Source organism: Halomonas sp. MCCC 1A13316 (assembly GCF_014931605.1).
Lineage (GTDB): Bacteria > Pseudomonadota > Gammaproteobacteria > Pseudomonadales > Halomonadaceae > Halomonas.
Genome location: NZ_CP053382.1, coordinates 2,329,039 through 2,385,037, shown reverse-complemented (window position 1 = coordinate 2,385,037; position 55,999 = coordinate 2,329,039). Strand labels below are relative to the sequence as shown.

The 55,999-nt window shown below is 63.1% G+C and carries 53 protein-coding genes and 1 tRNA gene (2 of these 54 running past the window's edge); 37 read left to right on the top strand and 17 right to left on the bottom strand.

All coding sequences use genetic code 11. The features are described 5' to 3' along the window. Both HNO52_RS11055 and HNO52_RS11050 read right to left on the bottom strand, forming a co-directional pair. Window positions 1-1,142 carry the 5' portion of an FAD-binding oxidoreductase gene (locus HNO52_RS11055; protein WP_197565379.1) on the bottom strand. The gene continues 283 nt to the left of window position 1, outside the view, so the window shows 1,142 of its 1,425 coding nt (coding positions 1-1,142); it begins with the start codon at window positions 1,140-1,142; the stop codon falls past the left edge of the window. Between the two features lies 1 nt (window position 1,143). Further along, complete coding sequence (locus HNO52_RS11050) at window positions 1,144-2,445, bottom strand: L-fuconate dehydratase (protein WP_197565378.1); 1,302 nt, start codon at window positions 2,443-2,445, stop codon at window positions 1,144-1,146. Between the two features lie 213 nt (window positions 2,446-2,658). Between HNO52_RS11050 and HNO52_RS11045 the strand changes: the two genes are divergently transcribed. From HNO52_RS11045 to nanR, 8 genes are all read left to right on the top strand, one after another. Then, complete coding sequence (locus HNO52_RS11045) at window positions 2,659-3,423, top strand: SDR family NAD(P)-dependent oxidoreductase (RefSeq protein WP_197565377.1); 765 nt, start codon at window positions 2,659-2,661, stop codon at window positions 3,421-3,423. Then, window positions 3,420-4,445 carry a 4-hydroxythreonine-4-phosphate dehydrogenase PdxA gene (gene pdxA, locus HNO52_RS11040; RefSeq protein ID WP_232090213.1) on the top strand — a complete coding sequence of 342 codons (1,026 nt, stop codon included), beginning with the start codon at window positions 3,420-3,422 and terminating at the stop codon, window positions 4,443-4,445. Before HNO52_RS11045 ends, pdxA begins: the two co-directional genes overlap by 4 nt. After that, window positions 4,442-5,665: a four-carbon acid sugar kinase family protein gene (locus HNO52_RS11035; protein ID WP_197565376.1), complete on the top strand. Its 1,224-nt coding sequence runs from the start codon at window positions 4,442-4,444 to the stop codon at window positions 5,663-5,665. The genes pdxA and HNO52_RS11035 overlap by 4 nt, the downstream gene beginning before the upstream one ends. Window positions 5,666-5,792: 127 nt before the next feature. Then, the gene (locus HNO52_RS11030) at window positions 5,793-6,785 is read left to right on the top strand and encodes a sialic acid TRAP transporter substrate-binding protein SiaP (protein ID WP_197565375.1); all 993 of its coding nucleotides are present in this window, start codon (window positions 5,793-5,795) and stop codon (window positions 6,783-6,785) included. A gap of 65 nt (window positions 6,786-6,850) precedes the next feature. Continuing rightward, entirely contained in the window at window positions 6,851-7,405 is a 555-nt protein-coding gene (locus tag HNO52_RS11025; protein WP_197565374.1) for a TRAP transporter small permease, read from the top strand. 35 nt (window positions 7,406-7,440) lie between these two features. Then, entirely contained in the window at window positions 7,441-8,814 is a 1,374-nt protein-coding gene (locus tag HNO52_RS11020; protein WP_197565373.1) for a TRAP transporter large permease, read from the top strand. A gap of 9 nt (window positions 8,815-8,823) precedes the next feature. Then, window positions 8,824-9,894: an Ldh family oxidoreductase gene (locus tag HNO52_RS11015; RefSeq protein WP_197565372.1), complete on the top strand. Its 1,071-nt coding sequence runs from the start codon at window positions 8,824-8,826 to the stop codon at window positions 9,892-9,894. Window positions 9,895-10,008: 114 nt separating this feature from the next. Beyond that, a complete protein-coding gene (gene nanR, locus HNO52_RS11010; protein WP_197565371.1) occupies window positions 10,009-10,725 on the top strand; it encodes a transcriptional regulator NanR in 717 nt (238 codons plus the stop codon). A gap of 378 nt (window positions 10,726-11,103) precedes the next feature. Here the strand turns inward: nanR and HNO52_RS11005 are convergent, their stop codons facing one another. The 4 genes from HNO52_RS11005 to kduD all read right to left on the bottom strand — a co-directional run bounded on the left by HNO52_RS11005 (window position 11,104) and on the right by kduD (window position 15,331). Beyond that, window positions 11,104-12,744, bottom strand: a complete 1,641-nt coding sequence (locus HNO52_RS11005) for a UxaA family hydrolase (protein ID WP_197565370.1) — start codon at window positions 12,742-12,744, stop codon at window positions 11,104-11,106. 24 nt (window positions 12,745-12,768) lie between these two features. After that, on the bottom strand, window positions 12,769-13,626 hold the full coding sequence (locus tag HNO52_RS11000) for a fumarylacetoacetate hydrolase family protein (protein WP_197565369.1): 858 nt from the start codon (window positions 13,624-13,626) through the stop codon (window positions 12,769-12,771). 37 nt (window positions 13,627-13,663) lie between these two features. After that, on the bottom strand, window positions 13,664-14,413 hold the full coding sequence (locus tag HNO52_RS10995; RefSeq protein WP_197565368.1) for an SDR family oxidoreductase: 750 nt from the start codon (window positions 14,411-14,413) through the stop codon (window positions 13,664-13,666). 165 nt (window positions 14,414-14,578) lie between these two features. Next, entirely contained in the window at window positions 14,579-15,331 is a 753-nt protein-coding gene (gene kduD / locus HNO52_RS10990) for a 2-dehydro-3-deoxy-D-gluconate 5-dehydrogenase KduD (RefSeq protein WP_197565367.1), read from the bottom strand. 289 nt (window positions 15,332-15,620) lie between these two features. Between kduD and HNO52_RS10985 the strand changes: the two genes are divergently transcribed. Further along, a tRNA-Pro gene (locus HNO52_RS10985) sits at window positions 15,621-15,697 on the top strand. 94 nt (window positions 15,698-15,791) lie between these two features. Here HNO52_RS10985 and HNO52_RS10980 read toward each other — a convergent pair. Then, on the bottom strand, window positions 15,792-16,046 hold the full coding sequence (locus HNO52_RS10980; protein ID WP_197565366.1) for a hypothetical protein: 255 nt from the start codon (window positions 16,044-16,046) through the stop codon (window positions 15,792-15,794). 342 nt (window positions 16,047-16,388) lie between these two features. Here HNO52_RS10980 and HNO52_RS10975 point away from each other — a divergent pair, with 342 nt between their 5' ends. The 5 genes from HNO52_RS10975 (at window position 16,389) to HNO52_RS10955 (ending at window position 21,073) form a co-directional block, all read left to right on the top strand. Beyond that, window positions 16,389-16,562: a DUF2970 domain-containing protein gene (locus HNO52_RS10975; protein WP_197565365.1), complete on the top strand. Its 174-nt coding sequence runs from the start codon at window positions 16,389-16,391 to the stop codon at window positions 16,560-16,562. A gap of 181 nt (window positions 16,563-16,743) precedes the next feature. Beyond that, on the top strand, window positions 16,744-17,862 hold the full coding sequence (gene coxB, locus HNO52_RS10970) for a cytochrome c oxidase subunit II (protein ID WP_197565364.1): 1,119 nt from the start codon (window positions 16,744-16,746) through the stop codon (window positions 17,860-17,862). Window positions 17,863-17,935: 73 nt separating this feature from the next. Beyond that, entirely contained in the window at window positions 17,936-19,573 is a 1,638-nt protein-coding gene (gene ctaD / locus HNO52_RS10965; RefSeq protein ID WP_197565363.1) for a cytochrome c oxidase subunit I, read from the top strand. Window positions 19,574-19,625: 52 nt separating this feature from the next. After that, a complete protein-coding gene (locus HNO52_RS10960; protein ID WP_197565362.1) occupies window positions 19,626-20,219 on the top strand; it encodes a cytochrome c oxidase assembly protein in 594 nt (197 codons plus the stop codon). Beyond that, window positions 20,216-21,073 (top strand): cytochrome c oxidase subunit 3, encoded by an 858-nt coding sequence (locus tag HNO52_RS10955; protein ID WP_197565361.1) that lies wholly within the window; start codon window positions 20,216-20,218, stop codon window positions 21,071-21,073. Before HNO52_RS10960 ends, HNO52_RS10955 begins: the two co-directional genes overlap by 4 nt. 50 nt (window positions 21,074-21,123) lie before the next feature. Here the strand turns inward: HNO52_RS10955 and HNO52_RS10950 are convergent, their stop codons facing one another. Continuing rightward, on the bottom strand, window positions 21,124-21,321 hold the full coding sequence (locus HNO52_RS10950) for a DUF2909 family protein (protein WP_167110320.1): 198 nt from the start codon (window positions 21,319-21,321) through the stop codon (window positions 21,124-21,126). 22 nt (window positions 21,322-21,343) lie between these two features. Here HNO52_RS10950 and HNO52_RS10945 point away from each other — a divergent pair, with 22 nt between their 5' ends. The 4 genes from HNO52_RS10945 (at window position 21,344) to cyoE (ending at window position 24,748) form a co-directional block, all read left to right on the top strand. Then, a complete protein-coding gene (locus HNO52_RS10945) occupies window positions 21,344-22,069 on the top strand; it encodes an SURF1 family protein (RefSeq protein WP_232090211.1) in 726 nt (241 codons plus the stop codon). A 37-nt stretch (window positions 22,070-22,106) separates the two neighbouring features. Beyond that, entirely contained in the window at window positions 22,107-22,637 is a 531-nt protein-coding gene (locus tag HNO52_RS10940) for a redox-active disulfide-containing membrane protein (RefSeq protein WP_232090209.1), read from the top strand. Window positions 22,638-22,743: 106 nt separating this feature from the next. Continuing rightward, a complete protein-coding gene (locus HNO52_RS10935; RefSeq protein WP_197565358.1) occupies window positions 22,744-23,808 on the top strand; it encodes a COX15/CtaA family protein in 1,065 nt (354 codons plus the stop codon). Window positions 23,809-23,848: 40 nt separating this feature from the next. Further along, the gene (cyoE, locus tag HNO52_RS10930; RefSeq protein WP_197569188.1) at window positions 23,849-24,748 is read left to right on the top strand and encodes a heme o synthase; all 900 of its coding nucleotides are present in this window, start codon (window positions 23,849-23,851) and stop codon (window positions 24,746-24,748) included. Window positions 24,749-24,836: 88 nt separating this feature from the next. Here cyoE and HNO52_RS10925 read toward each other — a convergent pair whose 3' ends face one another. Continuing rightward, window positions 24,837-26,294 (bottom strand): SLC13 family permease, encoded by a 1,458-nt coding sequence (locus tag HNO52_RS10925; protein WP_197565357.1) that lies wholly within the window; start codon window positions 26,292-26,294, stop codon window positions 24,837-24,839. A gap of 191 nt (window positions 26,295-26,485) precedes the next feature. Between HNO52_RS10925 and HNO52_RS10920 the strand changes: the two genes are divergently transcribed. From HNO52_RS10920 to ihfA, 9 genes are all read left to right on the top strand, one after another. Beyond that, a complete protein-coding gene (locus HNO52_RS10920; protein WP_197565356.1) occupies window positions 26,486-26,953 on the top strand; it encodes a DUF2489 domain-containing protein in 468 nt (155 codons plus the stop codon). Between the two features lie 248 nt (window positions 26,954-27,201). After that, window positions 27,202-27,897 carry an OmpA family protein gene (locus HNO52_RS10915; protein ID WP_197565355.1) on the top strand — a complete coding sequence of 232 codons (696 nt, stop codon included), beginning with the start codon at window positions 27,202-27,204 and terminating at the stop codon, window positions 27,895-27,897. A 287-nt stretch (window positions 27,898-28,184) separates the two neighbouring features. After that, entirely contained in the window at window positions 28,185-30,083 is a 1,899-nt protein-coding gene (thrS, locus tag HNO52_RS10910; RefSeq protein WP_197565354.1) for a threonine--tRNA ligase, read from the top strand. A gap of 31 nt (window positions 30,084-30,114) precedes the next feature. Then, a complete protein-coding gene (infC, locus tag HNO52_RS10905; RefSeq protein ID WP_442907174.1) occupies window positions 30,115-30,684 on the top strand; it encodes a translation initiation factor IF-3 in 570 nt (189 codons plus the stop codon). 84 nt (window positions 30,685-30,768) lie between these two features. Further along, window positions 30,769-30,963, top strand: coding sequence for a 50S ribosomal protein L35 (rpmI, locus tag HNO52_RS10900; protein WP_089725334.1), 195 nt, complete (start codon window positions 30,769-30,771; stop codon window positions 30,961-30,963). Window positions 30,964-31,000: 37 nt separating this feature from the next. Beyond that, window positions 31,001-31,354 carry a 50S ribosomal protein L20 gene (gene rplT, locus HNO52_RS10895; protein ID WP_104203667.1) on the top strand — a complete coding sequence of 118 codons (354 nt, stop codon included), beginning with the start codon at window positions 31,001-31,003 and terminating at the stop codon, window positions 31,352-31,354. 225 nt (window positions 31,355-31,579) lie between these two features. Continuing rightward, the gene (gene pheS / locus HNO52_RS10890; protein ID WP_197565353.1) at window positions 31,580-32,599 is read left to right on the top strand and encodes a phenylalanine--tRNA ligase subunit alpha; all 1,020 of its coding nucleotides are present in this window, start codon (window positions 31,580-31,582) and stop codon (window positions 32,597-32,599) included. A 61-nt stretch (window positions 32,600-32,660) separates the two neighbouring features. Continuing rightward, window positions 32,661-35,042, top strand: a complete 2,382-nt coding sequence (gene pheT / locus HNO52_RS10885) for a phenylalanine--tRNA ligase subunit beta (protein WP_197565352.1) — start codon at window positions 32,661-32,663, stop codon at window positions 35,040-35,042. 64 nt (window positions 35,043-35,106) lie between these two features. Further along, on the top strand, window positions 35,107-35,412 hold the full coding sequence (gene ihfA, locus HNO52_RS10880; protein ID WP_167110302.1) for an integration host factor subunit alpha: 306 nt from the start codon (window positions 35,107-35,109) through the stop codon (window positions 35,410-35,412). 68 nt (window positions 35,413-35,480) lie between these two features. On the opposite strand, the gene HNO52_RS10875 is transcribed toward ihfA, so the two are convergent. Further along, on the bottom strand, window positions 35,481-35,696 hold the full coding sequence (locus HNO52_RS10875; protein WP_197565351.1) for a DUF2788 domain-containing protein: 216 nt from the start codon (window positions 35,694-35,696) through the stop codon (window positions 35,481-35,483). A 155-nt stretch (window positions 35,697-35,851) separates the two neighbouring features. On the opposite strand from HNO52_RS10875, the gene HNO52_RS10870 reads away from it, so the two are divergent. Next, the gene (locus HNO52_RS10870; protein WP_197565350.1) at window positions 35,852-36,316 is read left to right on the top strand and encodes a flavodoxin domain-containing protein; all 465 of its coding nucleotides are present in this window, start codon (window positions 35,852-35,854) and stop codon (window positions 36,314-36,316) included. Further along, window positions 36,316-36,690, top strand: coding sequence for a hypothetical protein (locus HNO52_RS10865; protein WP_197565349.1), 375 nt, complete (start codon window positions 36,316-36,318; stop codon window positions 36,688-36,690). The genes HNO52_RS10870 and HNO52_RS10865 overlap by 1 nt, the downstream gene beginning before the upstream one ends. Window positions 36,691-36,740: 50 nt before the next feature. Here HNO52_RS10865 and ppnN read toward each other — a convergent pair whose 3' ends face one another. Then, the gene (ppnN, locus tag HNO52_RS10860) at window positions 36,741-38,105 is read right to left on the bottom strand and encodes a nucleotide 5'-monophosphate nucleosidase PpnN (RefSeq protein WP_269476056.1); all 1,365 of its coding nucleotides are present in this window, start codon (window positions 38,103-38,105) and stop codon (window positions 36,741-36,743) included. A gap of 205 nt (window positions 38,106-38,310) precedes the next feature. Between ppnN and HNO52_RS10855 the strand changes: the two genes are divergently transcribed. Continuing rightward, the gene (locus HNO52_RS10855; protein WP_197565348.1) at window positions 38,311-39,225 is read left to right on the top strand and encodes a LysR family transcriptional regulator; all 915 of its coding nucleotides are present in this window, start codon (window positions 38,311-38,313) and stop codon (window positions 39,223-39,225) included. Between the two features lie 87 nt (window positions 39,226-39,312). On the opposite strand, the gene gcvP is transcribed toward HNO52_RS10855, so the two are convergent. Further along, complete coding sequence (gene gcvP / locus HNO52_RS10850) at window positions 39,313-42,207, bottom strand: aminomethyl-transferring glycine dehydrogenase (RefSeq protein ID WP_197565347.1); 2,895 nt, start codon at window positions 42,205-42,207, stop codon at window positions 39,313-39,315. 79 nt (window positions 42,208-42,286) lie between these two features. Continuing rightward, window positions 42,287-42,679, bottom strand: a complete 393-nt coding sequence (gcvH, locus tag HNO52_RS10845; RefSeq protein ID WP_197565346.1) for a glycine cleavage system protein GcvH — start codon at window positions 42,677-42,679, stop codon at window positions 42,287-42,289. Between the two features lie 473 nt (window positions 42,680-43,152). Here gcvH and HNO52_RS10840 point away from each other — a divergent pair, with 473 nt between their 5' ends. Next, window positions 43,153-44,559: an alanine/glycine:cation symporter family protein gene (locus HNO52_RS10840; protein ID WP_197565345.1), complete on the top strand. Its 1,407-nt coding sequence runs from the start codon at window positions 43,153-43,155 to the stop codon at window positions 44,557-44,559. Window positions 44,560-44,649: 90 nt separating this feature from the next. Beyond that, window positions 44,650-45,768, top strand: a complete 1,119-nt coding sequence (gene gcvT / locus HNO52_RS10835) for a glycine cleavage system aminomethyltransferase GcvT (RefSeq protein ID WP_197565344.1) — start codon at window positions 44,650-44,652, stop codon at window positions 45,766-45,768. 82 nt (window positions 45,769-45,850) lie between these two features. Here the strand turns inward: gcvT and HNO52_RS10830 are convergent, their stop codons facing one another. The 4 genes from HNO52_RS10830 to HNO52_RS10815 are packed head-to-tail and all read right to left on the bottom strand — an operon-like array spanning window position 45,851 to window position 49,840. Next, complete coding sequence (locus tag HNO52_RS10830; RefSeq protein ID WP_232090207.1) at window positions 45,851-47,965, bottom strand: YjbH domain-containing protein; 2,115 nt, start codon at window positions 47,963-47,965, stop codon at window positions 45,851-45,853. Then, entirely contained in the window at window positions 47,962-48,744 is a 783-nt protein-coding gene (locus HNO52_RS10825; RefSeq protein ID WP_197565343.1) for a capsule biosynthesis GfcC family protein, read from the bottom strand. The genes HNO52_RS10830 and HNO52_RS10825 overlap by 4 nt, the downstream gene beginning before the upstream one ends. Window positions 48,745-48,758: 14 nt before the next feature. Next, window positions 48,759-49,511 carry a YjbF family lipoprotein gene (locus HNO52_RS10820; protein ID WP_197565342.1) on the bottom strand — a complete coding sequence of 251 codons (753 nt, stop codon included), beginning with the start codon at window positions 49,509-49,511 and terminating at the stop codon, window positions 48,759-48,761. Further along, entirely contained in the window at window positions 49,511-49,840 is a 330-nt protein-coding gene (locus HNO52_RS10815) for a hypothetical protein (RefSeq protein WP_197565341.1), read from the bottom strand. The genes HNO52_RS10820 and HNO52_RS10815 overlap by 1 nt, the downstream gene beginning before the upstream one ends. Before the next feature lie 771 nt (window positions 49,841-50,611). Here HNO52_RS10815 and HNO52_RS10810 point away from each other — a divergent pair. The 5 genes from HNO52_RS10810 to HNO52_RS10790 all read left to right on the top strand — a co-directional run. Then, entirely contained in the window at window positions 50,612-51,748 is a 1,137-nt protein-coding gene (locus HNO52_RS10810; RefSeq protein ID WP_197565340.1) for a polysaccharide export protein, read from the top strand. Between the two features lie 10 nt (window positions 51,749-51,758). After that, on the top strand, window positions 51,759-52,217 hold the full coding sequence (locus HNO52_RS10805) for a low molecular weight protein-tyrosine-phosphatase (RefSeq protein WP_197565339.1): 459 nt from the start codon (window positions 51,759-51,761) through the stop codon (window positions 52,215-52,217). Between the two features lie 36 nt (window positions 52,218-52,253). Next, complete coding sequence (locus tag HNO52_RS10800) at window positions 52,254-54,452, top strand: polysaccharide biosynthesis tyrosine autokinase (RefSeq protein WP_197565338.1); 2,199 nt, start codon at window positions 52,254-52,256, stop codon at window positions 54,450-54,452. Window positions 54,453-54,563: 111 nt separating this feature from the next. Then, window positions 54,564-55,880 carry a nucleotide sugar dehydrogenase gene (locus HNO52_RS10795; RefSeq protein ID WP_197565337.1) on the top strand — a complete coding sequence of 439 codons (1,317 nt, stop codon included), beginning with the start codon at window positions 54,564-54,566 and terminating at the stop codon, window positions 55,878-55,880. A 29-nt stretch (window positions 55,881-55,909) separates the two neighbouring features. Then, window positions 55,910-55,999, top strand: the 5' portion of a protein-coding gene (locus HNO52_RS10790) for a Gfo/Idh/MocA family oxidoreductase (RefSeq protein ID WP_197565336.1). The gene runs 861 nt beyond the window's last position; 90 of the gene's 951 nt are visible here — the first part of the coding sequence; it begins with the start codon at window positions 55,910-55,912; the stop codon falls past the right edge of the window.

The following is a 55,999-nucleotide window of genomic DNA, read 5'->3' as shown; positions in this document are numbered from 1 at the left end:
TGGCCGTAGGCGATGATCTCGCACTCCGGCGAGGCTTCCATCACGCTGCGACTGGCCTGCTCGACGAAGGCGGGAATCGCCGAGATGGGCACCGAAATGTCGGTGCGCAGGTGCTCGCCGCGGCGGCGCTGGCCCTCCAGCATGCTCTCGCGGAACTGCCAAAGCTGGCGTGACTGGGCCTCGCTGGCGGCAAGCGCGCCGTCCAGCACCAGCCCGCGCTCCATGCCCTGTTCCAGCAGGTGCTCGAGCATGGCGCCGAGATCCAGCGGGCCGCTGGCGCTCACTTCCAGCAGCACGTACCAGGGGTAGGTGTCATCCAGCGGGTCGCGCAACTCGGGTGTCGCCTCCATGGCGAGCTCGATGCAGCGGCGCGGAATCAGCTCGAAGGCGCTGAGAAGGTCGCTGCAGTCGCGGCGGGCGAGGCCGTAGAGTTCGATCACCGCCTCCAGCGAGGGCAGGCCGAGCAGGGCGGTGCGCGCCTGGGTGGCGCGGGGGGTGAGCTTGAGCACGGCGCCGGTGACGATCCCTAGCGTGCCCTCGCTGCCCAGGAACAGCTGCTTTAGGGCGTAGCCTCGATTGTCCTTGTGCAGGGCGGTCATGGCGTCCCACAGGCGACCATCGGGCAGTACCACCTCGAGCCCCAGCACCAGCTGGCGCATCATGCCGTAGCGCAGCACGTTGAGCCCGCCGGCGTTGGTGGCGATGTTGCCGCCGATCTGGCAGCTGCCCTGGGCGCCGAGGGCCAGCGGAAACTCGCACTCGTGCTCGGCCGCGGCCTGCTTGACGTTCTCGAGGATGCAGCCGGCGTCCACGGCCATGGTGAAACTGATCGGGTCGACGGCGCGAATGCGGTTCATGCGTTCCAGGCTGATCACCAGTTCGCCGCCATCGACTGCCGGCAGGGCGCCTGCCACCAGCCCGCTGTGGCCGCCCTGGGGCACCATGGGCACGCCATGTTCACGGCACAGGCGAACCGTGGCGACGACCTCTTCGGTGGAAGCGGGGCGGGCCACCGCCAGGGGCATGCCGAGCCGGTCGCCGGCCCAGTCCGCCACGTAGCGGGTCATGTCGTCGGGCTCGCGCAGCAGGCCTCGCTCACCAAGGCGTTCACCGAGGGCGGCAAACAATGCTTCTCCCTGCATGTCAGCTCTCCTCCTGCCAGGCGGCGCCATCCGGGAAGCGATGCCGGGCCAGCGACTCGGCGTGCATGGTAATGCTGTAGCCCGGGGCTTCGGGCACCCGGTAGCGCCCACGCTCGACCGCCACAGGATCGACGAAGTGCTCGTGCAGGTGGTCGACATACTCCAGCACGCGCCCCTCCAGGCTGCCCGAAACGGCGATGTAGTCGAACAGCGAGATATGCTGGACGTATTCGCACAGCCCGACACCGCCGGCATGGGGGCATACCGGGACGCCGAACTTGGCGGCCATCAGCGCCACCAGGATCACCTCGTTTAGCCCACCCAGGCGCGCGGCATCGAGCTGGCAGTAGTCGAGTGCCTCGGCCTGGAAGAACTGCTTGAACATCACCTTGTTGTGGCAATGCTCGCCGGTGGCGACGCCGATGGGGGCGACGCGGTGGCGGATCTCGGCATGGCCGAGGATGTCGTCGGGGCTGGTGGGCTCCTCGATCCACAGTGGATCGAATTCGGCCAGGCGGCGCATCTTGGCGATCGTCTCGTCGACCTCCCAGACCTGGTTGGCATCCATCATCAGCACGTTGTCCCAGCCGATCTCCTCGCGCAGCAGGGCGGCGCGGCGAACGTCCTCCTCCTGATCGCCGCCGATCTTCTGCTTGAAGTGGGTCCAGCCCTCGGCGAGCGCTTCGCGGGCCAGGTGGCGTACCTTGTCGTCGGAGTAGCCGAGCCAGCCGGCCGAGGTGGTGTAGGCGGGAAAACCGTCGCGGCGCATCTCGGCCTCGCGCTCGGCCTTGCCTGGCTCCCGCTTGCGGAGCAGCGCAATGGCTTCCTCGGGGGTGAGGGCATCGGTGACGAAGCGAAAATCGAGGCAGCGCACCAGTTGCTCGGGCGGCATGTCCACCAGCAACTTCCAGATGGGCTTGCCCTCACGCTTGGCCCACAGGTCCCAGACCGCATTGACCAGGGCGGCTGTCGCCAGATGGATTGCACCCTTGTCGGGGCCGATCCAGCGCAGTTGGCTGTCACCGGTGATCTCGCGCCAGAAGCCGCCCATGTCGGTAGTGATCGAGGCCAGCGTACGGCCCTCGACCAGATGGGCCAGGGCGTGGACCGCCGCGACCACTATTTCGTTACCGCGGCCGATGGTGAAGGTAAGGCCGTGCCCCTCCGGGCCGCCGTCGTCGACGTGCAGGATGACGTAGGTGGCGGAGTAGTCCGGCGCGGCGTTCATGGCGTCCGATCCGTCGAGATTGCGCGAGGTGGGAAAGCGGATGTCCTGTACTTCGACCCGGGTGATGGTGGTCATGCGGCCTCCTTGCGAGGTTAGTCTGGCGTTGCGAGGGGTCTGGCGTTTGGCCGGGACTCGTCTAACATGCTACTTGTGTCGTGTTGTATGACAGGTATGCCAAACCCATATCACTCTAGCGCAAGGTACAGAGTCGGGTCGACAGCCAGCCGCATCGGCAGCCACGCAGCATGCTATGAGTGACCATATCCAATCGTGAGGGAGAATCCAGCAATGCTCGATGAGTGGAAGGGCAAGCGTGTGCTGATCACCGGGGCCAGTCGCGGTATCGGAGCCGCAGTGGCGCGCCAGTTGGGTGCGTTGGGTGCCCGGGTCGCGGTGCACTACCACGCCAGCGCCGGCAAGGCCCAGTCCGTGGCCCAGGACATCCGGGAAGCCGGCGGCGAGGCCGTGGTCGTCAAGGGCGACGTGAGCCGTTCCGCGGAGGCCCGGCGTGTCGTCGAGGAGGCCGCCGAGCAGCTGGACGGGTTGGACATGCTGATCAACAACGCCGGGGACATGCTGGGGCGCGTCTCGCTGGGCGAGATCGACGACGAGCACTACGACCGCGTGCTTGATCTCAACGTGCGCTCGGTGGTGATGGTGTCCCAGGCCGCCTTGCCACACTTGAGGCGCGCCGGAGGCGGCAACATCATCCATACCACGTCGATTGCGGCCCGAAACGGAGGCGGCCCGGGGGTGGGTCTGTATGCCTCGGCGAAAGGTTTCATCAGTACTCTGACTCGCAGCATGGCCAAGGAGCTTTTCGGCGACAACATACGCGTCAATGCCGTGGCGCCGGGTGTCATCGCTACCGATTTCCACGTCCGCCACTCAACCGAAGAACAGCTGGCCGCGGTGGCCGCTTCCATTCCCATGGGGCGCATGGGCACTGCGGAAGAGTGTGTCGGGGCATACGTATACCTGGGGACCGACAGCATGAGCGGTTATGTGACCGGCCAGATCGTCGAGGTCAACGGGGGACAGTTGATGCCATGAACGAAACGTCTCAGGTGACTGATCTTGTCCGGAGCGATTTTGACCTCGCCATCACCATGGGCGACCCGGCCGGTATCGGCCCGGAGATCATCTGTCGTGCCGTGGCGGGCATGACGCCGGAACAGCGAAGCGGCGTGTTGCTGGTTGGCGACCCCGACATCTACCGTCGCGCGGCCGCCCTCATCGAGGCACCGCTGGAGTTCGTCTCCCTCGAAAAACATCGTGCCGGCGACGACCGCGTGGCCGTGGCCGAGGTGCACGTGGCCCAGGGCGAGGCGCTGCCCGACGGCCGCATCAGTGCCGCCGGCGGCGACCTGGCCTTTCGCTGCGTCGAGCGTGCGGTGGCTCTGGTGCAGGCGGGGCACGCGAGGGTGATCGTCACGGCGCCGCTGAACAAGGCGGCGCTGCATGCGGCCGGCCACCATTACGATGGTCACACCGGCATGCTGGCGGCACTCACCCAGGCGCCTTCTTCTTTCATGCTGCTGGCCTCCGAGCGGCTCTCGACACTGCACGTTTCGACCCACGTATCGTTGCGCGACGCCATCGATCGGGTGACCGAGGAGCGTATTACGGCCACCGTGGAAGCAGGGCATGCGCACCTGAAGGCCATGGGGTTGGCGTCGCCGCGCATCGCCGTGGCCGGGCTCAATCCCCACTGTGGCGAAGGCGGCATCTTCGGTGACGAGGACGAGCGGATCATTGCGCCTGCGGTGCGCGCGCTGCGCCAGCGCGGCTTCGACGTCCAGGGACCGATCTCGGCCGATACCGTCTTCTACCGCGCCTCCCGCGGTGAATTCGACCTGGTGGTGGCGCAGTATCACGACCAGGGGCACATCCCGGTCAAGCTGATTGCCTTCGATACCACGGTCAACGTGAGCCTGGGGCTACCGATCATGCGCACCTCGGTGGACCACGGCACCGCTTACGACATTGCCTGGCAGGGGCATGCCGATGCCACCAACATGGGCGCGGCCATTGCTTATGCACGGCACTTGGCGGCGCAGCGGACAGCAGCATGAGCACAGGCTGCGACATCGCCATCGTCGCCGACGACCTGACCGGGGCGCTCGATGCCGCCGCACCCTTTGCCGAGCGCGGCATGTCGACACGCGTAGCAGTGACGCTTGAGGGGCTCGAGGCTGCCCTGGGCGGGGACGAGGGCGCTCCTCGGGTGGTATCGGTCAATACCGGTTCGCGGCATCTGGGTCGGGATGCCGCCGCCCGGCGAGCGGGGGAGGCCGCTGAGCGATTGCTCGCGCAGCGGCCGCGTCTGCTGCTCAAGAAGGTCGACTCGACGCTGCGCGGCCAGGTCGTGGCGGAAGCCGCGGCTCTGCGGCACCTCGCTGGGCAGCGTCGCCTGCTGGTGTGCCCCGCGGTTCCGAGCCAGGGCCGCTGCGTCCTGGGTGGCGAAGTGTGGGTCGAGGGCGAACCGCTCTCGGCTACCGCCTATGCCCGGGACGGCTTGTCCCCTGCGCTGACGGGACCGCTGCGCGGCAGCTTCGCGGCAGGCGGTGTCTCGCTGGTACGCCATGTTGCCGAGGCGGGGCAGCCTCTGCCGATGACGGATTGCGTCGTCGACGCCACGGACGACCCAACTTTGACGCGCATCGCCGAGCAGCTTCTCGAGGCGCCTGGCGACTGGTTGCCGGTCTGTGCGGCAGGCCTGACCCAGGCGTTGGCGCGAAGCCTGGCGTTGCCCAAGAGCCTGGCGCTGTCCAAGAACCCGACGTCGACCCGGTGCACGGGGACAGTATCGCGTCCGGCGATGCTGCCTGCACCGGCACGTACATTGTTCGCGCTGGGCTCGCGCTCACCCCGTGCCCGCCGCCAGCTCGAGATGCTGCGCGAGGCTTTCCCGGAGGTTCCCTGTCTGCCTGCCTTCAGCCCGGCAGGCGACCATAAAGGCTGCCGCGAGTGCATCATCGTGCCGGGTGTGCCTGCGGATCGGGCAGCGAGTGCGAAGGCGGTCGCGGCGGCCATGGCGGAAGCCGTTGCCGCAGCGCGTGGGGAAGCGCGGGGCGTCCTGCTGTTCCTCTGTGGGGGCGATATCGCCCTGGCCGTGCTGGAGCGGCTCGGCGGCGACTACATCGAGCTTGCGGGGGAGTGGCGCCCAGGTGTTCCGCTGGGCCACGTCAACGGCGATGCCGAGCGTCCGGTCATGACCAAAGCCGGCGGCTTCGGCCCCGAGGACCTGCTCGTTCAACTGCTCGCTGGCATTAGACATTCGTCGAAAGCCTGACCTCTCGGTTGCAGCACGCGAAGCGAGGGACTAGGTTTGCTTATGATGGTATGACACGTATACAAGAGCCATCGACAAAAGACGGTAACTGCCATTGCAGGCACGCTCAATTAGGGAGAACAACAAGATGGTCAAGCAGAGCAACCGCCAGTGGAATCGCTGGCTGTCGACCTCGCTGCTGGTAGCGGGAATGGGCGCCGCAGGCGCCGCAAGCGCCGAGTCGCTCACCTTCGCTCACGTCTACGAGACCTCCGAGCCCTATCATGAGTGGGCGCTGTGGGCGGCCGACGAGATCGAGAAGCGCACCGACGGACGCTATACGATCGAGGTGCATCCCGCCTCGTCGCTGGGCAAGGAGGCCGATATCAACGAAGGCCTTGGCCTCGGCACCGTCGACCTGATCTATACCGGCAACCAGTTCGCCGGCCGCTTCTACGGGCCCATTGGCATCGCCGGAGCACCCTACATGTTCCGCGACTTCGACCACTGGCAGGCCTATGCCGACAGCGAGCTGTTCCAGGAGATCGCCCAGGGCTACCAGGACGCTACCGGCAACGTACCGCTGGCGATGAACTATTACGGCCGGCGCCACACCACCGCCAACAAAGAGATCAACGAGCCGGCGGACATGGAGGAACTCAAGATCCGCGTGCCCAATGCACCCATGTACATGATGTTTCCCGAGGCGGTGGGCGCCAACCCCACGCCGATCGCCTTCGCCGAGGTCTACCTGGCGTTGCAGCAGGGCGTGGTCGATGCCCAGGAGAACCCGCTGCCGACCATTCGCGCCAAGGCCTTCCATGAAGTGCAGGACTACATCAACCTGACCGGCCACATCACCGATTCGCTGATTACCATCGCCGGCGGTCCGCTGTGGAACCGGCTCTCCGAAGAGGACCGGCAGGTCTTCCGCGAGGTTTACCAGGAAGCCGGCGAGCGGATCACCCAGGATATCCAGCAGCAGGAGAAGGACCTGGTGTCCTGGTTCGAAGAGCAGGGCACCACGGTCAACGAAGTGGACACCGAGCCGTTCCGCGAGGCCGTAATGCCGCACCACAACGGTGAGGCCGCTACCTGGGATCAGGAAACCTACGATCGGCTTCAGGCCCTCGGCCAGTAAGCCTTGTCTGATATCGAAGCTGTCGCCTCCGCCTCGTTAGCGGAGGCGACAGCAAGGAGATTCTGATGTCGGATGAGCGCTTGCCGCCCCAGCAGGAGCTGGGCTCGATAGAGGTCGAGGATCTGGACAGCTTCGACTATAAGGATTATGCCGTCGAGGATTACGTCACCCTGGCGCTGTTCTGGGTGCTGCTGGTCATCGTCTTTCTTCAATTCTTCAGTCGCTACGTGCTGGGCGACTCCATCGCCTGGACCGAGGAGATGGCGCGCTATTTCCTGATCATGGTGGGTTTTCTGGGAAGCGCCATGGCGGTCCGGAAGAACTCGCACATTGCGGTGGAGTTCTTCTACCGCTACATGCCCGGGAGAACGGGGCTGGTCATGGCGACCCTGGTCGACCTGGCGCGCATCGTGTTTCTCGTCGGTGGCTGCTGGATCAGCTACCAGCTCGCCGCCCGCACCAGTTCCATGATGGTCTCGGTGGATGTACCCAAGAGCTACCTCTACTACGTGGTCTTTACCGGCTTCGTGCTGATGCTGCTACGCGCCATCCAGGTCGCCGTTCGCCACTGGCGAGAGGGCAGCAGCGAACTGCTCTTCTCGGATGATGAAGCCCCATGACCACCTATCACAATGACACGCCTCGGAGTTCGCGCATGACAGCCCCGCCTCGGCGCCGCGGCCTGCTGGTACCGCCCATCATTGCCTCGACCGCCGTCGGGCTGTGCTTGTTCCTGGCTTTGCAGGGCTACTATCTCGGCTTCCTCTTCGCCAGCCTCTTCACCATGCTGCTGCTGGGTATTCCCATTGCCATTGCCCTGGCGGGGTCGTGCCTGATCTACGTCTATCTGACCGGCCGGGTACCCGATGTGGTCGTCGCCCATCGCATGATTAACGGCGTTGACAGCTTTCCACTGTTGGCGATTCCGTTCTTCATCCTGGCGGGTAATCTGATGAACAACGGTGGCATCACCACCCGCATCTTCGATTTCGCCAAGGCCTTGATGGGCTGGATGCGCGGCGGGCTGGGGCATGTCAACGTGGGGGCCAGCATCGTCTTTTCGGGCATGTCGGGCGCTGCGGTCGCCGATGCGGGCGGGCTCGGCACCATCGAGATCAAGGCGATGCGCGATGCGGGCTACGACAAGGAGTTTGCGGTGGGCATTACCGCGGCATCCTCCACCATCGGACCGATCATCCCGCCCAGCCTGCCGATGGTGATCTACGGCGTGATGGCTTCCACTTCGGTGGGCCAGTTGTTCGCCGCCGGCCTGATCCCCGGCCTGCTGATGGGGGCGGTGCTGATGATCATGATCACTTTGCTCGCCCGTCGACGCGGCTACCCGCGCGATGCCGCCTTCTCGATGCGTTTCCTCGGGGTGGCCGCCAAGCGTGCGTTCCTGTCGCTGCTGACGCCGGTGATCATCGTCGGCGGCATCATCACCGGGGCTTTCACGCCTACCGAGGCGGCGATAGCGGCGGTGATCTATGCCTTGTTGCTAGGTACCGTGGTCTATCGCACCTTGACCTGGCGGCGACTGCTCAAGGTCAGCATGGAGACCATCGAAACCACCGCGATCATCTTGTTCATCGTCGCCGGCGCGTCCATTTTCGCCTGGATCCTGACCAGCAATCAGGTGACCCAGCACGTGGTGGCGCTGATGGGGCCGTTCTCGGACAGCAAGTTCGCCGTGCTGATATTCGCCAACCTGGTGCTGCTGGTGGTCGGCTGCTTCATGGAAACCATTGCCGCGATCACCATCCTGGTGCCGGTGCTGCTGCCGCTGGCCGTGGCCGTGGGGGTCGATCCGGTGCACTTCGGCGTGATCATGGTGCTCAACCTGATGATCGGCCTGCTGACACCACCGGTGGGCATGGTGCTCTACGTGCTGTCACGCGTATCGAACATCTCGTTCGAGCAGTGCATGCGCGGCACGCTGCCGTTCCTGGTGCCGCTGGTGATTGCGTTGCTGCTGGTGACCTTCGTTCCGGCCATCTCCATGTGGCTGCCCACGCTCGTCTACCGCTGAGGAGTATCGATGTCTCGATCCCACGAGCCCGCCACGCGAGTGGCGGGAGCCGATTTGCAGACCTTCATGGAGCGCGCCCTGGCTCGCTGCGAGGCGGACGAGGCTTCGTGCCGAGCGGTCGCCCGGGCTCTGGTCACCGCCTCGCGCATGGGGACCGACAGCCATGGGCTGCGCCTGCTGCCACATTACGTTCGTGCGGTGCAGGGGGGACGCATCAACCCGCGGCCTGCCATGCGCTTCACACGACGCTTGCCGGGAACCGGCTATCTCGATGCCGATGACGGTTTCGGCCATCTGGCCGGTTTCACCGCCATCGAGCACGCCATCAGCATGGCCGAGGAGATCGGCATCGGTGCGGTAGCGGTGGGCCGCTCCTCCCATTTCGGGGCGGCGGGTTGCTACGCGCTGGAGGCGGCCCAGCGAGGCTACGTCGGACTGTCGGTGTGCAACGCCGATGCCCTGGTCAGCCTGCATCACGGGCAGGGGCCGTTTTATGGTACCAACCCCATCGCGTTCGCTGCACCGGTGCCCAACCAGCCACCTTATCTGCTCGACATGGCGACCAGCTCGATTCCCTGGAACCGGGTCAAGCAATATGCCGCCATTGGGCGCGAGCTACCGCCCGACGTGGTCGTCGACCGTCAAGGGAACCTGACCACCGATGCCTCGCAGGCCGTCTCGCTATTGCCACTGGGAGGTGCCGACTTCGGTTTCAAGGGCGCGGGGCTCGCCGGTATGGTGGAAGTGCTCAGCGCGACCCTGACGGGCATGATCCACGGCTTTCGCATGCTGCCAATGAGCGGCGAGGACATGAGTACGCCGCGTGGTGTCGGGCATTTCTTTCTGGTCATGCGCCCCGATGCGTTCGTCGAGCGCGACATCTTCGATCGCGGCATGCTGGACTACCTTGAGGATTTGCGTGCGCAGCCCGCTCTGGAGGGCAGGGAGGTGCTGGCGCCCGGCGATCGGGAGTGGCGCTGCCAGGCGCGTCGCGATGCCGAGGGCATTCCGCTCGACTCGGCCAACGTGGTGGCCTATGCCGAGCTGGCCGAGGAGCTGGCGATGCCGGCGTTGTCTTAGTGCTGGCGTTAACTCAGTGCTGGATTTGATCGTTCCGCAGTGCGGGGCAAGGATGCAGTATCATATGGCCCGGCCCCTACAGGGCTCGGATTGGCTGGCCAGGAGTTGCATTGCATGAGTCGATACAAGGTGGAGCGCAAGACGCTGTCCGAGCAAGTGGCCGAACAGCTCGAGGCGGAGATCCTCGAAGGCCGCTTGAAGGAGAATGACCAACTGCCCTCGGAGCGTGAGCTGATGGAGCAGTTCGGCGTCGGCCGCCCCGCGGTTCGCGAAGCGCTGTTCTATCTGCAGCAGCTCGGCCTGATCGCCATCAACAGCGGTACGCGCGCCCGGGTGATTCGCCCCACTGCAGAGTCGGTCATGGCGCGTCTATCCGGTGTCACCCGCCAGTTGCTGTCCAAGCCCGATGGGCAGCAGTACTTCCAGGAAGCGCGGGCGATGTTCGAGATTTCGCTGGCGCGCTACGCGGCTCGCCATGCCAGCGATGAGGATCTTCAGCGCCTGCATGACGCCTTGGCGGACAACCGCGATGCCGTCGGCGACGAGGCGCGCTTCAAGCGCTCCGACAACGATTTCCACGGCGTGCTGGCGAGCATCGGCCGAAACCCCATCTTCGACGCCATTCACGTGGCGCTTTCGGAGTGGCTCGACGACCGCCGCGCTCAGGTGCTGCAGCAGAAAGACGAGGACAAGGCGGCGTTTTCCGCCCATATCGAAATCGTCGAAGCGATCGAATCGCGCGACCCCGATGCCGCCGAGGCGGCCATGCGGCGACACCTCGACCGGCATTACGGGACCTATATGCAGCTCAAGAAGCGCCTTTCGGAATAAACAAATGTCTGCGCGAGCGAATCGCTGCGTTGCGCGGTGCTGGAGCGCCAGCCCGGTCAGAATCCTCACATATACCCCATATGCTCCGGTTGACTCGCAGCCTTCGGCTTCTCGCCCCTTCGGGGCCAGCCTACGGCTGTTTGTCGCTTCGCTTGGTACTGTGCTCCGTGCGCCTTGCGGTTCATCTGGGGACGCCGAGTCCGCTCGCCAATTTGCTCAGCGCTTCCAAGCTACGCTTTCTCGCCCAATTTCCCCTTGTGACCCACACGGATATGGGAAATGCGTTGGCCCGTAGGGAACGGGCCTAGCCCTGGCTCTAGCTCGCAAGATCGCGATAGCTGGGTATTTCTCAGCGATGAGGCGCAGCCACGTTATTCCCTATAAAGAGACGCCGCGCTTCCAGGGTATAAAGTCATACTGCGCCAGGCGCACCGCATGCGGGCGGTAGCGGCCGGAGGCGGTGTCGATGCAGCGCTGCAGGAGTTCGTCGGCCAGCTCGGCGATGCTCGCCTCCCCGCGAATGATCGGCCCGGCATCGAAGTCGATGACATCACCCATGCGGCTGGCCAATTCACTGTTGCTGGAGATCTTCAGTACCGGGGTAACCGGGTTGCCGGTAGGCGTACCCAGGCCGGTGGTGAAGAGGATCAAGTTGGCGCCCGAGCCGGCCAGCGCGGTGGTGGACTCGACATCGTTGCCCGGAGTGCAGAGCAGGTTGAGTCCCGCACGGGTTTGCGGTTCGGTGTAGTCGAGTACGTCCACCACGGGGCTGTCGCCGCCTTTCTTGGCCGCACCAGCCGACTTCATGGCATCGGTGATCAAGCCGTCGCGAACGTTGCCCGGCGAGGGGTTCATGGAAAAGTCGGCGCCCACCCGGGCGGCATGCTGTTGGTAGGCTTCCATCAATTCTTCGAAGCGCTCGGCTACGGCGTCGTCCCGGCAGCGGGCGATCAGCTCGTGCTCGACGCCGCACAGCTCGGGAAACTCACTGAGAATGCCGCTGCCTCCCAGCGCCACCAGGCGATCGACCACGGCGCCCACCAGCGGATTGGCCGAAAGCCCCGAGAAACCGTCGGAGCCACCGCACTCGACCCCGAGCGAGAGAGCCGAGAGCGGGGCGGGAGCGCGCTCGACGCGATTGGCCGCAGCCAGGCCGTCGAAAATGGTCGTCAAGGCGTCGCGGATCAGCGCTTGCTCACTGGTACTGGCCTGTTGCTCCAGGTAGTGGACGGGCCGCAGCCCGCGCGGATCGCGCTCGGTCACGGCGGCTTTCAGCATCTCGATCTGGGCTTTCTGGCAGCCCAGGCTGAGCACGGTGGCCCCGGCGACGTTGGGGTGGCAGATGTAGCCCGCCAGCAATTGGCACAACGCCTGGGCGTCGTCGTCGGTACCGCCGCAGCCGAGGGTATGGGTGAGAAAGCGCACGCCATCGACGTTGGGGAATAGCCGTTCGCGCGCTGGTGTCTCCGGTTCGGTGCCGCTCTCGCCGTGCAGTAGCGTACGCGCCATACGCTTGTAGTCGCGGAAGGGATCTTCGCCCAGCGCATCGGCGACGCTCTGGCGCAACACCTCGATGTTGCGGTTTTCGCAGAACACCAGCGGTACCACCAGCCATACGTTGGCCGTTCCGACCTTGCCGTCGGGGCGGTGATAGCCGTCGAAGGTGGCTCCGGTAAAAGCCGACACGTCCGGTGCCTGCCATTCGCCGCGTTTCGCTTGGGGCATGGTGGTGGCGGTGCTGTGCTCGGTGTTGTCGATGCTGATGGCCGTTCCCGCCGGAATGGGGCGAGTCGCGCGGCCCACGGTCACGCCGTACATGATCACGGCATCGCCGGGGGCCAGGTCGCTAAGGCTGAACTTGTGCTTGTGGCGGATCGGCTCTGCCAGCTGCAGTTCGCAACTTCCGTCGATGACCCTGGTGCCGGCCGGCAAGTCCTTCAGCGCCACGCGTACGTTGTCTGCGGCGTGAACGCACAGGCTATCGAGCTGGCCGCCGTCGCTGGCAATGGTTTCGCTCATGGTCAAGGCTCCGGGTACAGGGCGCTAGGCGTTGCCCTCGGGTTCGGCAATCACGCCCTGGGTCTGGATGCCCAGCCCTTCGATGCCCAGGCGCATCTGCTGGCCGGGCCGCAGGTAGACCGACGGCTTCTGGCCCATGCCGACTCCCGGTGGGGTGCCGGTGGAGATGACGTCGCCCGGCGTGAGCGTCATGAATCGGCTCAGATAGCTGATCAGGAAGGGGATTCGGTAGACCATGGTGCGGGTGTTGCCGTTCTGGTAGCGGTGACCGTCCACCTCCAGCCACAGGTCGAGCTCATGCGGTTCGTCGATCTCATCCGGTGTCACCAGCCAGGGACCCAGAGGGCCGAAGGTGTCGCAACCCTTGCCCTTGTCCCAGGTGCCGCTGCGCTCGAGCTGGAACTCCCGCTCGGAGATGTCGTTGACCACGCAGTAGCCGGCCACGTGCTCCATGGCGTCGGCTTCGGCTACATAGCGGGCCTGCTTGCCGATCACCACCCCAAGCTCGACCTCCCAGTCAGTCTTGCTAGAGCCACGGGGGATGATGACGTCGTCGTCGGGTCCGCAGATGGCGCTGGTCCACTTGTTGAAGACCACCGGTTCCGGCGGCACCTCGGCGCCGGTTTCGGCGGCGTGGTCGGAGTAGTTGAGACCGATGCAGATGAACTTGCCCACTCGGCCCACGCAGGGGCCTAGCCGGGTATCGGCAGCTACCTCGGGCAGGCGAGAGGGGTCCAGCTCCGCAAGCCGGGCCAGGCTGGTGCGCCCCAGGCGCTGCCCGTCGAGGTCGTCGATATGGGCGGACAGATCGCGAATCACACCCTGGGCGTCGAGCAGGCCAGGTTTCTCGTGGCCCTTGGGACCGAAGCGCAGCAGTTTCATGTCGTCTCCTCTCTCGGAATTCAGAACAGCTCGGGGTTCAGATCAGCCAGCCGCCGTCGATCACCTGGGCGGTGCCGGTGGTATAAGCGGATTCGTCCGCGGCGAGATAAGTGGCCAGGGCGGCGATCTCCTCCGCCGTGCCAAGCCGCCCCAGTGGTTGGCGAGCAAGAAATTCGGCGTGCACTGCGGCTTCGGTTCGCCCCTGCCGGTGGGCCTGGTCGCGAATGCGCTGGCGCAGCGAAGGGGAGTCCACGGTGCCGGGGCAGATGGCATTGCAACGGATGCCATGGCCGATGTAATCGGCGGCGATCGACTTGGTCAGGCCGATCACCGCGGCCTTGGTGGTGCCATAGGCGCAGCGGTTGGGTACGCCCTTGAGGCTGGAAGCCACCGAGGCCATATTGATGATGCTGCCGCCGCCATGCTCGATCATGCCCGGCAGCAGGGCACGGGTCATGCGCATCATCGCGGTCACGTTCAAGGCCAGCGACAACTCCCAATCACTATCGCTGCCGTCGAGCAGCGAACCGCTGGCCACGAAGCCGGCGCAATTGAACAACACGTTCACGGGAGGCAGCTCGCTGGCGAGGGCATCGACGGCTTTCGAGTCCAGTACGTCCAGGCTGCGGATATCGATGCCGTCGCTGGACGACAGGTCGCTTAGCTTGTCCGCATCGATATCGGTGGCGATGACATGGGCACCCTCGGCGGCGAAGCGCAGGGCGGTCGCACGCCCGATTCCTTGACCCGCGGCCGTGATCAACGCTGTCCTGTCGCGCAGTCGCATGACGGTTCCTCAATGTAGTTATAGGGCGGCGTAGTTATAGAGCGGCGTGGTTATCGATGCGGCGCCTGTTTCGAGATAGGTGGTATGACAGGATACTAGCCTGACATTTATCCCGATTATGGCTCAGTCCGGACGAAATGCAACCTGACGCCGGCGAGGCGTGCGTCAGCGCGCAAGCCAGCCGCCATCCACGGCAAGGGCATGCCCGTTGACGTAGGCGGCGGCATCGGAGCAGAGGAAGGTCGCGGCGCCGGCGAGATCGTCAGGCGTTCCCCAGCGACCGGCGGGAATACGGCCGAGGATCTCGGCGCTGCGCGTCTCGTCCTCGCGCAGCGCCTGAGTGTTGTCGGTGGCCATGTAGCCGGGGGCGATGGCGTTGACCGTGATGCCATGGGCGGCCCACTCGTTGGCCAGCAGGCGTGTCAGCCCGAGGATGCCGCTCTTGCTGGCGGTGTAGGAGGGGACGCGAATGCCGCCCTGGAACGACAGCACCGAGGCGATGTTGACGATGCGTCCCGGCGCCTGGCGCTCCACCAGGTGACGAGCCACTTGTTGGCTGAGAAAGAAGGGGGCCTTGAGGTTGAGATCCATCACCTCGTCCCAGTCCGCCTCGGTGAATTCCAGCGCCGGGGCGCGCCGGATAGAGCCCGCGTTGTTGACGAGTATGTCGATGCGACACAGGCTTTCGACGGCTTGAGCAACGATCTCTTCCGCGCGATCATGGCCGAGCCGGGCCTCGAGGTTCACATAGCGGCGGCCCAGCGATTCGATGCGCTCGCGGGTCTCGTCGGCGGGGCGGCGATTGACCCCGACGACGTCGGCGCCGGCTTCGGCCAGGGCCACGGCGATGCCTTGCCCGAGCCCCTTGTTGCAGCCGGTGACCATGGCGACTCGGCCGTCCAGTGAAAAGCGTGACATGCGATTTCTCCCTTTACGATGTGATTGTGCCTGCAGAGGTGAAGATAGCGTCGATCGTCATGAAAGGGCGAAGTCGACGATGACAGGCGAGGGCTCGGTGCCGTCGTCGATCCGCACCGCGCAGCCGGGGGCAAGGCAACCAACTGAAAAGAAAGTACAAAAGAGACTTTCTATTTGGGCTCGAACGCGCTAGTATACGCCTCGTTCTCCGGGGCGCCGGCAAGGTCGGTCACCCTGATAGTATCGCTGTTCGCTGCTTCTCGTAGCGCATGATCGATACGCAAAATGTCGGAGCGTGGCGCAGCTTGGTAGCGCGCTGCAATGGGGTTGCAGAGGTCGCAGGTTCGAATCCTGTCGCTCCGACCACTGATTAAGAAAAACCGCCACTACGGGTTTCCCGAGGTGGCGGTTTTTCGTTTCGGCCTGACCGCTATGTGCTCAACTCCTCCCGTTGGCTCATTCAGAGCTCTTCCCATATGCAGCGCCTGAACTCATGAGGTAGGTTGGATACTTGCTTGAGTCTTTGCATGTGCTGGTCGGCAACCTCGCGGGCGATTTCCTCGTAGCACTCCTGCATTTTCTGCGGATCGGTCCCGTGGGTCTCGTAGCATTTGCCGATCTGTTCCCCCGCGGTGGAAAGGGCGGCGAGGAAGCGTGCCTCCTGTTGCATCATGTCGGTCAGGCACTCCATCCAGGCAAGCTGTATGCGTGTCATCGGGGTGATTCCCTGAACCCACTGTTGAGCCCACCACTCCACGAGCGGCTGTGATGGGCCGAAAGCTGGGGGCTGGCGAGAGGAAGTGGTGCTGGCGCTGGCCATGTCGAACTCCTTGACGGAAATGCGCTGTATAAGAGGCTAATTATCTCTTTGAGTGTAGCTCAGCCCGGGCATTTCTCCTCGTGCTTTTGCTGCGATGCGTCATGAATATTTTGCGTTATCCCGGCATGTTTCTTTACGCCTGGTTCATGGCATGCTTCCCTGAGTACGGGCCCGGTAGAAGCGTGCTGGTTCGTGCCTCGGCGTGTGCCCTGGCCTGTGGAATAGGAGGACTTTGGCATGTGGGAAGTCATCAAGTCCGTTCTTGCCGCTTTCCTCGGTGTGCAACGAGAACAGCAGCGACTCAAGGACTTCGAGAAAGGAAACCCGATTGCCTTCATCGTCACGGGTGTCGTGCTCGCAGCGGTGCTGGTGGGGTTGATTGCGTTGGTGGCGGTACTTGCTGCAGGCTAAGCGGGCCGACGCTGCGTTGATTGGCGCGTTAGCCAGAAGGCTTAGGCGTAGGCAGTGACTTTCAAGATTAGATATCTATACTCGATGAAGAAGCGGCTAATGTTCTCCATGGATGAGAGCCCCCGACCCCTGACACTCGGGGCAGCCGTTCTTTACAACTACAAATTTTCGGGAGGCGTCGATGCGGACTCTGCTCGTCTGGCTGGCAGGGGTCTTGATCCTTGTCGGCTCGAGCCAGGTGGCTCTGGCAAACGGCTGGAACATGCCCGTTGGGGTTTCGAGCCTCAGTAGCGAAATCTATGGCTTGCACATGACCATCTTCTGGGTCTGCGTGGTCATCGGTGTGGTCGTGTTCGGGGCGATGTTCTATTCCCTGTTCCGCTATCGCCATTCCAAGGGCGCCAAGTCTGCCAACTTCCACGAGAACACCACCGTCGAGATCATCTGGACGGCGATACCGCTGCTGATCCTGGTGGGCATGGCGGTACCTGCCACCGCAACGCTCCAGAACATCTACGATCCCTCCGACGCCGATCTCGATGTGATGGTCACCGGGCAGCAGTGGCGCTGGCGCTACGAGTATCTCGGTGAAGACGTTTCCTTCAATTCGAACCTGGCCACGCCCAGGGCGCAGATCAACGGCGAAGAGGCGCGAGGCGAACACTACCTGCTCGAAGTGGACGAGCCGCTCGTTCTGCCCGTCGATCGCAAGGTTCGCTTCCTCTTCACTTCCGATGACGTGATTCATTCCTGGTGGGTGCCGGACCTTGCCGTCAAGCAGGACAGTATCCCTGGCTTCGTCAACGAAAACTGGGTCCGCATCGAGGAGCCCGGCATCTATCGAGGGCAGTGTACCGAGCTCTGCGGTGTCGACCACGCTTTCATGCCGATCGTGGTTCAGGCCGTCGAGGAGGAGGAGTTCGACACCTGGCTGGCCGAGCGCAAGGCGGCCGCCGCCGAGGAGGCCATGGGTGTCGACCGCGAATGGGAGATGGATGAGTTGATGGAGCGAGGCGAGGGCGTCTTCAGCAGCATCTGCGCCTCCTGTCACCAGCCCGAGGGGCAGGGCTCTCCGCCCACCTTCCCGGCACTGGCCGGAAATCAGCAGCTGATCGAAGATGTCGAGTGGCACATCGAGACCGTCATGAACGGCGTCTCCGGTAGTCCCATGCCGGCATTCCGCAACACGCTCAACCCCGTCGAACTGGCTGCGGTCATCACCTTTACACGGAACGCCTGGGGCAACGAGACCGGCGACGTGGTTCAGCCCTCGGAGATTGCCGAACGGCTGGAAGAGTGAGAGCGGGCACGGCGTTCGCGCCGTGCTCCAGACCTGACGCGCGATAACAAGACATAGTTTATGGAGTTTTCCGATGGCCCCAAAGGTACCTCCTCAACCGATTCTCGAGCAGAGCAGCACCGCCGCGGAAGCCGGGCATGGACATGCTCATAACGCCCCGCCGAAGGGCATACTGCGCTGGCTGCTGACCACCAATCACAAGGAGATCGGGACCCTTTACCTGATCTTCTCTCTCACCATGTTTTTCATCGGCGGCATCTTTGCCCTGGTGGTTCGGCTCGAGCTCTTCCAGCCTGGGTTGCAGTTCGTCAGACCCGAATTCTTCAACCAGATGACCACCATGCATGGCCTGATCATGGTGTTCGGGGCGATCATGCCGGCGTTCACCGGTCTGGCCAACTGGATGATACCGCTGCAGATTGGTGCTCCCGACATGGCGTTGCCGCGCCTGAACAACTTCAGCTTCTGGCTGTTGCCGGTGGCCTTCTGTCTGCTGCTTTCCACTCTGCTGATGCCCGGTGGCGGTCCGAACTTCGGCTGGACCTTCTATGCCCCGTTGTCGACCACTTACGGGCCACCTTCGACGACGTTCTTTATTTTGTCGCTGCATATTGCCGGTATCAGTTCGATCCTGGGCGCGATCAATATCATCGCCACCATTCTCAACATGCGGGCACCGGGCATGCGCCTGATGGACATGCCGCTGTTCGTATGGACCTGGCTGATCACTTCCTTCCTGCTGATCGCCGTCATGCCGGTGCTCGCCGGGGTGGTGACGATGATGCTCATGGATATCAATTTCGGTACCAATTTCTTCAACGCCGCCGGGGGTGGCGATCCGGTACTGTTCCAGCACCTGTTCTGGTTCTTCGGGCATCCCGAAGTCTACATCATGATCCTGCCGGCATTCGGCATCGTTTCGGCGATCATCCCGACCTTTTCCCGCAAGCGGCTGTTCGGCTACGCCTCCATGGTGTACGCCACCGCCTCCATCGCCATCCTCTCGTTCCTGGTATGGGGACACCACATGTTTGCCGTGGGGATGCCGCTGGTCGGCCAGCTGTTCTTCATGTATGCCACCATGCTGATCGCGGTGCCTACCGGGGTGAAGGTCTTCAACTGGGTGGCGACCATGTTCCGCGGTTCGATCAGCTTCGAGCCGCCGATGCTGTTCGCTCTGGCCTTCGTGGTGCAGTTCACCATCGGCGGTTTCTCGGGCCTGATGCTGGCCATCGCTCCGGCCGATTTCCAGTATCACGACACCTACTTCGTGGTGGCGCACTTCCACTACGTGCTGGTCCCCGGGGCGCTCTTCGCCATCCTGGCGGGGGCCTACTACTGGTTGCCCAAATGGACCGGGCATTATCCTAATCCGCGCTTGTCTCAGTGGCATTTCTGGCTGTCGGTGATCGGCGTCAACCTGACCTTCTTCCCGATGCACTTCTCGGGACTGGCCGGCATGCCGCGGCGGATTCCCGACTATGCGCTGCAGTTCGCCGATTTCAACCTGGCCTCGTCCGTCGGGTCGTTCATCTTCGGCTTTTCCCAACTGCTGTTCGTCGCGGTGATTGTGCTCTGTGCGCGGGGTGGCCAGAAGGCACCGGCACAGGCCTGGGGCGATCACACGGCTGATCTCGAGTGGAGCGTGCCGAGCCCGGCGCCCCTGCACACCTTCGAGACGCCGCCGACCTTCGAGCGCCCGGCGCATTGAATGCAGGCTTCCGGTCGATACTCGATGGCTGGAAAGTGAGCAGGAGTGACGCATGGTTCGTAACGAGACGGATGAGCGTCAGGCGGGGGTCAAGCGGACGGTCTGGCGCAGCTCGGCGGCGCTGGCCGGCATGTTCGCCTTCGCCTTTGCCCTGGTGCCGCTGTATGACGTCTTCTGCAAGGTGACAGGTATCAATGGCAAGGTCGACACCACGGCGCAGGCCTTGGTCCATGAAGATGTCGATGAGTCGCGCACGGTTACCGTGCAGTTCATCACGCGCAGCGGGCCGGGGCTGCCATGGCGAATGGAGGCGGAAACCCGCCAGGTTCGCCTGCACCCGGGGCAGACCTCCGAGGTGTATTTCACTTTCGTCAATCAGAGCGATGCGGTGAGTTGGGGGCGCGCGGTTCCCAGCGTCTCGCCTTCCACGGCCACGCGCCACGTACGCAAGGCAAGCTGTTTCTGTTTCGAGGAGCAGCAGCTGCAGGCGGGGGAGCGGCTGCAGCTGCCGTTGGTGTTCCAGCTGGATCGCGGCCTGCCCCCGGAGGTCGGTACCGTCACCTTGGTCTATACCCTCTATCCGATCGAGGGCAAGCATGAACCGCTTCAGGCGGATGTCCAGACCATACAAGGAGAAGAGGCATGAGTGGCAGTTACTATGTCCCGGCAACCAGCAAGTGGCCCGCGCTGGGCTCTTTGGCCCTTGGGGTGATGATGATCGGGGCCGGCATGTTGCTGGTTCACGATCGCGGTAGCATCGTCATGCTGATAGGCCTGGTGGGTGTCCTGGCGGTGATGGCGCTATGGTTCCGTGATGTCATCACCGAGTCGAGAGGAGGTTTGTACGACACCCAGATGGACCGCTCCTTCCGTTGGGGAATGGGCTGGTTCATCTTTTCCGAGGTCATGTTCTTCGCCGCCTTCTTCGGCGCCTTGTTCTATATCCGCTTCTTTGCCATTCCCTGGCTGGGTGGCGAGGGTGCCAAAGGTGCCACGGCGCTGCTCTGGCCCGAGTTCACCGCTCATTGGCCGTTGATCAGTCCGCCTGATTCCTCCATTGCCGGCCCGGCCCAGGTATTCAGTCCCTGGCAGCTGCCGCTGGTCAACACGCTGATCCTGATCTCTTCCAGCATTACCCTGACCGTGGCACACGAGGCGCTCAAGGAAGGCCACCGCAAGATCTGCCGCAATTGGCTAGCCGGCACCGTGCTGCTGGGCCTGTGCTTCATCGCCATTCAAGGCGTCGAGTACTACGAAGCCTATACCCACTACGGCATTACCTTGAAAGCCGGTGTCTATGGCGCGACCTTCTTCATTCTGACCGGGTTCCATGGCCTTCACGTCATCGTCGGTACGATCATCCTGATCGTGATGCTGGCGCGGATCGTGCGTCGCCATTTCACCCCCGAAGAGCACTTCGGCTTCGAGGCGGCCAGTTGGTACTGGCACTTCGTCGACGTGGTCTGGGTAGGTCTGTTCATTACCGTTTACGTGTTCTGATCACAAGCGTCATGCCTCGCTCAGCAGACGCCCGCCATGGCAGCCTGGGGTCATGCTTCGCCCAGGCTGCCGAAGAAGAAACCGTAGAACAGCAGGGCGAGAAGCAGCGCGGCGAGCGTGACGCGGATCTTCAGCGACACCAGCAGCCGGCGTGATTGGCTATCGTCGCGTAATAGAAACCCGACGCCAGCTGCGAGGCTGGTCAACATGGCCAGGAACACGACGGCTATCAAGGTCTTGAGAAACATGGGGTACTCCGTTGGAGGTCAGGTGCCGAGACGTGGCAAGCGCCTGCCCGGCTGGCGATCGAGCATATGGTACCTGCTCTGGTCGCTGCTGGTGGTGTTGGGATTATGGCTTGGACTATGGCAGTGGGAGCGGGCCGACGACAAGCGCAGTTATCTCGCCCGCCTGGATGCGGCGCCAACGCTGGAAGCCCCGGAGGAGGTCCCGCCGCCCGGGACTCATCTGATTCTGCAGGGTGAATACCTGGCGCAGGAGACGCTATACCTCGACAACCGCACCCACGAGGGGCAGTTGGGGGTGGCCGTACTGACCCCGCTGCGCGGCGATGATGGACGCCTATGGTTGGTGCAGCGCGGTTTCCTGCCGACCGGGCCGAGCCGGGCCACACCCGAGGCGGCGACGCCACAGGGCGAGGTCAGGTTGCGGGGACGCTGGCAAGCTGACGGCGATGCTCCGCCGCTCTTCGGACCCAACCGGGAAGGGCGACGCCTGCAGCGCATCGAGCTCTCCGCCTGGGATCTACCGAGCGGCTTCGCGCATGATGGCTGGCTGCATCTTGAGCAGGGGCCTGGACGGTTGGAGCCTTGGTGGACACCCAACGTGGTGCCACCCAGTCGTCATGTCGGCTATGCCGTCCAATGGTGGGGGTTGGCACTGGCGGCCTTGGCTGTAATGATCGTTGGAGGGCGGCGGCTGGCCGGAGACAGGCGTCATGCGCTGGGCGGCTCTCCTCCCGAAGGTGACGAATGAAGCGTGAGTATTACGGGGAAATGCCGTGCAGGAAGTCATGAACGTTCGCCATCAGCGCTTTAAGCTGTTGGCCTTGATCGCCGTCTTCGCATTGCCGATGTTGACGGCATGGATAATGCTGCACTGGCGCATCGGCATTCCCGATCAGCATACCGCGCATGGTGAGCTGGCTCCCCCCGTGCCATCTTTGCCAGAGTGGCCGTTAGTTGATCGCCAGACGTCTTTCGACGGCGGCGACTGGGTGCTGGCTTTCGACTGTACACGTAATTGTGAGGCCCAGGCCGACCGCTGGTGGCGCATGCATCGGGCGCTGGGTCGTGAGGCCCCTCGCGTCACACGCTTGCGTATCGGTGGCAACGCCGAAGCCCTGCCCGGCGAGGCGTTCAGCCAGTGGAAGGAGAAGCCCGAGTGGCAGGCGGCAGGCGCTGTATGGCTGCTTGACCCGCAGGGGCGGGTGGTGTTGCGCTACGATGATGGCGTTGCGGAGCGCGACGTAAAGGACGACCTGACTCGTCTGCTGAAACGTAATCCCGATCCGCGCGCGGCCGAGGAGTTCGAAGGCGGCTAGCGTTGAAGCCGTCTCGTACCGGCCGCCTCGCGGTTCGCCGAACGATGTGACATCGTCGGCTCGAGACATGACAGGATCAAGGACGCCATTCATGCAGGATGTGTCGATGCCAACTCTTCACGATCAGGCGCATGTGCGTCGGCTTCGTCTGTTGTTGAGTCTTAGTCTGGTGGGCGTCGTCTTCACCAGCGTGGTGGTCTTGATCGGCGCCTGGACGCGGCTGGTCGATGCCGGTCTTGGCTGTCCCGACTGGCCCGGTTGCTACGGTGAACTGGTGGTTCCGGATGTTGAGCGTGCCTCGCTGCACTCACCCGATGCGCCGCTGGAGGCCTTCAAGGCCTGGGTCGAGATGATTCATCGCTATCTGGCGTCGACGCTCGGGCTGCTGGTGATCGGCTTGTTGCTACTCGGTGTCCGGCTGCGCCACAGCCCCGGCTATCCTTGGAAGACCAGTGTGGCCCTGCTGGGCGTGATAGTGCTGCAGGGCGCCTTCGGCGCCTTCACGGTGACGCTCAAGCTGTGGCCGCAGGTCGTGACTCTGCATCTGCTGGGAGGGCTCTCGGTACTGGTGCTGTTCCTGTGGCTGCATCTGGGGTTGCGCCGTTTTGCCAAGGGCTTCCAAGCCGCTGCCGCGGCGAAGCGTCGGCTGACTCCGCTTTGGATGGCGGCCGTGGCGTTGCTGGTGATGCAATTGGCGCTGGGGGGCTGGGTCTCGAGCAACTATGCCGGTATCGCCTGCCAGGGCTTTCCCACCTGTAACGGACAGTGGTGGCCGGCGATGGATTGGAGCGAGGGGTTCCACCTGACACAGACGGTGGGTCCCAACTATCTACATGGCCAATTGCACGCCGATGCACGTACCGCCATTCACCATGGGCATCGTATCGGTGCGCTTTTGCTGGGGTTGGCGCTGCTTATGCTGGCGTTGCGTCACTGGGGGGAAGTACGCATGCGCCCCTGGCTCGGTGGGCTGGTCATCGCCTATGGTGTGCAGTTGGGATTGGGGATCGCCAACGTACTGATGTGGCTTCCCTTGTGGCTGGCGCTTCTGCACACGGCCGGGGCTCTCTCGCTCGTGCTGCTGCTGGCTCTGGCCGTGTGGCACTGGCGAGAGCCGGTCACGGAAGTCGAGGATTCGACACGAAGGGAGAAGGAGTGGGTGCATGTCTAACGCACTGACCAAGCGTGAGGGAATCAAGGGCGCGCTGTTGATGCAGCTGGGCCTGCGCGAGTCGGCCGGCTGGACCTGGCAGGACCTGCTCACGTTATGCAAGCCCAGGGTGGTAGTGGTGATGCTGGTGTGCGCCCTGGTGGGCATGGCACTGGCGACACCGAGCTTGCCGTCGCCGGCCACGGTAGTCTTCGGCCTGGCCGGTATCGGCATGGCCGCCGGCGGAGCAGCTGCTTTCAATCACGTGGTCGACCGCCGGCTCGATGCGATGATGCTGCGTACCTCGCAGCGCCCACTGGCAAGCCAGCGCATGCCCACCGTGCTGGCGCTGGGCTGGGCGTCGCTGCTCTCCATTGCCGGCATCGCCCTGTTGCTGTGGCAGGTCAACGCGCTGACGGCTTGGCTGACGCTGGCTTCGTTGATCGGTTACGCCCTCATTTATACGGCTTTCCTCAAGCGCGCTACGCCACAGAACATCGTTATCGGTGGCGTGGCTGGGGCGGCTCCCCCCATGCTCGGCTGGACGGCGGTGACCGGACAGTTAGGGCCGGAGCCGCTATTGCTGGTGCTGATCGTGTTCGCCTGGACGCCGCCGCACTTCTGGGCGCTGGCGATCCACAAGCGTGACGAGTATGCGCGGGCCGGCGTGCCGATGCTGCCGGTGACACATGGCGAGGCATTCACGCGGTTGCAGGTATGGCTGTATGGCTGGTTGACCGTTGCGGTGACGCTGATGCCTTTCGTCATCGGCATGAGCGGCGCCGTTTATCTGCTCGGTGTTATGGCGCTGAACCTGCGCTTCATGTACTGGAACTGGAAGGTTTGGCGCGGCGCGGATCCCAAGGCCCCGCTGGCTGCCTTCTGGTTCTCCATTCGCTATATCCTAGGGGTTTTCGGCGTGCTGCTGCTGGATCACTATGCCGGGCTTTGGGCGATGTAGCGCTGTAGGGCAATATTGTTTACCGCACAGGTAAGCGCCCGGCATGAATATGCCGGGCGCTTGCCGTTGCGTCATAACCGCTGCTGCGTCACCACAGCTGGGTAATGAGAAAGTAGGCCACCAGAGTGACCAGTACGGTGCTGATCAGGTTGAGGGCAAAGCCAGCGCGAATCATCGATTGGATCTTCATGTGCCCCGTGCCGAATACGATGGCGTTAGGCGGCGTTGCCACCGGCATCATGAAGGCGCAACTCGCGGCAATTGCCGCCGGTACGGTGATCAGCAGGGGCGAGATGTCCTGGGACACCGCCAGAGCGCCGAGCAGCGGCAGGAAGGCAGCGGCGGTTGCGGTGTTGGAGGTGATCTCGGTGAGGAAGATGATCACCAGTACCACTACGCCGACCAGCGCGAGCACTGGGAAGGTGCCGAAGACGCCGAGCTGCTGGGCGATCCAGTCGGCCAGGCCGGAGCCGCTGATGGCGCCGGCCAGGGCGAGGCCGCCACCGAACAGCAGCAGTATGCCCCAGGGAAGTTTCTGCGCTACCTCCCATACCATCAGACGCTCGCCGTTGCCCTGGCCGCTGGGAATCAGGAAAAGCGCCATGCCCGCGATAATGGCGATGCCGGTGTCCGAGAGCCAGTCCAGCCCCATGTCGTTGAGCAGCGGCCGCACGACCCAGGCGATGGCCGCCAGCACGAAGACGGTGCCGACCCGAGCTTCGGGGCGGGTGAGGCGGCCGAGTCGGGCGAGTTCGTCACCCACCAGGCGGGTGCCTTCATGGCCCGATTCGAGGGCGAAGCCGCGCCGAGTCAGCCACCACCAGGCGCAGGCCATCATCGCGATGCTGATCGGCAGGCCTACCAGCATCCACTGGGCGAAGCCGATGTCGATGCCGCGGTCCTCGGCCAGGTAGCCGGCCAGCAGGGCGTTCGGCGGTGTGCCGATCAACGTAGCCACGCCGCCGATACTGGCCGAGTAGGCGATGGCCAGGAGCAGGGCAGTGGCGTAGCGCTTGAGCTCGTCGGGATCGGTATCGCCGAGTAGATTGATCACCGACATGCCGATGGGCAGCATCATGATGGCGGTAGCGGTATTCGATACCCACATGCTGAGAAAGCCCGTGGCGATCATGAAACCTGCGATCTGCCGCTTGGGCTGATGCCCAACGAAGCGCAGCACGTGCAGCGCAATACGCCGATGCAGGTTCCAGTACTGCATGGCAATACCCAGCATGAAGCCGCCGAGGAAGAGATAGATGATCGGATTGGCGTAACTCGAGGCGGTGTTGCCCAGGCTATCGATGCCGAGTGCTGGTACCAGCACGAGGGGTAGCAGCGAGGTGACGGGAATCGGAATGGCTTCGGTTGACCACCAGGTCGCCATCAGCAAGGCCATGCCGACGCAGACCCAGGCCGATTCGCTCATGCCGGCCGGGGCAGGCAGTGTCAGTGTCATTGCGACCCAGAGTGGGCCAAGCCAAAGGCCGATGCTTCCGGCGAGGCTGGGGCCTGGGTTCTGCTCCAGGTCGTCACTTCTCGACTGCATGTTGTCTCCAGGGCGCTAGAGAGTCTTCGATGTTTTTCAGGGTGTTGGATTCTACTGTAGCTGTACAAAGGCTTCATCTGTAGCATTGTGTCGTTGCGTATATGCGGGACCTTGCCTGCTGAAACGTACGGACCTGTATCGGGACCTGGCTTGCGTTACAATTCGCTGGATCACACCAGCCTGGAGATTCGATGACGACGACAACGGCATTGATCCTGCTCGCCGTGAGCCTGGCCATCGTGGCTGGCTTGGCGGCTTACGCCTTTACCCTGTGGCAGGAGGTGAAGCGCCGAGAGGCCTTTCGTGCGGAGGAGCTTCGCCGCGCTCACGAGAACTGTCTGGCCAATCTCGAAATCGTCGCTTCCTCGCTGCTACAGGAGCAGTTGGATGTCACCGAAGGCGCCTGGCGCTGCAAGCTGCTGCTCGATATTCTCGACCCCAGCTTGATCGAGAGGCCCGGCTTCCAAGCCTTCGGCGAGGTTTACTCACGCACCCAGCATCTGCATACTCATTCCGCACGCAAGCAACTGACGCCACGCGAGCGAATGCGTGAGGATCGTGAACGTCTCGAGGTAGAGGCAGAGTGGCGTCGGCCGGTGCTGGCGGCGGCGGAAGAACTCCTCGCGTTTCGCCGCGGTTGGCCGGATAGCCTGCATTGAAGCTATACAAATACTTTACGGCGAGGTATGTTGGCGTCGCCTTGCGTACTCCGCCAAGCTAATCAATGGTCATTTTCCGGGTTTTTTCTGGCAATATTCGGCACAATGGTCAACGAATGGAGTGTGACGGCGCTTTGAGCAAGGGCGGGAAAGGCCTACACTTGAAGCCGTTGGGTCAATGAATGTCCTGACCTTCGGGGTGGTTCGCTTTACATGGCCCCGAGATGAAATCAAGAAGGAGTCTTGCAATGAAAAAATCAACGACTGGCTTGCTGTTGGGTTCTGCGCTGGTGCTCGGCCTCTCCGGCTGTGCCACAGATTTCCAGAAAGGCGGCGATAGAGCGGGTGGTATGGCATCGGCTTCGACTGGTAACGCCTGGTATCAACAGCCCCTGGTTTGCGGTATCGCAGGTGGTCTGGTTGGCGGTAGCATCGGCTACGCTACCAGCGGTGAATCCGACGAGGACAGCGGTGCCGCTACAGGCGCAGTCGCTGGCTCAGCGATCGGTGCCCTGCTGTGTGCCGACCGTTCGCCGGAGCCCGTAGCCGAGCCCGAGCCGATGCCCGAGCCTGAGCCTGCACCCGCCCCGGCCCCTGAGTTCGAGCCGGTAGTGCTGGACAGCGAAGTAACCTTCGCCTTCGATTCGGCTGAAATTCGCGAAAGCGCCTATCCGATTCTGGACCAGGTGGCTGCAACCCTGCGCGAGAACCCTCGTATGCGGGTTAGCATCGAAGGGCATACCGATTCTATCGGTTCCAACCAGTACAACATGGATCTGTCTCAGCGTCGTGCCGACTCCGTTCGCGATTTCCTGGTCTCTCGCGGAATCGACACGAATCGCATGACCACACGTGGTTACGGCGAAGAGCAGCCGATCGCGACCAATGAGACCGATGCGGGTCGTGCTCAGAACCGTCGCGTCGAGATCAACAACTGGGATTGAGGAAGCGTTTCGGACAACCGTCCGCTAACGTCTTCAACAGGGGCACCTTCGGGTGCCCCTGTTGCGTTGCGCGATCTCTGTCGGCCTCGCCATGGCACAGGCGGGCTTGATTCTGTTAGTCTTGTCGACCGCCGAGACGTGCAGCGGGGCCGTTTGACTCGGCACTCGTATCGCCCAGGGTAGTGGGTGGGCTGCACGCCTCGCGGGCTGTTGACCATTTCCAAATCTGCTATTAACCGCGACACGTGATCTCTGGTATGGATCACCACTGCGCAAAGGATGTTTTGATGCCCATCGTGACCCTGCCGGACGGCAGCCAGAGAACTTTCGACGAACCCATCAGCGTAATGCAGCTTGCCGAGTCCATCGGTCCCGGTCTGGCCAAGGCCTGCGTGGCCGGCAAGATCGACGGTGCGCTGGTGGACGCCGCCGACGTCATCGATCATGACGCTGAAGTGGCGATCATCACGGCCCGCGACCCAGAAGGGCTGGAGATCATTCGCCACTCCTGTGCCCACCTGATCGGGCACGCCGTCAAGCAACTCTATCCCGAGGCCAAGATGGCCATCGGCCCGGTGATAGATGACGGCTTCTACTATGACATCGACTTTGGCCGTTCGGTGACGCCGGATGATCTGGCTGCCATCGAGACGCGCATGAAGGAGCTGATCGATAGCGAATACGACGTGATACGCGAGTATGTCGATCGCGACAAGGCGCTGCTGACCTTCGAGGAGCGCGGTGAGCCCTACAAACAGGAAATCATTCGCGACATTCCTGGAGGCGAGACCATTCGCCTGTATTACCATAAAGAATATACTGACATGTGCCGTGGGCCCCACGTGCCCAATACGCGGCACCTGAAGGCGTTCAAGCTGACAAAGCTGGCCGGCGCATACTGGCGTGGCGATGCCAGCAAGCCGATGCTGACTCGTATCTACGGCACTGCCTGGGGCGACAAGAAGCAGCTCAAGGCCTACCTGCAGCGCCTCGAGGAAGCCGAGAAGCGCGACCACCGCAAGCTGGCGCGCAAGCTCGATTACTTCCACATGCAGGAAGAGGCCCCGGGCATGGTGTTCTGGCACCCCAAGGGATGGACGCTGTGGCAGGTCGTCGAGCAGTACATGCGCAACGTCTACCGCGAAGGGGGCTATCAGGAGATCCGCTGCCCGCAGATCATGGACGTTTCGCTGTGGAAGAAGTCGGGTCACTGGGACAACTACGCCGAGAACATGTTCTTCACCGAATCGGAGAAGCGTGAGTATGCGCTCAAGCCGATGAACTGTCCGGGACATGTCCAGGTCTTTAATTCCGGGCTGCGCAGCTATCGAGAGCTGCCGGTACGCTACGGCGAATTCGGCGGTTGTCACCGCAACGAGCCATCCGGCGCCTTGCATGGCATCATGCGCGTGCGCGCCTTCACTCAGGACGACGGCCACGTGTTCTGCACCGAAGCCCAGGTCGAGCCGGAGGTGACGGCTTTCCATCGCCAGGCGCTCAAGGTCTATCGTGATTTCGGGTTCGAGGACATCGCGGTCAAGATTGCCTTGCGTCCCGAGAAGCGTCTGGGCAGCGATGACGACTGGGATCGTGCCGAAGCGGCGCTGCGCGGAGCCCTGTCCGCCTGCGAGGTGGAGTGGGAAGAGCTGCCCGGTGAAGGTGCTTTCTATGGCCCCAAGATCGAATATCACATGAAGGACTGCCTTGGGCGCGAGTGGCAGGTCGGCACCATGCAGGTCGACTTCATGATGCCGACCCGTCTTGGTGCTCAGTACGTGACCGAGGAGGGGGACCGCAAGCCTCCCGTCATGCTGCATCGCGCCATCGTGGGGTCGATGGAGCGTTTCATCGGCATTCTGATCGAGCACTATGCCGGAGCCATGCCGCTGTGGCTGGCACCGGAACAGGCAGTGGTGATGATCATCACCGATTCTCAGCGCGATTATGCTCACGATCTTGAGCATCGCCTGCAGAAAATTGGCCTTCGCGTCAAGGCGGACTTGAGGAATGAGAAGATCGGCTTTAAAATCCGCGAACATACGTTGCAGAAGGTTCCCTATCTTCTGGTGGTAGGAGATAAGGAAGTCGAAGCCGACTCGGTTGCCGTGCGCACGCGCACCGGCGAAGACCTTGGTACCATGACCGTTGATGCCTTCATTGAGCGGATCCGGGTCGAAGGGTGGTAGCATAGGTTGGTAAAGACAGGTTGGTAACGACATCGTCAATTACCGGAACGGAGACGGAACGATCAAGCGAAGCAGCCAGCGCGCACGTCCACAGGACAAGCGCCCCCCTATGAACGAGCGGATAACCGAGGATCAGGTTCGCCTGATCGACAGCGACGGCGAGCAGCTGGGCGTAGTGCCCACCAGCGAAGCGCTCGAGCGTGCCGAAGCGGCCGGTCTAGACCTCGTCCAGATTTCCAATGCCGATCCGATCGTCTGCAAGATCATGGATTACGGCAAGTTCGTCTTCGAGCAGAAGAAGCAGAAGTCAGCTCAGAAGAAGAAGACGAAGCAGATTCAGGTCAAGGAAGTCAAATTCCGGCCTGGCACCGACGAGGGCGACTATCAGGTCAAGCTGAAGAACCTGATCCGCTTCCTCGAAGGTGGCGACAAGGGCAAGGTCACGCTGCGTTTTCGCGGCCGTGAAATGGCGCACCAGGACATTGGCCGCAAGCTGATGGAGCGGATTGCCGCGGATCTCGAGGACATCGGAACCGTGGAGGCCTTCCCCAAGATGGAAGGGCGCCAGATGATCATGATCATTGCCCCCAAGAAGAAGTGATCCGAAGGCCAGCCAAACGGGTGGTCGGCGCAAGCCGTCCACCGGCCCCGGGTTTTCTGAAAAATCTCGAGCGGAGTTATTCTCATGCCGAAAATCAAGAGCAACAGCGGCGCTGCCAAGCGCTTCAAGAAGACGGCCAACGGCTTCAAGCACAAGCAGTCGTTCCGTAGCCACATCCTGACCAAGAAGTCGACCAAGCGGAAGCGTCAACTGCGCGGTATGAAGCAGATCCACGACGCCGACAAGGCACTGATTCAGCGCATGCTGCCGAATCTTTAAGCCTCTGGTTGCCCCACTTTAACGTCAGGAGAAAGCCATGACTCGTGTCAAGCGTGGTGTCGTCGCTCGTCGTCGTCACAAGAAAGTTCTCAAGTTGGCCAAGGGTTACTACGGTGCCCGTTCGCGCGTCTTTCGCGTAGCCAAGCAAGCCGTCATCAAGGCCGGTCAGTACGCCTACCGTGACCGTCGCCAGCGCAAGCGTCAGTTCCGCGCTCTGTGGATCCAGCGTATCAACGCCGGTGCCCGTCAGCATGGCCTGTCCTACAGCCGCTTCGTCGGTGGTCTGAAGAAGGCCGGTATCGAGATCGACCGCAAGGTGCTGGCTGACCTGGCCGTTCACGAGAAGGCTGCCTTTGCCGCCATCGTCGAGAAGGCCAAGGCTGCCCAGTAAGTGACAACGGCCGATGGCGACGGGCCGGCCGAGACCGGTCCGTCACGTTGCCAGACCGTCGCAGGGGAAGAGCAGCCGCTCTTCCCCTGTTTTTTTGGGGCCACCGTCCATGGCGGCCACCCTACGGGCCGTCGCTGGCGCGACGACTGTAATCGCCCTTGGCGATTGCCTGCCACGTGCCACTGACGCGTTAACAGAAGAATCAACGATTTCGGAGCTCAGCGGATGGACCATCTACCGACATTGGTCACCGAGGCCCGTCAGGCCATACAGGCCGCCGCGAGCATCGCGACGCTCGATGAGCTGCGGGTGCAGTACCTCGGCAAGAAAGGCGAGATTACCGCCCAATTGAAGGGACTGGGCAAACTGCCGGCGGACGAGCGGCCGGCAGCCGGAGAGCGCATCAACCAGGCCAAGCAGGCGCTGGCCGAAGAGCTCGATGCCCGCCGCAAGTCGCTGGCGAAGGCGGCGCTCGAGGCACAACTGGCGGCGGAACGCATCGACGTTACCCTGCCTGGGCGCGGCCAGACCAGCGGCGGCCTGCATCCGGTCACCCTGACCCTTGAGCGTATCGAGGGGCTGTTCGGCCGTATCGGTTACGACGTTGCCGTGGGGCCGGAGGTCGAGGACGACTACCACAATTTCGAGGCCCTCAACATTCCGGCGCACCACCCGGCACGGGGCATGGCCGATACCTTCTACTTCGACGCCACGCGCCTGCTGCGTACTCACACCTCGCCGGTGCAGGTGCGCACGATGAAGGAACAGGCACCGCCGATTCGCATCGTCTGCCCGGGACGGGTCTATCGCAGCGACTCCGACCTGACGCATACGCCGATGTTCCACCAGGTCGAGGGGCTGCTGGTGGACGAGGACGTGAGCTTCGCCGATCTCAAGGGCACCATCGAGGATTTCCTTCACGCCTTTTTCGAGCGTGACGATCTCTCGGTACGTTTCCGACCCTCCTACTTCCCGTTCACCGAGCCCTCCGCCGAGGTCGATATCCAGTGCGTGATGTGTTCGGGCGACGGCTGCCGCGTCTGCTCCCACAGCGGCTGGCTGGAAGTGATGGGCTGCGGCATGGTGCACCCGGAAGTCTTTCGTCACTCCGGCATCGACTCGGAGCGCTACAAGGGCTTCGCCTTCGGCATGGGCGCCGAGCGCCTGGCCATGCTGCGCTATGGCGTCAACGATTTGCGCATGTTCTTCGACAACGACCTGCGCTTCCTGCGCCAGTTCGCCTGATTCGAGCTTCGCACGAGCCCGGATGGCGTGACATGAACTTCGGCCGAACACAGGATTGACCATGAAATTTTCCGAACAGTGGCTGCGTGAGTGGGTATCCCCGCAGCTGGGCGTACAGGGGCTGGCCGACCAGATCACCATGGCCGGCCTCGAAGTGGATGCCGTCGAGCCCGTTGCCGCGGCCTTCAGCGGCGTTGTGGTAGCCGAGGTCGTCGACAAGCAGCAGCATCCTGACGCCGACAAGCTGAACGTGTGCCAGGTGGTCGATGGCAGCGGCGAGACGGTGCAGGTGGTGTGTGGCGCTGCCAACGTGGCAGTTGGGCAGAAGGTGCCTTTCGCTCGAGTAGGTGCCGTGCTGCCCGGCGACTTCAAGATCAAGCGGGCCAAGCTGCGCGGTGTGGAATCTTGCGGAATGATCTGCTCTGCTTCCGAACTGGGGCTGGCCGAAGAGACTTCGGGCGGCATCCTGGTGCTGCCGGCCGACGCTCCGGCCGGCGAGGATTTTCGTGCCTGGATGGGGCTCGACGACCATACCGTCGAGGTGGACCTGACGCCCAACCGCGGTGATTGCCTGAGCCTCAAGGGACTGGCGCGGGAAGTCGGCGTTCTCAATCGGTTACCGTTGAGGCCGCCCGTCATCGAGCCGGTTGCGGCCAGCCATGACGAGACCTTCCCGGTGCGGGTCGAAGACGCGGAGCGCTGCCCGCGCTATATCGGCCGGCTGATCAAGGGGGTCGACGTCACCGCAGCAACGCCGCTGTGGATGGTCGAGCGCTTGCGGCGCAGCGGTGTTCGCTCGATCGACCCGGTGGTCGACGTCACCAACTACGTGATGCTCGAGTTGGGCCAGCCGCTGCATGCCTTCGATCGTGAGAACCTGCATGGCGCGGTGGTAGTACGGCTGGCGCGGGAGGGCGAGCAACTGACCCTGCTCGACGGCCAGGAGATCAGCCTGGATGCTTCCACCCTGGTGATCGCCGACGAGCGCGGTCCGCTGGCGATTGCGGGGGTGATGGGGGGCGAGTCTTCCGGCGTGAGTCCCGCGACCCGCGATATCTTCCTCGAGTCGGCCTTCTTCTCGCCGCTGGCGGTGGCCGGGCAGGCGCGCTCCTACGGCTTGCATACCGATGCCTCCCATCGCTTCGAGCGCGGTGTCGACCCGCAGCTCACCCGTGACGCGGTGGAGCGTGCCACGGCGCTGCTGCTGCAGATCACCGGTGGCGAGCCGGGGCCACTGGTGGAAGCGGCTAGCGAAGCGCACCTGCCGGGCGAGCGCGAGGTCACCCTGCGTGCGGCGCGTTTGGAGCAGGCGCTGTGCAAGGCACTGCCCGGTGAGGAGGTGCAGGAGATTCTCGAGCGGCTGGGCATGCAGGTTCGTGCCGCCGAGGCCGGTTGGCAGGCGCAGGTGCCGAGCTGGCGTTTCGACATCGACATCGAGGAAGATTTGATCGAGGAGGTGGCGCGAATCCACGGCTACAACCGCTTGCCGGTGCGTCGCCCGGCGGCGCGCCTGGCACTTCGCCCCGATCATGAGGCACGCACGCCCCTGGCGCGATTGCGTCGCCAGATGGTGGCGCGGGGCTACCAGGAAGCCGTCACTTACAGTTTCGTTGCCCCCGAGCTGCAGCAGACGCTGCTGCCGGATGCGGTATCGCCGCGGCTGGCCAATCCCATCTCCAGCGACCTTGCGGTCATGCGGGCGAGCCTGTTCCCGGGGCTGGTGCGGGCGCTCGAATACAACCTCAACCGCCAGCAGACCCGCGTGCGCCTGTTCGAAACGGGCCTGATCTTCCGCGGCGACCTGGATGAGTTGGAGCAGACGCCCATGGTCGGTGCATTGGCCTGCGGAGAGCGCTTCCCCGAAGGTTGGTCCGGTGGTCGCGAGAAGGTCGATTTCTTCGATCTCAAGGGCGATCTGGAGAGTCTGATGGCGCTCGGCGGCGAGGAGGGCGCCTGGCGCTTCGAGCCCGGTGAGCATCCTGCTCTGCATCCGGGGCAGAGTGCGCGAATCATCTTCCGCGGTGAGCCGGTAGGCTGGATCGGAGCATTGCATCCCGGAGTCAAGGCCGAGTTGGGGCTCAAGGCCGAGGTGTTCCTGTTCGAGGTGCGCCAGGATGCGCTGACCCATGGCAGCTTGCCCAGCTTCGAGCCGTTGTCGCGTTATCCGGAAGTGCGCCGGGACCTGGCCTTCCTGCTCGAAGAAGAGCGTCCCGTTCAGGCGCTGCTGGATTGCGTCCGCAACCAGGCGGGTGAGTGGTTGCAGGAGCTAAGGCTCTTCGACGTCTATCAGGGCAAGGGGGTGCCCGAGGGCAGCAAGAGTGTTGCCTTGGGCTTGACCTGGCAGCATCCTTCGCGCACGCTGAATGACGAGGAAATCAATCAGTTGGTCGATGCCATCGTCGCCGAATCGCATCAGCATCTGGGAGCCGAGCTGCGTGGGTGAGCGCGCCTGGGATCGCCGGAAGCCCATGCAGGCGGCGGGCTGGACCGCCACTTGAGGAGATGACATGGGAGCGTTGACCAAGGCGGAACTGGCCGAACATCTTCACGCCGAGCTGGGCCTGACCAAGCGCGAAGCCAAGGCCATGGTAGAGGCGTTCTTCGAGGAGATCAGGGCGTGCCTGCGTGAGAACGAGCAGGTGAAACTGTCGGGGTTCGGCAATTTCGACCTGCGCGACAAGCGTGAGCGCCCCGGGCGTAACCCGAAGACTGGCGAGGAGATCCCCATTTCGGCACGCCGTGTCGTGACGTTCCGCCCCGGGCAGAAGCTCAAGAGCCAGGTGGAGCGCTACGAAGGTTCGGCGCCTAGCTGAGGCCTGCGGCTAACCAGTGTACGCGTCCCATTAGCGACGCAGGATGCCTCCAGGGGGCATCCTGCGTGCTATACGCCCCCACCTCTCTCCATCAACCAGGTGACGACCACCTTGAGGATGTAGCCCATCATGCCCGCTCCGAGCACCACGAAGAGCATGATGGTGCCAAAGCGGCCGGCCTGGGACTTCTTGGCCAGGTCCCAGATAATGAAGCTCATGAACAGGATCAGCCCGCCGATGAGCAGGGGAGTGATCCAGGCTTCGAATGTCTGCGTTTGCAGCATGTCGCCTCCTCGAACGAAAGGCCGACTATTATACTCGGGCATGCTCCGAGCTGCATGCGACACCTCGTCGCCGAGCGGCGAGGCCCGCTGTCGAACTGCGTCAGCCGCCTGCGTCGTGATATTATCTCTTTGAATAGTTCAGGTTTATCCCCGACATGCCAATGCTGAAGATCTTCGTAGGAACCATGTATGGCGGTGCGCTCGACGTCGCCGAACAGGTCGCTCCGCTGTTCGAAGCGGCCGGCTACGACACCGCCATTCTCGAGCAGTCGACGCTCGAAGACTTGACCGAAGAGCAGCCCGACCTGGCGCTGTTCTGTGTCTCCACGACCGGTAGCGGCGATTTCCCCGGCAACTTCGTGCCCCTTGCGCGAGGGCTCGACGAGCAGAGTCCATCGTTGGTGGGGCTGCGCTACGGCGTGATCGCCCTGGGCGATAGCTCCTATGGTGACACCTTCTGTGGTGCTGGGCGTCGCCTCGACGAGATGCTCGAGGGGCTGGGCGCCACTCGCTTAGGAGAACGCCTTGAGGTCGACGCCATGGAGACCTTCATGGCCGACGATGCCGCGCTGCCATGGGCCGAGGAGTGGATCGAAACCCAGCAGCTCAAGGTGGCCTGATGAACGTCACGCCGAGCGCTGAGCGGCTGAGCCTGCTGGTGGGGCTGCTGATATTGATGCTTGCCACCGTGCCGCGCTATCTCGCTGGAGGGCACGAAAATCGTCTGACCTTGATCGTCGTTGCCATGGCGGTAGTGGCGGTCGTGGCTGTCGTGAACTGGCGCATGCTGGAAGGCGGCGAGCGTGCTCGGTTACCCTGGCTGGGCAAGCGCTTGGCGGCGTCTCTCGTGGCCGGGCTGGCACTGATGGGGCTGTGGCATGCGCTGTTCACCGACTGGATCAGTTGGCAGTTGCTGATCGCGCATGGCGCCACTCTTGGTTTGTTGCTGCACGCCTTGTGGCTATGGTGGCGTCCTGACAGCCAGTCAGCTTGATCGACGCCGGGTGCTGCTGCGCCCGGCGCTTTCGTGGGTGGCGTGAATTTTCACACCAGCCGATAGCAAGGCTCGTACTCGCGCCCTGGCAGTTTCATGCGGCCCTGAGCAACGAAGGACCCGAGCAGGTCGTCCAGACGGCGCATCAGCTCCGACTCGGCGTGCAGCTGGAAGGGGCCATGGGCCTCGATAGCGCGCAGCCCATGCTCCTTTACGTTGCCGGCTACGATGCCGGAGAACGCGCGGCGCAGGTTGGCCGCAAGCTCATGTACCGGCTGGTTGCGGTGCAATGCCAGACCAGCCATCGCTTCGTGGGTAGGTTCGAAGGTTTCCTGAAACTCGCGAGCGATGGTCAGCCGCCAGTTGTAGTGGAAGGCGTCCTGTTGGACGCGGCGGAATTCGGTGACGCTGTCGATGCCCTGGCGCATGGTGCGAGCGACCTCGACGGGATCGTCGACGATGATGCGGTACTTGTCGCGTACCGCATCGCCCAGGGTATAAACCAGGAACTCGTCGATTCGCTGGAAGTAATCAGCCGAATTGGCCGGGCCGGTGAAGATGACCGGCAGCGTCATGTCGTGGTTATCGGGGTGGAGCAAGATGCCCAGCAGGTACAGGATCTCCTCGGCCGTGCCAACGCCGCCGGGGAAGACCACGATACCGTGGCCGAGGCGCACGAAGGCCTCCAGGCGCTTCTCGATATCGGGCATCACTACCAGCTCGTTGACCAGCGGATTGGGCGCTTCGGCAGCGATGATGCCGGGTTCGGATATGCCCAGATAGCGCCCGTCGCCGATGCGCTGCTTGGCATGCGCCAGGTTGGCACCCTTCATCGGCCCCTTCATGGCGCCGGGGCCGCAGCCGGTACAGATGTCCAGTTCACGCAGGCCGAGCTGGTAACCGACATCCTTAGTGTACTCGTACTCCTCGCGGGTGATCGAGTGACCGCCCCAGCACACCACGATGCCGGGGTCGCGTCCGGGCTTCAGGGTGCCGGCTTTGCGCAGGATATGGAACACCGCGTTGGTGGTGCCTTCGCCCGTGGTGAGGTCGAACCGCTGGTGCTGCTGGATCTCGTTGTAGACGTAGATGATGTCGCGCAGCACCGAAGAGAGATGCTCGCGAATACCCCGAATCATCTTGCCATCGACGAAGGCCTCGGCCGGGGCATTCTTTACCTTGAGGCGTATGCCGCGGTCCTGCTGGATTACCTCGATATCGAAATCGTGATAGGTCTCCATCAGCACCAGGCTGTCGTCGGTCATGCTGCCGGAGCTGAGTACGGCGAGAGAGCAGCGCCGCAGCAGGTCGTGCAGGCCGGCCTTGGAGGTGTCGCGTAGGCGGTTGACCTCGTGCTGCGAGAGCACTTCCAGGCTTCGCAGGGGCGAGATAGTGGCGGAGATGGTGTCGGGCATGAAACGATCCTTGTGGTGTCGGCTAGCGTCCCTGTCGTGTGGCGGGACAGGGAGTCATGCAATATTCATCGAGACAGCGTTATAGAGTCGTGATTCGATGCTATCACGCTGGCCGGCATGGCGCAGCGCTGCGCCGCTGGGCGCGCAGTGGTAGGATGGCGAGATCCGGTCTCGTACCCCTGACCGCACTTGCCAGCGATGCACCATGTTCAACGCCCAGTATTTCCGTACCTTCATTACTCTGGTCGAAACCGGAAGCTTCACGCGGACGGCACGCCACCTCGACATGACCCAGCCGGGCGTCAGCCAGCACGTGCGAAAGCTCGAGCAGTACCTCGACAAGCCACTTCTGGAGCGGCAGGGGCGGCGTTTCATGCTGACCGAGGCCGGGCGGCGGGCGTATGACTATGGCCTGCGCTTGTTCGCCGAACATGAACAGTTCCGCCATTCGCTGGATGACGATGCGCTGGATACCGGCGAGTGCCGCATTGCTTCTCCGGGCAGCGTCGGGCTGATGTTCTACCCTTTCATTCTTGGCCAGCAGCAGATGTCGCCAGGGTTGACGGTCAATTACAGCTTCGCGTTCAGTCATGAGATCGTCTCGGACGTGCTGGCCGGTCGCCACGACCTGGGGATCGTCACGGAGCCGATTCGCCATGCGGAACTGGACTGCAGGCTCTGGCATCAGGAGCCGCTGTGCCTGGTGGTGCCGGCCGACTTTGCCGGTACCTCGCTGGCCGAACTGATGGGCATCGGCTTCCTCAACTATTCCGACGGCATCAGTCATGCCGGGACACTGCTGCGCAGCAATTTCCCCGATGAGTTTCGCTCAATGAGCCAGTTCCGGCGCCAGGGATTCACCAATGAGGTGGGCATGGTGATGGATGCGGTGGCTCGTGGCCTCGGCTTCACCGTGGTGTCGCGTCTGGTGCTGGAGACCTCCCCCTGGCAGCGTCAGGTCAAGGAGCTCGACCTGCCGGTGACGGAGTACGAAACACTGCACCTGGTCACCCGCTCCGGTGCCAAGATGCCGCGTCGTTATGCACGGCTGCTGGAGGGCTTTCGCGAGCAACGCATGCGCGAGCGCTTCGGCTACGGTGAGGTCGCCTCGCCGCTGTAGCTGCCGGTGCGCTAGCATCCACAGCAAACGGCCCGCCGATCGCTCGGCGGGCCGTTTGCGCTACAGCCATGCATCAGCGTCAGCGAATCAGTCGCGATACTCGTCGATGCTGGGGCATGAGCAGATCAACTGCCGGTCGCCGAAGACGTTGTCGACGCGGTTGACCGCCGGCCAGTACTTCGCCGCCTTGATTGCCTGCGAAGGGAAGGCGCCGACTTCGCGGGAGTAGGAACGCTCCCAGGCGGGGTCCATCAGGTCGGCCATGGTATGCGGTGCGTTGACCAACGGGTTGTCGTCGGCTGGCCATGCGCCTTGTTCGACCTGGGCAATCTCCTCACGAATGGCGATCATGGCGTCGCAGAAGCGGTCGATCTCGTAGCGCGACTCAGACTCGGTGGGTTCCACCATCAGCGTGCCGGGCACCGGGAACGACATGGTCGGGGCGTGGAAGCCATAGTCCATCAAGCGCTTGGCGATGTCCTCTTCGCTGATTCCCGAAGCCGCCTTGAGCGGGCGGATGTCGATGATGCATTCGTGCGCCACAGTGCCGTTGACGCCGCGGTAGAGCACCGGGTAGTGCTGCTCGAGCCGCCTGGCGATGTAGTTGGCGTTGAGAATGGCGAGCTCCGTCGCCTGGCGCAGCCCGCGCGCGCCCATCATCTTGATATAGGCCCACGAGATCGGCAGGATCGAGGCGCTGCCGAAGGCCGCCGCGGAGACGGCGCCGCAGTGCTCCTTCACGCCGGCAATCGGCGTCACCACGTGGTTGGAGACGTAGGGCGCCAGGTGCGCCTTGACGCCGATGGGCCCCATGCCCGGGCCACCGCCACCGTGCGGGATGCAGAACGTCTTATGCAGGTTGAGGTGCGAAACGTCGCCGCCGAAGTCGCCGGGGCGAGACAAGCCCACTTGGGCGTTCATGTTGGCGCCGTCGATGTAGACCTGGCCACCGTGGCGGTGGACGATGGCGCACGCCTCACGTACACCCTCTTCGAATACGCCGTGGGTGGAAGGGTAGGTCAGCATGATCGCTGAGAGCGCCTCGCTGTGCTGCTCGGCCTTGGCGCGCAGGTCGTCGAGGTCGATATTGCCCATCTCGTCGCACTCGACTACCACCACCTTCATCTGCGCCATGGCGGCGGAGGCGGGGTTGGTGCCGTGGGCGGAGCTGGGGATCAGGCAGACGTTGCGGTGCCCCTGGCCCTGTGCCGCCTGGTAGCGGCGGATCGCCACCAGGCCGGCGTACTCGCCCTGAGCGCCGGAGTTGGGCTGCATCGAGATGTGTTCGTAACCGGTGATCTCGACCAGGAACGCCGCCAGCTCGTCGATCATCTGCTTGTAGCCGACCGCCTGGTTCTGGGGCACGAAGGGGTGCAACTGACCGAACTCGGGCCAGGTGATCGGGATCATCTCGCTGGTGGCATTGAGCTTCATGGTGCACGAGCCCAGCGGTATCATCGCGTGGGTGAGCGAGAGGTCCTTGTTCTCCAGGCGCTTGAGGTAGCGCAGCATCTCGGTCTCGCTGCGGAAGCGCTCGAAGGTGGGGTGGGTCAGGAACCTCGATTCACGTCGGCAGGCGGCGGGAATGCCGCAGATGCCGTCGGTTGCGACCCGCTCATCCAGGGTGGTGACAGAAAGACCATGTTCCTCGCCGAGCAGCACGTCGAACAGGGCATCGAGGTCGTGGGCCGTGGTGGTCTCGTCGAGACTGACGCCGATGTCACCATTGTCGAAGTAGCGCAGGTTGATTTCATGCGTCAACGCCCGGCCGTGGATCTTGCCGGCGTCCACACCGGTCAGGCGCAGGGTATCGAACCAGCTGTCGTGCACCAGCGCGACGCCCTTGGCCTCGAGCCCCTCGGCCAAGATGGTGGTCAGGCGATGGATGCGGGTGGCGATGGTGGTCAGGCCTTCGGCACCGTGATAGACGGCATAGAAGCCGGCGATATTGGCCAGCAGTGCCTGGGCGGTGCAGATGTTGGAGGTGGCCTTCTCGCGGCGGATGTGCTGCTCACGGGTCTGCATGGCCATGCGCAGGGCAGTGTTGCCGCGGGAGTCCTTGGATACGCCGATGATGCGACCGGGGATGGAACGCTTGAGCTTGTCGGTGGTAGCGAAGTAGGCGGCATGGGGGCCGCCGTAGCCCATGGGGACACCGAAGCGTTGGGTATTGCCGACCACGATATCGGCACCGAGCGCGCCCGGTTCCTTGAGCAGGACCAGGCTCATGATGTCGGCGGCCACACAGGTCATCACGTTCTTCTCGCGGGCGCTAGCGAGCAGCGGCGCCAAGTCGTGCACTCGGCCGCTCTCACCGGGGTACTGCAGCAGGGCGCCGAAGACGTCATGCTCGGCCAGGCTTTCGGCCGGGCCGACAATCAGTTCGAAGCCGAAGTAATGGGCGCGGGTGCGCACCACGTCCAGCGTCTGTGGCAATACGTCGTCGGCGACGAAGAAGGCGTTGCTCTTCGATTTCTTGTTGGCCCGCTGGCATAGCGCCATGGCTTCGGCCGCAGCGGTGGCCTCGTCGAGCAGTGAGGCGTTGGCAAGCTCCATGCCGGTGAGATCCATGACCATCTGCTGGAAGTTGAGCAAGCCCTCGAGGCGGCCCTGGGCGATCTCCGGCTGATAAGGCGTATAGGCGGTATACCAGCCTGGATTTTCCAGCACGTTGCGCTGGATCACGGCCGGCACGTGAGTGTTGTAGTAGCCTTGGCCGATATAGGTCTTGAACACCTTGTTCTGGCGTGCCAGGCGCCTGAGGTAGTCGAGCGCCTCGGCTTCGCTGCGCGGCGGGTCGAGATCGAGTTCGCGACCCAGGCGAATGTCTGCCGGTACCGTACGCTCGATCAGTGTCTCTAGGCTATCCATGTCCAGCGCCGCCAGCATGGCGGCTACATCTTCTGCTCCGGGACCGTTGTGGCGACGGATGAAGGCGTCATGATCGGCCAGTTCGGCCAGGCGGCGGTTGTCGTAAACCATGGAGAACCCTGTCGTTGAGGTGGAGTGCCCGGCGTTCCGAAAATCCGGTCGCCGGGCCGGGAGCATCGCTGCGTCGTTATCAGGAGTCGCTGTCTACTACGGCCTGGTACGCCTCGGCATTCAGCAGGGCTTCCACGGCGGCCGCATCCTCGACGCGAACCTTCATGATCCAGCCACCCTCGTAGGGCGCTTCGTTGATGGTTTCGGGCGCATCCTCGAGGGCCTCGTTGACCTCGACGATTTCGCCGGCCAGCGGCGCGTAAAGATCGGAGGCGGCCTTGACCGATTCGATCACACCGAACTCCTCGCCCTTCTCCAGGGTGCGTCCCACCTCGGGAAGCTCGACGAATACGACGTCTCCAAGCGCTTCCTGAGCATGATCGGTGATGCCGATGGTGACGGTGCCATCGCCATTGTCCAGTACCCACTCGTGGCTGTCGTTGTAGCGCAGGTTGGCAGGGATCGAGCTCATGATGATTTTCCTATACGAAAAAGGTTTTCTGGTTGGGCAAATGCTAACGCCATTAGTGGCGTTTGGCGAGTCCGAGGATCGTCGTCGATGCATGCGATCTGGCTAGCCGCATCGATAGCGTGGCGTGCGCGGCAGCAGGCGTCCAGTGCAACTTGCATCGTTTCGTATGAGCCCGGCAGGTCGCACCACCATTCGACACCGCTGGCTCGGCTCACTAACCTTGAGGCATGCCGCTTGGCAGCGACGCTCAGGTCCGGGCATGTCGCCAAAGTGAAAGTCGGCGGTGTCGTGACGTTTGTTTCCGATACGAAACACGCGCTAAGCTTGCGCGGATGAGCAGGACGAACGAACCGCAGCAGTCTGTACGACACAGTAGTGAATTTCTGGCATTTTCCGCTATGGTACGCCGTCTGGTCGTACAGATTTACCGAGAAGGTCCTTAAAAACAGTCCATACAACAGAGGGAAACGTTCGTGGAAACATTGACAGCAATATTCAGCGCCATCAACGGCGTGGTCTGGGGGCCGTTGATGCTCATCCTGCTGTTAGGGGTGGGGCTCTACTTGCAGCTCGGCTTGAAGCTGATGCCCATCCGCAAGCTGGGCACCGGCTTCAAGCTGATGTGGCAGGGGCGCGATGCCAAGCCGGCACCCGGCGAGGCGAAGAAACCCGAAGACGAAGGTGAAATCTCGCCCTTCAACGCCCTGATGACTGCACTTTCGGCCACCATCGGGACCGGTAACATCGCCGGCGTGGCAACGGCCATCGCCCTGGGCGGCCCAGGTGCGGTGTTCTGGATGTGGATCACGGCACTCGTCGGCATGGCGACGAAATTCTCCGAGGCGGTACTGGCGGTGCGTTTCAGGGAAACCGACAGCACCGGGTATCACGTCGGCGGGCCGATGTTCTACATCAAGAATGGCCTGGGCAGGAAGTGGCTGTGGCTGGGCGGCGCCTTCGCCTTCTTCGGTGCCGTGGCCGCCTTCGGTATCGGCAACACCGTACAGTCGAACTCGGTAGCCGATGCCCTCGATTCTACCTTCGGCATTGCCCCTTGGATGACGGGTGTGGTGATCATGGTCCTGGCGGGCGCCGTAATCCTGGGCGGTATCAAGCGCATCGCCAAGGTGGCCGGCAAGCTGGTGCCGATCATGGGTATCGCCTACGTAGTGGCGGGTCTGGCGGTGTTGGTCGTCAACGCAGGACAGATCGGTGAGGCTTTCAGTCTGATCTTCTACTATGCCTTCAATCCCGTGGCGGCGGCAGGCGGCTTCGCCGGGGCAGCCGTAATGGCGGCGATACGCTTCGGCGTGGCGCGCGGAATCTTTTCCAACGAGGCGGGCCTGGGCAGTGCGCCCATTGCCCATGCCGCCGCCAAGACACGCAACCCGGTGCGCCAGGGCCTGATCGCCATGCTCGGTACATTCATCGATACCATCATCGTCTGTACCATCACCGCGCTGGTCATCCTGACTTCCACGGTGTGGATCCAGGGTGAAGAGGGCGCCTCGCTGACCGCGCTCTCCTTCGATGCGGCGTTGCCTGGCTGGGGCAACCAGATTGTATCGCTGGCGCTGGCAGTGTTCGCCTTCACCACCATCCTGGGCTGGTCGTTCTATGGCGAGAAGTGCTTCCAGTTCCTGTTCGGTACGCGCTCGATCATGCTCTACAGGGTGCTGTTCGTGCTGGCGATTCCGCTGGGCGCCATGGCCCAACTCGGCTTCATCTGGCTCATGGCCGATACCTTCAACGCCCTGATGGCCATTCCCAACCTGATTGCGCTGGCACTGCTTTCACCCGTGGTTTTCAAGGTGACGCGCGCCTACTTCAGCGGCGAGGAAGTACTGCCGGGAGAGGATCTGGACCACGACAAGTCCTGATCGATCCGCTGGCTAATCGAGAGGCGCCCGAGGGCGCCTCTTATCCTGTCCCGAGCCTCTTTGCCTTCCATCACGTCACGAGGAAAACCCATGAACCAACTCAAGCACACCCCGCTGCACGGCCTGCATCTGGAACTGGGCGGGAAGATGGTTCCCTTTGCCAGCTACGAGATGCCGGTGCAGTTTCCGCTCGGCGTAAAGAAGGAGCACGAGCACACCCGCGCAGCCTGCGGCCTGTTCGATGTCTCCCATATGGGCCAGATCCTGCTGCATGGCCCGCGCCCCGCCGAGGCGCTGGAGACTCTGGTGTGCGCCGATATCGTCGGCCTGCCCGAGGGCATGCAGCGTTATACGCTGTTTACCGGCCAGGAGGGCGGTATTCTCGATGATCTCATGGTGGCCAATCCTGGTGACGGGACGCTCTACCTGGTGGTCAACGCTGCATGCAAGGATCAGGACGTGGCGCTGCTCGAGACAGGGCTCGTCGATAATGATCATCGAGTCGAGGTGCTGGAGCGTGGCTTGCTGGCCCTGCAGGGGCCCAAGGCGGCGGAGGTCATGCGCCGGCACTGCCCCGAGGCGTGCGAGATGGTCTTCATGCAGCATGGACGTTTCGAAATTGATGGCACGCCCGTATGGATCAGCCGCAGCGGCTATACCGGTGAGGATGGTTTCGAGATCTCGGTGGCGGCCGACGAGGCGGAGGCACTGGCCCGCCGCCTGCTGGCCGAGGAAGAGGTCGAGCCCATCGGCCTGGGGGCGCGGGATTCTCTGCGCCTCGAGGCCGGGCTGTGTCTCTACGGCCACGATATCGATACCGAGACCACGCCGGTGGAAGCGGGACTGATCTGGGCCATCGGCAAGGCGCGCCGTCACGGCGGAGAGCGTTCGGCCGGATTTCCGGGCGCTGATTTGATCCTGCACCAGGTCGATGCCAAGGACCATCGTCGCAAGCGCGTCGGCCTGCTGGGAGAGGGGCGTGCGCCGGTGCGCGAGGGTGCCGAACTCTACAGCGAGCAAGGTCAGCACATCGGCAAGGTTACGTCCGGGGGCTTCGGGCCCAGCGTGGGCCAGCCAGTGGCGATGGGCTATGTCGATATCGACCATGCCGCGGTCGGGACGACCGTCCATGCCGAGGTGCGTGGCAAGCGTTTGCCCATGGTAGTGAGCAAGATGCCCTTCGTGGCGCCGGGATATCATCGCGGCTAAGAAGATTTATACCGTTATCTTCCAGCAAAAAGCCACCGCATGCAGATGCGGTGGCTTTTTGCTGCTGTAACCAGGCCGATACTCAACGCATCAGCTCGGCTTGCTCCTCCCAATAGCGACCCATGCTGCGCTCCTCGGTGAGATCGTAGAGCCTTTCTCGTCGTGCAAGGCGAGCACCGCCGTCGCGCGTCAGGGGGCTCCAGGCGAGCTGGGCACGCTGCCGGGTAGAGTGCACGAAGAAGGCGTCCAGCGGCAGAGAGAGGTAGATGCCTTTATCGAAACTACCTTCACCGAAGGCATCGCCGGCATTGGTGAAGGTGGCCCAGCCGCCCAGGCGTATGCCCGAGTCGAATTCGCGTGACACATCGAAGGTGACGCCGAGGTCGCCGGCCAGGTAGCGGCCCACGCTGGCCTTGGCCAGTACGTCCTCGTAGTCGGTCTGCCAGTAGCCCGTCAGATGGCCCGTCCAGGTACTGTAATCACGCATCTCGAAACGCTGATCGAAGTCTCGCTGCTTGACCCAGTTGACGTCGAGTCCGAGTGCCACGTCGCTGTTGAAGGGGCGGTAGAGCAGTTCTGCGCCCGCCCCGGCAAACATGGTCTCGAGCAGGCCGCCATAGCCCATTGCGTACCAGTCGTTGCCGAGCTGGGCGGTGTGGGTGTACTGCAGGTTGCTGATGCCGATATCGGTCTCGGCCAGATAATCGCCGATATGGGTACGTACGCGGGGTAGTTCCGAAGGGCCGAGGTAGCGGTACTCGGATAAGTTGTCGTCCAGCGTATAGGTAAGCGCGCCCGAGACCCAGTGGTTGTCACCCAGCCGGTATTCGCTGTCGAGGTTGGCGGACAGCCGGTAGAGGTAGCCGTCGGGGCCGCCGAAGTTCTGCTCGAGCTGCGGCTCGAGGCTGTAGAAGAACCCGCGCGGGGGAGATTCGTGCAGTACTTCGCCACGCTCCGGATCCAGCGTGGCATGGGAGTAGAGCCCGTGACGATAGGTGACGGTTTCATCGCTGGACGAGGCGGCGTCGACCAGCGCCTCGCGATCGTGCACGCTCTCGCGCAGGGCCATGCCGCGCTCGTGCCAACGGAAGCGGAAGGTCTCCACTTCGCTGTCGAGATTGTTGTGCAGCAGGCGTGCGGCCCGCAGCTCGCTTTCGGCGAGTGAGCGATAACGTGTCGGCTCACCCTCGACGATGACGCTCGAGCCGTCCTGGCGGATGCGATAGACGCCGATGCCGGCGTTGTTGCCTAGCTCGCGACTGAGCCCGGTCCAGTCACTGGTGTGCTCGGCGGGGGCCGGCGCCAGATCGACGGGGAGTGGGTCGCGCTTGGCCTGGGAGACGCTGGCGAGATTGGTCGCTAATGAGATCCCGAGCATGGCGGTATCTCCACGCTGCCAACCGGCCTTGAGTTCGACGCTATCGGACACACGCAGCCGAGCACCGAGATTGAAGCGTGAACTCTGCTCCTGATCGTTGCGTTGCGGTTCGTGCTGATAGTTGTTGCCTTCCATCTCCAACTGCAGCACCAGAGGGTTCCAGGGTGTCTGGTACTCGATTCCGCCAAACAGGGCGCTGCGACCGCTGAACAGGCTACCCAGGTTGAAGTCACCCCCGGATCCGCCCGAGCTGAACCCGGAGCGTCGCTCGAAGCGCTCGTCGAGTTGGGCCAGTGGGTTGGGAAAGTCTTCCTGATTGCCCAGGTAGCCCCAGCCGATTCCCAGTGAGAAATCGAGACTGTGCCAGCGCTTGCTGGCGACCAGGTATTCACCGGAGAACAGGCCGGTGCCGCCGATGTCGCGGGCGCCGACGGCGATTTGTGGCCAGTAGCGCTCCTCTTCACGGAGCCTCACCTTGAAGTCGATACCCTTGTCCAGATTGTTGCGGTCGTCCGTGGCGGCCAGATAGCGCCGGTTTTCCACTTCGACATAACGGAAACCGGCTTCCAGCCATTCGGTGGGCTGGAAGAAAACTCCATAACGCCGGTAGGGTGCGGTACGCGACAGCGAAAAGGCGAAGCCGCCAAGAGGCGCCATGCGGGCAGTGGGGGTCTGCATCAATCCCACGCCACCGAAATCGCTCTGGCCGCCGCCGAGGCGTGGTTGCATCGGTTCGGCCAGCGCCGGTGCGGCGATGGCTGCAGCGATGGCGAAGGTCAATGGGGCGAGGCGCGGCGACCATGATTCGGATCGCTTCATGCGTCAGCCCCTCCTGAATCGGTTTGACCGGCAGCTTCCGGTATGGCGACGGCATGACAGGTATCGCCAGGAAGGCGGGTCGCCAGAAAGTCGGACAGGGCACGATTGACCCAGTCGGCCTCCTGGACCGGTTCAGGAAGGACGATGGCGACGCGACTACCGGCGACCAAGGGGGCATCGCCGGCATTCCAGGCGGCAATGCCGATCCGACGTGGAGGGCTTTGGGGTGTGATCACCCACGCCTCGTCGGCACTGGACCAGCGGGAGCTCGGTTGCATGCGCAGCACGTCGCGCAGACTCATACCTGGAGCCCAGCGATGCCGTGTCACGCCACCAAGATGCCAAAGCTCTACCCATTCGGGCACGTCACAATGGCCGACTTCGGCCAGTGAGGTCAGCAGCGGGTCGTGCCGTGGTGAGGCGAGCAGGGCGGCAAGGTCGGCCCTGGCCGCCGTGCGTCCCTTTATCGCTTGTTGCTCGGCGATGGTGGCCTGCCATTCTTCCAGGCCTCGGGCCATGCCGGTGCGTCCGGCCAGAGCATAGCGGTCGATCAAGGTCTCCAGCTCTTCCTGCAGGCGCCTGGCTTGGCGCTGCTGGCGCTCTTGCTGACGCTCGAGCAGGTAGTAACTGTAAGCGGGCGGCTCGGGTATCGTCTGCTGTTCGAGCCATAAGTCCGAGAGCCGGCGGGCGTCGGCTTGGCCGTCAAGGGGCAGGGTCAGCAGTGCACCCAGGCAGACGGCGTGCCAGCGCCCGGTAAGGGGGGGGAGACGTCGGGTCATTCTCGTTCTCTTTGTCACGACGATGGCGTGCCGTCAGGCAGGTTCGTCTGCCCGGCGTCACGCCCGGTGTCCTCGGCATCGCTCCACCAAGGTCTCGCCACCTGCCAGCGCAGGCGTGGACCATCCGGCCAGAGCGCCATGTCACCCCCCCAGATCCGCAGGCTGCCCGGCTCGCGCCAGTACTCCCCACGGCTATGCGTATTACTGTTTTTCCAGTCGAGTCGTTCGGTGCAGCGCTCCAAGGTCAATCGGGTCAATGGGAGGTCGACTGGCTGAGCCGGCTCACAGGTGAGTCTCGCCATTGCCACGTCCTGCCATTCCTGACCGTTGGCGTCGCGCCAGTGAGCATGCACTCGGTAGTGCCCCGCGCTTGCCTTGGCCGAGTGCCAGCGCCCCAACAGGAGTTCTTCGAAGCCGGCCGTGCTAGCAGGAACCCCATCTCGCAGTTGAAGCGTGGCTCGATCGCCTGCCTGCCAGTAGGTATCGCGGCCCTGTTCCCCCGTGCGATGCGCCATGACCAGCAGTGCCTGGTTTCCCCGGGTGTCTGCAATCAGCGTGGCGTAAGGCAAGGCCTCCGCCTGTACCGCCAGGTCCTCACCGTGACGCCCACCCATCAAAGTGGCGCCCATGGGAGTCAGCTGACCACCTTGGGTGCAAGCCGTCAGGCCCGCGGCGAGGCCGCCCAACAGTAACAAGCGAAGCAGGACCGCCTTGCGGCGGCCCTGGGTCGGCACACGCTTCGTGCTGCGCCGTCTGTCGCGGACCATCAGCGCGTTCCGGTACCGGTGCCAGTCCCGGTGCCGGTACCCGTGCCAGTGGCACCGATCGCCACGCCGATACCGGCCGCACCCCGGCTCACGGCGCCGGCCAGGGCTTGGCCGGAATTGCCCGGGGCTGCGCCGGCGGCACCGCCGCCAGTCGCGAGCCCGCCGCTGGCCATCGCGCCCGGCGCAGGCGTATTGGCTGAGTTGCCGGGGGCGCCCGGCGTGCCCTGGGCTGGGGTGACCTGCTGTGCCAGCGCCAATGGCGCCAGGCCCAGCAAGGTCACGCCCGCCAGAGCGATGACGCCTCGTCGCAATTTCAATGGTTCAAACATATCGGTATGACTCCTTTATTGCGCCGGACACTTCCGGCGTTACGAGTGGCCGGATAGCGCATCCTCGAAATGGTGCTGGATTGCTACCTGGCCGACCTGCCGTCGGCAGGCAATATAGACAGGCTTACATAGGATTGCCCCCGTGACGCTTAATGGTCATGGGGTTTCGGTTCGAATGGTGAATTGATAACTTAGATCACGATAACAGGAAAGAAACTTATCTTGTTGCAGGGTGTCTGTGTGTATATAAGAGTAAAGAAATGTATAGAAACTAATAAGGGGTAGTGGCAGGCAAAAAAAAAGATTATTCTGACAGTGTTCACTAGGTGTCTTGCATGGAAGCAATGGCCCTGTCTTGTCTCTTTCCTTGAGTTTGCGTCGTGCCGCGGCTTCTGTCGTGGGACATTTTCTGCCTTGGATTCAAGGTGCTGCGCATGGCTTCGGGGATTGTCGTCTAACCTCGTGGCGGTAGCGTGTCTAAAGCCGACGTGAGATTTCCAATATGTTTTGGATGGGCTAAGTGATTTTTGGATTATGGCTTGAGCGCTGGTGTCTAAATTGAGCGACAGTTTAAGTTTGACGGTGTCGCCAAATGCCAACGAAGGTGTCTGCTAATAGTGTCATTATGCGAAACTCGGGCAGTATCGATGTTGTTTGTTCGTTTCTTATCGTGTCACTTGGTGGCGACATTGCAGAATAATAAAAGCGACATAGAGTGGCGGCTTAATACGACAGGGCTCAGGTAAATAATGACACGCGAGTGAAGAATAGATGAATCAATATTTGTTGCGGCTGCGAGTGGGTCGCCTGCTTTTCTTCTTTGGATTGTTCGCCCTGGGGGGGTGCGCCTTCGCCCCGGGAGGGCACATCGATTACCAGGCGGACTCCGCTCCAATCGACGACCTCGTCGATATCGAACCCATCACCTTCGGCTTGGTGCGCAGTCAGCGCCAGGAGTATCTGGAAGCAGAGGACATAGACGAGGCCAGTGACACCATGCGCGAAGATGTCAGTGACTACGACTACTACATCGGTAGGGGGGATGTGCTGACCGTCATCGTCTATGGCCATCCGGAGCTGACGATCCCTGCGGGCGGCGAGCGTAGTGCTGCGGAGTCGGGCAATACCGTGCATAGCGATGGCACCATTTTCTACCCCTTCATCGGTCGCATACCCGTGGAAGGGAAAACGGTGCGCGAGGTGCGCGAAATCGTCGCCCGCGGCCTGGAGCCCTACGTAGCGATGCCGCAGGTCGAAGTTCAGGTCGCCCAGTACAACTCGCAGAAGGTGAACGTCACCGGTGCAGTGCAGGAGCCCGGTCCGCTGCCGATTCGCAATGTGCCGATGAATGTGCTCGATGCCATCAACCTGTCCGGCGGCCTGGCGGAGCACGCCAACTGGCATGACGTACTGCTGACGCGGGGGGGCGAGGAAATCCGTTTGTCCCTGCACGACATGCTCAACAATAGCCGTCTCGACCAGAACATGCTGATGCAGGCTGGCGACGTTCTACACGTGCCCGACAACAGCAACCAGAAGGTCTACGTCATGGGCGAAGTGCGCGAGCCCATGAGCCTGCCGATGGGGGCGAGCCGGCTTACCCTGACCGAAGCGCTTGCCGAGGTCGGCGGGATCAATGAAGGCAATGCCAACGCGTCGGGAATTTTCGTCATTCGCCGGGCATCGTCGGACAGCGACAAGCTCGCCACGGTCTATCAACTCGATGCTCGCAACGCCACTGCGCTGATGCTGGGGGCCGAGTTCACTCTGCAACCGACCGATGTGGTGTACGTGACGACCACGCCGCTGGGGCGCTGGAATCGTGTGGTACGTCAGCTCTTACCCACGGTCAGCAGTCTTTACCAGACTACGCGCACCGGGCGTGAGTTCGAGAGTGTCGGCCAGTAGAGGGAAGACAATGTTCCAGGAAGTCCTCGTGGTATGCATCGGTAACGTTTGTCGCAGCCCGGTCGGAGAGGCGCTGCTCAGGCAGGCCTTGCCCGGTCACCGCATCTCGTCGGCCGGCCTGGGAGCGCTGGTCGGTTACGGTGCCGAGCCAACGGCGGTCCGCCTGGCGGAGGCCGACGGGCTCGATCTCTCGGCGCACCGAGCACGCCAGGTGAATGCCGAGATGGTCCGGGAGGCCGATCTGGTGCTGGTCATGAGCGAAGGCCAGCGCCTGGCAATTGCCGAGCAATTCCCCTTCGCCACCGGCAAGACCATGCGCTTCGGGCGCTGGCTACCGGGGGAAGTCGGTAATGGAGTGGACATCCCCGATCCCTATCGCAGGAACGAAGAGGTCTTTGTGCGCGTACATCGTCAGCTTACCGAAGCGGCGCGGCTGTGGCAGGCGCGCCTCGGTAGCTCACGAGGCTGAAGCGAACGACCTCCTTTTCACGCCAGGACCCTATCAATGGTGAAAGAGATCAAGACGGGCTCGCGCCCAGGCTATGACGATATCGATCTGGGCCGGCTGTTCGGCGTTCTGCTGGACAACAAGTGGCTGATCATGTTGGTAACGGCAACCTTTGCCGTGGCGGCCGTAATTCACGTCCAGCTGGCCACGCCGATCTATCGGGCCGATGCCCTCGTGCAGGTAGAAGGCAAGACCGGGCTCAGCAATCCGCTTGCCGAAGTGCGTTCGATTCTGGGGGAGGAGCCCAAGGCCGAAGCCGAGCTTGAGATCCTGCGTTCCCGCATGGTGCTCGGCCAGGCCGTCGATCAGGAGCGCCTCGACATCGAGGTGATTCCGGCTCGCCTGGCGGTCGTGGGGGATTATCTGGTCAGGCTCGGTATCGAGCGCCCCGGCTTCGCCGAGCGCAGCGTATGGACCGGAGAGTACCTCAATGTGGGTGAGCTGCGTGTCGACCATGAGTGGTTGGGGCAGGCAATGCGCCTGGTGGCTAGTGACCCCGGCAGTTACCGGCTCTATCACAGCGAAGAGTTGCTTGGCGAGGGCCGGGTGGGGACGACGGAAAGCTTCGACGAAGGCCGGATTGAGCTGCGCGTGGCAGAGCTGGAAGCCGGCAAGGGGGCGGAGTTCACCGTGGTGCGCCGCACCCGCCTGGCTGCCATCAACAGCCTGCGCTCACGCTTCAGCGTTGGTCAGCGCGGCCGCGACAGCGGCGTTTTCAACATGACGCTGCTCGACGAGAACCCGCGGCGCGCCGAGCGCACCTTGAGCGTCATCGCCCAGATCTACTTGACCCAGAACGTCGAGCGTCAGAGCGCCGAGGCGGAGCAGAGCCTCGAGTTCCTCGAAGAGCAGGTGCCCCAGGTGCGCAACGACCTGGCGGCAGCCGAGAACGCTCTCAACGCCTTCCGTATGGAGCACGAAAGCTTAGACCTTAACCTCGAGACACGCTCAGTGCTGGAGCGTGTCGTCGAGCTCGACACCCAGCTCGGCGAGTTGGAAATGGAGCAGGCCGAACTGAGCCAGCGCTACAACTCCTCGCATCCGCTCTATGCTGCCTTGATGGAAAAGCGCAACAACCTGGAGCGCGACCGCGAGCGGCTCAACGAGCGCATCCATGGATTGCCCGAGACCCAGCAGCAGATCCTGCGCATGTCGCGAGACGTCGAGGTGACACAGCAGGTCTATGTGCTGCTGCTCAACAAGATTCAGGAGATGAGCATCACCAAGGCCAGTACCGTGGGTAACGTGCGCATACTCGACGATGCCGTTGCCCAACCGGGGCCGGTGGAGCCGCGCAAGCCGGTCACCGTGGTCATGCTGACCCTGGTCGGTGCCTTCCTGGCGGTCGCTTACGTCATCGTGCGCAGCATCCTCCATCGTGGGGTGGAGAGTGCCGAGCAGATCGAGGACCTGGGGTTGCCGGTATATGCCACCGTTCCACTCTCCGACGATCAGCAAAAGTTGATACGGCGGGTCAAGCGCCACAACCGGCGGCGTGGTCGAGCCGTGACCAATGGGGTGCTGGCCCAGAATGCTCCCGACGATACCGCCATCGAGGCGCTACGTGGCCTGCGCACGTCACTCCATTTCGCGATGCTCGAGGCCAACGACAACCGCCTGATGATCACAGGGCCGAGCCCGAACATCGGCAAGAGCTTCATCTCGATCAACCTGGGGGCGGTCATCGCCCAGAGCGGCCAGCGCGTGCTGATCGTGGACGCCGACATGCGCAAGGGGCACGTCCATACCGCGTTCAATGCCGATAGCAAGGGTGGGCTGTCCGAAGTGCTCTCCGACAAGGCCGAGCTCAACGACATCATCCGGCAGTCGCCGATCAATGGGTTGAGTTACGTGGCGCGCGGCAAGGCGCCGCCCAATCCCGCCGAGCTGCTGATGAGCGAGCGCTTCACGCGGCTGCTCGATGCGCTGAGCGAGCGCTTCGACCTGGTGATCGTCGATACTCCGCCGATCCTGGCCGTGACCGATGCGGCGGTAATCGGCCACCACTGCGGCACCACGCTGCTGGTGGCCCGCTTCGGGCTCAATCCGCCGCGCGAAGTCGACGTGGCCATCCGCCGCCTCGAAACCAGTGGTGTCACGGTCAAGGGCGGCATCCTCAACGCCATCGAGCGCAAGGCTGCGACCAGCTATGGCTACGGCTATTACCACTATGCCTACAAGACCACCCAGGCCTGAGCGCTGCATGCGCAAAAGCATTCTGCCCGTGCCTGCCGAGGCAGGCCGTTCCCTGGCGTGAGGCCGACTGGCCTGGCGTCGATCACTAACACTCGAAAACATGGAAGCGTCATGACCACTATCAAAGATCGTCTGATTGGCCGGCTCGAGCGCAAGGAAGCCGTGATCGGGATCGTCGGGCTTGGCTATGTGGGTCTGCCCCTGATGTTGCGCTACAGCCAGATCGGCTACCGCGTGCTGGGTATCGACATTGATGCAGGCAAGGTCGGAAAGCTCAATGCCGGGCACAGTTACATCGAACATATCGCCTCGGAACAGGTCGCTCGGGCCAGGGATGCCGGTTTCGAAGCGACCACCGACTTCGCCCGCGTAGCGGAAGCCGATGCGCTGATTCTGTGTGTGCCGACTCCGCTCAACAAATACCGCGAGCCGGACATCAGCTTCGTCATCGGTACCGTCGATGCCCTCAAGGGACATCTGCGCGAAGGCCAGCTGATCTCGCTGGAAAGCACCACCTACCCCGGCACTACCGAAGAGGAACTGCTGCCGCGCGTCGAGGAGAGTGGCCTCTCGGTCGGCGAGGCGTTGTTCCTGGTCTACTCGCCCGAGCGTGAGGATCCGGGCAACCCCGACTTCGAGACCCGCACCATTCCCAAGGTGGTCGGTGGGCATACGCCGGCATGCCGCGAAGCCGGCGTGGCGCTTTACCGCCCGGCCATCGATCAGGTCGTGCCGCTGAGCTCGACCCGGGCCGCCGAGATGACCAAGCTGCTCGAGAACATTCATCGGGCGGTGAACATCGGCCTGGTCAACGAGATGAAGATCGTGGCTGACCGCATGGGCATCGACATCTTCGAGGTGGTCGACGCCGCCGCCACCAAGCCGTTCGGCTTCACGCCCTACTATCCCGGGCCGGGGCTGGGCGGACACTGCATTCCCATCGATCCCTTCTATCTGACCTGGAAGGCTCGCGAGTACGGCTTGCACACCCGGTTCATCGAGCTTTCCGGCGAGATCAACCAGGGCATGCCGGACTATGTGGTCGGCAAGCTGATCGAGGGACTCAACCAGCAGGGACGGGCGCTGAATGGCAGTCGTGTGCTGGTGCTCGGCATCGCCTACAAGAAGAACGTCGACGACATGCGCGAATCGCCCTCGGTGTTCATCATGGAGCGCATCCGCGACCGCGGCGCCGAGGTGGCCTACAGCGACCCGCATGTACCGTCCTTCCCGCCCATGCGGGAGCACCACTTCGATCTTGAGAGCGTGCCTCTCTCGCCGTCCACCCTGGCCGAATACGACGCCGTCATCGTCGCCACCGATCACGACCGTTTCGACTACAACATGATTCGTGCCCACGCTCGTCTGATCATCGATACCCGCGGTATCTACCGCGGCATCAACGAAGAACGCGTGATAAAGGCCTGATCACCATGACCAATGCACAGGTACCCGCCATGAAATACTTCGCTCTGATCGGCGCCGCCGGCTATATCGCTCCGCGTCACATGAAGGCCATCAAGGAGACCGGCAATCACCTGGCCATG

Excerpts from the sequence above, each read along its gene's own strand:
- HNO52_RS11050 (WP_197565378.1), bottom strand. The coding sequence starts at position 2,445 with ATGACCACCATCACCCGGGTCGAAGTACAGGACATCCGCTTTCCCACC.
- HNO52_RS11045 (WP_197565377.1), top strand. The coding sequence starts at position 2,659 with ATGCTCGATGAGTGGAAGGGCAAGCGTGTGCTGATCACCGGGGCCAGT.
- pdxA (WP_232090213.1), top strand. The coding sequence starts at position 3,420 with ATGAACGAAACGTCTCAGGTGACTGATCTTGTCCGGAGCGATTTTGAC.
- HNO52_RS11035 (WP_197565376.1), top strand. The coding sequence starts at position 4,442 with ATGAGCACAGGCTGCGACATCGCCATCGTCGCCGACGACCTGACCGGG.
- HNO52_RS11030 (WP_197565375.1), top strand. The coding sequence starts at position 5,793 with ATGGTCAAGCAGAGCAACCGCCAGTGGAATCGCTGGCTGTCGACCTCG.
- HNO52_RS11025 (WP_197565374.1), top strand. The coding sequence starts at position 6,851 with ATGTCGGATGAGCGCTTGCCGCCCCAGCAGGAGCTGGGCTCGATAGAG.
- HNO52_RS11020 (WP_197565373.1), top strand. The coding sequence starts at position 7,441 with ATGACAGCCCCGCCTCGGCGCCGCGGCCTGCTGGTACCGCCCATCATT.
- HNO52_RS11015 (WP_197565372.1), top strand. The coding sequence starts at position 8,824 with ATGTCTCGATCCCACGAGCCCGCCACGCGAGTGGCGGGAGCCGATTTG.
- nanR (WP_197565371.1), top strand. The coding sequence starts at position 10,009 with ATGAGTCGATACAAGGTGGAGCGCAAGACGCTGTCCGAGCAAGTGGCC.
- HNO52_RS11005 (WP_197565370.1), bottom strand. The coding sequence starts at position 12,744 with ATGAGCGAAACCATTGCCAGCGACGGCGGCCAGCTCGATAGCCTGTGC.
- HNO52_RS11000 (WP_197565369.1), bottom strand. The coding sequence starts at position 13,626 with ATGAAACTGCTGCGCTTCGGTCCCAAGGGCCACGAGAAACCTGGCCTG.
- HNO52_RS10995 (WP_197565368.1), bottom strand. The coding sequence starts at position 14,413 with ATGCGACTGCGCGACAGGACAGCGTTGATCACGGCCGCGGGTCAAGGA.
- kduD (WP_197565367.1), bottom strand. The coding sequence starts at position 15,331 with ATGTCACGCTTTTCACTGGACGGCCGAGTCGCCATGGTCACCGGCTGC.
- HNO52_RS10980 (WP_197565366.1), bottom strand. The coding sequence starts at position 16,046 with ATGACACGCATACAGCTTGCCTGGATGGAGTGCCTGACCGACATGATG.
- HNO52_RS10975 (WP_197565365.1), top strand. The coding sequence starts at position 16,389 with ATGTGGGAAGTCATCAAGTCCGTTCTTGCCGCTTTCCTCGGTGTGCAA.
- coxB (WP_197565364.1), top strand. The coding sequence starts at position 16,744 with ATGCGGACTCTGCTCGTCTGGCTGGCAGGGGTCTTGATCCTTGTCGGC.
- ctaD (WP_197565363.1), top strand. The coding sequence starts at position 17,936 with ATGGCCCCAAAGGTACCTCCTCAACCGATTCTCGAGCAGAGCAGCACC.
- HNO52_RS10960 (WP_197565362.1), top strand. The coding sequence starts at position 19,626 with ATGGTTCGTAACGAGACGGATGAGCGTCAGGCGGGGGTCAAGCGGACG.
- HNO52_RS10955 (WP_197565361.1), top strand. The coding sequence starts at position 20,216 with ATGAGTGGCAGTTACTATGTCCCGGCAACCAGCAAGTGGCCCGCGCTG.
- HNO52_RS10950 (WP_167110320.1), bottom strand. The coding sequence starts at position 21,321 with ATGTTTCTCAAGACCTTGATAGCCGTCGTGTTCCTGGCCATGTTGACC.
- HNO52_RS10940 (WP_232090209.1), top strand. The coding sequence starts at position 22,107 with ATGAACGTTCGCCATCAGCGCTTTAAGCTGTTGGCCTTGATCGCCGTC.
- HNO52_RS10935 (WP_197565358.1), top strand. The coding sequence starts at position 22,744 with ATGCCAACTCTTCACGATCAGGCGCATGTGCGTCGGCTTCGTCTGTTG.
- cyoE (WP_197569188.1), top strand. The coding sequence starts at position 23,849 with ATGCAGCTGGGCCTGCGCGAGTCGGCCGGCTGGACCTGGCAGGACCTG.
- HNO52_RS10925 (WP_197565357.1), bottom strand. The coding sequence starts at position 26,294 with ATGCAGTCGAGAAGTGACGACCTGGAGCAGAACCCAGGCCCCAGCCTC.
- HNO52_RS10920 (WP_197565356.1), top strand. The coding sequence starts at position 26,486 with ATGACGACGACAACGGCATTGATCCTGCTCGCCGTGAGCCTGGCCATC.
- HNO52_RS10915 (WP_197565355.1), top strand. The coding sequence starts at position 27,202 with ATGAAAAAATCAACGACTGGCTTGCTGTTGGGTTCTGCGCTGGTGCTC.
- thrS (WP_197565354.1), top strand. The coding sequence starts at position 28,185 with ATGCCCATCGTGACCCTGCCGGACGGCAGCCAGAGAACTTTCGACGAA.
- rpmI (WP_089725334.1), top strand. The coding sequence starts at position 30,769 with ATGCCGAAAATCAAGAGCAACAGCGGCGCTGCCAAGCGCTTCAAGAAG.
- rplT (WP_104203667.1), top strand. The coding sequence starts at position 31,001 with ATGACTCGTGTCAAGCGTGGTGTCGTCGCTCGTCGTCGTCACAAGAAA.
- pheS (WP_197565353.1), top strand. The coding sequence starts at position 31,580 with ATGGACCATCTACCGACATTGGTCACCGAGGCCCGTCAGGCCATACAG.
- pheT (WP_197565352.1), top strand. The coding sequence starts at position 32,661 with ATGAAATTTTCCGAACAGTGGCTGCGTGAGTGGGTATCCCCGCAGCTG.
- ihfA (WP_167110302.1), top strand. The coding sequence starts at position 35,107 with ATGGGAGCGTTGACCAAGGCGGAACTGGCCGAACATCTTCACGCCGAG.
- HNO52_RS10875 (WP_197565351.1), bottom strand. The coding sequence starts at position 35,696 with ATGCTGCAAACGCAGACATTCGAAGCCTGGATCACTCCCCTGCTCATC.
- HNO52_RS10870 (WP_197565350.1), top strand. The coding sequence starts at position 35,852 with ATGCCAATGCTGAAGATCTTCGTAGGAACCATGTATGGCGGTGCGCTC.
- HNO52_RS10865 (WP_197565349.1), top strand. The coding sequence starts at position 36,316 with ATGAACGTCACGCCGAGCGCTGAGCGGCTGAGCCTGCTGGTGGGGCTG.
- ppnN (WP_269476056.1), bottom strand. The coding sequence starts at position 38,105 with ATGCCCGACACCATCTCCGCCACTATCTCGCCCCTGCGAAGCCTGGAA.
- HNO52_RS10855 (WP_197565348.1), top strand. The coding sequence starts at position 38,311 with ATGTTCAACGCCCAGTATTTCCGTACCTTCATTACTCTGGTCGAAACC.
- gcvP (WP_197565347.1), bottom strand. The coding sequence starts at position 42,207 with ATGGTTTACGACAACCGCCGCCTGGCCGAACTGGCCGATCATGACGCC.
- gcvH (WP_197565346.1), bottom strand. The coding sequence starts at position 42,679 with ATGAGCTCGATCCCTGCCAACCTGCGCTACAACGACAGCCACGAGTGG.
- gcvT (WP_197565344.1), top strand. The coding sequence starts at position 44,650 with ATGAACCAACTCAAGCACACCCCGCTGCACGGCCTGCATCTGGAACTG.
- HNO52_RS10830 (WP_232090207.1), bottom strand. The coding sequence starts at position 47,965 with ATGAAGCGATCCGAATCATGGTCGCCGCGCCTCGCCCCATTGACCTTC.
- HNO52_RS10825 (WP_197565343.1), bottom strand. The coding sequence starts at position 48,744 with ATGACCCGACGTCTCCCCCCCCTTACCGGGCGCTGGCACGCCGTCTGC.
- HNO52_RS10820 (WP_197565342.1), bottom strand. The coding sequence starts at position 49,511 with ATGGTCCGCGACAGACGGCGCAGCACGAAGCGTGTGCCGACCCAGGGC.
- HNO52_RS10815 (WP_197565341.1), bottom strand. The coding sequence starts at position 49,840 with ATGTTTGAACCATTGAAATTGCGACGAGGCGTCATCGCTCTGGCGGGC.
- HNO52_RS10810 (WP_197565340.1), top strand. The coding sequence starts at position 50,612 with ATGAATCAATATTTGTTGCGGCTGCGAGTGGGTCGCCTGCTTTTCTTC.
- HNO52_RS10805 (WP_197565339.1), top strand. The coding sequence starts at position 51,759 with ATGTTCCAGGAAGTCCTCGTGGTATGCATCGGTAACGTTTGTCGCAGC.
- HNO52_RS10800 (WP_197565338.1), top strand. The coding sequence starts at position 52,254 with ATGGTGAAAGAGATCAAGACGGGCTCGCGCCCAGGCTATGACGATATC.
- HNO52_RS10795 (WP_197565337.1), top strand. The coding sequence starts at position 54,564 with ATGACCACTATCAAAGATCGTCTGATTGGCCGGCTCGAGCGCAAGGAA.